The 54,035-nt window shown below is 46.7% G+C and carries 37 protein-coding genes; 9 read left to right on the top strand and 28 right to left on the bottom strand.

Annotated elements, in window-relative coordinates; genetic code table 11:
- Positions 1–1,125: 1,125 nt before the first annotated feature.
- From FVR03_RS11310 to FVR03_RS11290, 5 genes are all read right to left on the bottom strand, one after another.
- Positions 1,126–2,409, bottom strand: coding sequence for a M16 family metallopeptidase (locus FVR03_RS11310; RefSeq protein ID WP_147921859.1), 1,284 nt, complete (start codon positions 2,407–2,409; stop codon positions 1,126–1,128).
- A gap of 21 nt (positions 2,410–2,430) precedes the next feature.
- The gene (gene porV, locus FVR03_RS11305) at positions 2,431–3,558 is read right to left on the bottom strand and encodes a type IX secretion system outer membrane channel protein PorV (protein ID WP_147921858.1); all 1,128 of its coding nucleotides are present in this window, start codon (positions 3,556–3,558) and stop codon (positions 2,431–2,433) included.
- Between the two features lie 49 nt (positions 3,559–3,607).
- A complete protein-coding gene (gene porU, locus FVR03_RS11300) occupies positions 3,608–7,474 on the bottom strand; it encodes a type IX secretion system sortase PorU (protein ID WP_255474179.1) in 3,867 nt (1,288 codons plus the stop codon).
- A gap of 400 nt (positions 7,475–7,874) precedes the next feature.
- Complete coding sequence (locus FVR03_RS11295; RefSeq protein ID WP_147921857.1) at positions 7,875–8,582, bottom strand: CDP-alcohol phosphatidyltransferase family protein; 708 nt, start codon at positions 8,580–8,582, stop codon at positions 7,875–7,877.
- 255 nt (positions 8,583–8,837) lie between these two features.
- Complete coding sequence (locus FVR03_RS11290) at positions 8,838–9,476, bottom strand: MBL fold metallo-hydrolase (protein ID WP_147921856.1); 639 nt, start codon at positions 9,474–9,476, stop codon at positions 8,838–8,840.
- 87 nt (positions 9,477–9,563) lie between these two features.
- Between FVR03_RS11290 and FVR03_RS11285 the strand changes: the two genes are divergently transcribed.
- Genes FVR03_RS11285 through FVR03_RS11275 form a run of 3 tightly spaced genes read left to right on the top strand, consistent with a single transcriptional unit; the run spans position 9,564 to position 15,007 of the window.
- Entirely contained in the window at positions 9,564–10,640 is a 1,077-nt protein-coding gene (locus FVR03_RS11285; RefSeq protein ID WP_147921855.1) for an NAD(P)/FAD-dependent oxidoreductase, read from the top strand.
- Between the two features lie 17 nt (positions 10,641–10,657).
- Positions 10,658–13,843 carry a PD40 domain-containing protein gene (locus FVR03_RS11280; RefSeq protein ID WP_147921854.1) on the top strand — a complete coding sequence of 1,062 codons (3,186 nt, stop codon included), beginning with the start codon at positions 10,658–10,660 and terminating at the stop codon, positions 13,841–13,843.
- Between the two features lie 6 nt (positions 13,844–13,849).
- On the top strand, positions 13,850–15,007 hold the full coding sequence (locus FVR03_RS11275; RefSeq protein WP_147921853.1) for a serine hydrolase domain-containing protein: 1,158 nt from the start codon (positions 13,850–13,852) through the stop codon (positions 15,005–15,007).
- 217 nt (positions 15,008–15,224) lie between these two features.
- On the opposite strand, the gene FVR03_RS11270 is transcribed toward FVR03_RS11275, so the two are convergent.
- Entirely contained in the window at positions 15,225–16,238 is a 1,014-nt protein-coding gene (locus FVR03_RS11270) for a GntR family transcriptional regulator (RefSeq protein ID WP_147921852.1), read from the bottom strand.
- Positions 16,239–16,671: 433 nt separating this feature from the next.
- On the opposite strand from FVR03_RS11270, the gene FVR03_RS11265 reads away from it, so the two are divergent.
- From FVR03_RS11265 to FVR03_RS11250, 4 genes are all read left to right on the top strand, one after another.
- The gene (locus tag FVR03_RS11265) at positions 16,672–17,700 is read left to right on the top strand and encodes a LacI family DNA-binding transcriptional regulator (RefSeq protein ID WP_222707214.1); all 1,029 of its coding nucleotides are present in this window, start codon (positions 16,672–16,674) and stop codon (positions 17,698–17,700) included.
- Positions 17,701–17,867: 167 nt separating this feature from the next.
- Positions 17,868–18,857: an L-glyceraldehyde 3-phosphate reductase gene (mgrA, locus tag FVR03_RS11260; protein WP_147921851.1), complete on the top strand. Its 990-nt coding sequence runs from the start codon at positions 17,868–17,870 to the stop codon at positions 18,855–18,857.
- Positions 18,858–19,033: 176 nt separating this feature from the next.
- Positions 19,034–19,825, top strand: a complete 792-nt coding sequence (locus FVR03_RS11255) for a rhamnogalacturonan acetylesterase (protein WP_255474178.1) — start codon at positions 19,034–19,036, stop codon at positions 19,823–19,825.
- A gap of 121 nt (positions 19,826–19,946) precedes the next feature.
- Positions 19,947–20,768 (top strand): rhamnogalacturonan acetylesterase, encoded by an 822-nt coding sequence (locus FVR03_RS11250; RefSeq protein ID WP_147921850.1) that lies wholly within the window; start codon positions 19,947–19,949, stop codon positions 20,766–20,768.
- Positions 20,769–20,924: 156 nt separating this feature from the next.
- On the opposite strand, the gene FVR03_RS11245 is transcribed toward FVR03_RS11250, so the two are convergent.
- A complete protein-coding gene (locus FVR03_RS11245; RefSeq protein WP_147921849.1) occupies positions 20,925–22,466 on the bottom strand; it encodes a SulP family inorganic anion transporter in 1,542 nt (513 codons plus the stop codon).
- Between the two features lie 466 nt (positions 22,467–22,932).
- Here FVR03_RS11245 and FVR03_RS11240 point away from each other — a divergent pair, with 466 nt between their 5' ends.
- Complete coding sequence (locus FVR03_RS11240; protein WP_147921848.1) at positions 22,933–23,814, top strand: YicC/YloC family endoribonuclease; 882 nt, start codon at positions 22,933–22,935, stop codon at positions 23,812–23,814.
- A 385-nt stretch (positions 23,815–24,199) separates the two neighbouring features.
- Here the strand turns inward: FVR03_RS11240 and FVR03_RS24380 are convergent, their stop codons facing one another.
- The 8 genes from FVR03_RS24380 to FVR03_RS11205 all read right to left on the bottom strand — a co-directional run bounded on the left by FVR03_RS24380 (position 24,200) and on the right by FVR03_RS11205 (position 38,356).
- Positions 24,200–24,358 (bottom strand): hypothetical protein, encoded by a 159-nt coding sequence (locus FVR03_RS24380; RefSeq protein WP_187270132.1) that lies wholly within the window; start codon positions 24,356–24,358, stop codon positions 24,200–24,202.
- A gap of 687 nt (positions 24,359–25,045) precedes the next feature.
- Positions 25,046–26,332, bottom strand: coding sequence for a M28 family metallopeptidase (locus FVR03_RS11235; protein ID WP_187270131.1), 1,287 nt, complete (start codon positions 26,330–26,332; stop codon positions 25,046–25,048).
- Positions 26,333–26,396: 64 nt separating this feature from the next.
- Positions 26,397–27,284: an Rpn family recombination-promoting nuclease/putative transposase gene (locus FVR03_RS11230; RefSeq protein ID WP_147921846.1), complete on the bottom strand. Its 888-nt coding sequence runs from the start codon at positions 27,282–27,284 to the stop codon at positions 26,397–26,399.
- Between the two features lie 180 nt (positions 27,285–27,464).
- Positions 27,465–27,839 (bottom strand): VanZ family protein, encoded by a 375-nt coding sequence (locus FVR03_RS11225; RefSeq protein WP_255474177.1) that lies wholly within the window; start codon positions 27,837–27,839, stop codon positions 27,465–27,467.
- 25 nt (positions 27,840–27,864) lie between these two features.
- Positions 27,865–28,245, bottom strand: coding sequence for a glycine cleavage system protein GcvH (gcvH, locus tag FVR03_RS11220; protein WP_147921845.1), 381 nt, complete (start codon positions 28,243–28,245; stop codon positions 27,865–27,867).
- A 63-nt stretch (positions 28,246–28,308) separates the two neighbouring features.
- Positions 28,309–35,481 carry a T9SS outer membrane translocon Sov/SprA gene (gene sov, locus FVR03_RS11215; RefSeq protein WP_255474176.1) on the bottom strand — a complete coding sequence of 2,391 codons (7,173 nt, stop codon included), beginning with the start codon at positions 35,479–35,481 and terminating at the stop codon, positions 28,309–28,311.
- A 14-nt stretch (positions 35,482–35,495) separates the two neighbouring features.
- Positions 35,496–36,086, bottom strand: coding sequence for a Holliday junction branch migration protein RuvA (gene ruvA, locus FVR03_RS11210; RefSeq protein ID WP_147921844.1), 591 nt, complete (start codon positions 36,084–36,086; stop codon positions 35,496–35,498).
- Entirely contained in the window at positions 36,083–38,356 is a 2,274-nt protein-coding gene (locus tag FVR03_RS11205) for an NADP-dependent malic enzyme (RefSeq protein ID WP_147921843.1), read from the bottom strand. The genes ruvA and FVR03_RS11205 overlap by 4 nt, the downstream gene beginning before the upstream one ends.
- A gap of 633 nt (positions 38,357–38,989) precedes the next feature.
- Between FVR03_RS11205 and FVR03_RS11200 the strand changes: the two genes are divergently transcribed.
- Positions 38,990–39,448, top strand: coding sequence for a DoxX family protein (locus FVR03_RS11200; protein WP_147921842.1), 459 nt, complete (start codon positions 38,990–38,992; stop codon positions 39,446–39,448).
- A 160-nt stretch (positions 39,449–39,608) separates the two neighbouring features.
- On the opposite strand, the gene FVR03_RS11195 is transcribed toward FVR03_RS11200, so the two are convergent.
- The 13 genes from FVR03_RS11195 to FVR03_RS11135 all read right to left on the bottom strand — a co-directional run bounded on the left by FVR03_RS11195 (position 39,609) and on the right by FVR03_RS11135 (position 53,380).
- The gene (locus tag FVR03_RS11195; protein ID WP_147921841.1) at positions 39,609–41,102 is read right to left on the bottom strand and encodes a lytic transglycosylase domain-containing protein; all 1,494 of its coding nucleotides are present in this window, start codon (positions 41,100–41,102) and stop codon (positions 39,609–39,611) included.
- A 9-nt stretch (positions 41,103–41,111) separates the two neighbouring features.
- A complete protein-coding gene (gatA, locus tag FVR03_RS11190) occupies positions 41,112–42,551 on the bottom strand; it encodes an Asp-tRNA(Asn)/Glu-tRNA(Gln) amidotransferase subunit GatA (protein WP_147921840.1) in 1,440 nt (479 codons plus the stop codon).
- A complete protein-coding gene (locus FVR03_RS11185; RefSeq protein WP_147921839.1) occupies positions 42,548–42,766 on the bottom strand; it encodes a Sec-independent protein translocase subunit TatA/TatB in 219 nt (72 codons plus the stop codon). Before FVR03_RS11185 ends, gatA begins: the two co-directional genes overlap by 4 nt.
- Before the next feature lie 30 nt (positions 42,767–42,796).
- Positions 42,797–43,009 carry a twin-arginine translocase TatA/TatE family subunit gene (tatA, locus tag FVR03_RS11180; RefSeq protein WP_147921838.1) on the bottom strand — a complete coding sequence of 71 codons (213 nt, stop codon included), beginning with the start codon at positions 43,007–43,009 and terminating at the stop codon, positions 42,797–42,799.
- A gap of 886 nt (positions 43,010–43,895) precedes the next feature.
- Positions 43,896–44,594, bottom strand: coding sequence for a hypothetical protein (locus FVR03_RS11175; protein WP_147921837.1), 699 nt, complete (start codon positions 44,592–44,594; stop codon positions 43,896–43,898).
- A gap of 85 nt (positions 44,595–44,679) precedes the next feature.
- Positions 44,680–45,012 carry a thioredoxin fold domain-containing protein gene (locus FVR03_RS11170; protein WP_147921836.1) on the bottom strand — a complete coding sequence of 111 codons (333 nt, stop codon included), beginning with the start codon at positions 45,010–45,012 and terminating at the stop codon, positions 44,680–44,682.
- 364 nt (positions 45,013–45,376) lie between these two features.
- A complete protein-coding gene (locus FVR03_RS11165) occupies positions 45,377–46,621 on the bottom strand; it encodes a murein hydrolase activator EnvC family protein (protein WP_147921835.1) in 1,245 nt (414 codons plus the stop codon).
- A gap of 152 nt (positions 46,622–46,773) precedes the next feature.
- Complete coding sequence (gene lolB1, locus FVR03_RS11160) at positions 46,774–47,517, bottom strand: lipoprotein insertase outer membrane protein LolB1 (RefSeq protein WP_147921834.1); 744 nt, start codon at positions 47,515–47,517, stop codon at positions 46,774–46,776.
- Positions 47,510–49,273: a tetratricopeptide repeat protein gene (locus FVR03_RS11155; RefSeq protein ID WP_255474175.1), complete on the bottom strand. Its 1,764-nt coding sequence runs from the start codon at positions 49,271–49,273 to the stop codon at positions 47,510–47,512. Before FVR03_RS11155 ends, lolB1 begins: the two co-directional genes overlap by 8 nt.
- A gap of 5 nt (positions 49,274–49,278) precedes the next feature.
- On the bottom strand, positions 49,279–50,286 hold the full coding sequence (locus FVR03_RS11150; RefSeq protein WP_147921833.1) for a sugar phosphate nucleotidyltransferase: 1,008 nt from the start codon (positions 50,284–50,286) through the stop codon (positions 49,279–49,281).
- A 317-nt stretch (positions 50,287–50,603) separates the two neighbouring features.
- Positions 50,604–51,050, bottom strand: a complete 447-nt coding sequence (gene dut, locus FVR03_RS11145) for a dUTP diphosphatase (protein WP_147921832.1) — start codon at positions 51,048–51,050, stop codon at positions 50,604–50,606.
- 19 nt (positions 51,051–51,069) lie between these two features.
- Positions 51,070–52,563 (bottom strand): lipopolysaccharide biosynthesis protein, encoded by a 1,494-nt coding sequence (locus tag FVR03_RS11140; protein ID WP_147921831.1) that lies wholly within the window; start codon positions 52,561–52,563, stop codon positions 51,070–51,072.
- A 34-nt stretch (positions 52,564–52,597) separates the two neighbouring features.
- On the bottom strand, positions 52,598–53,380 hold the full coding sequence (locus FVR03_RS11135) for an enoyl-CoA hydratase/isomerase family protein (protein WP_147921830.1): 783 nt from the start codon (positions 53,378–53,380) through the stop codon (positions 52,598–52,600).
- Positions 53,381–54,035 lie beyond the last annotated feature (655 nt).

Raw genomic sequence — 54,035 nt, 5'->3', positions numbered from 1 at the left:
TCACCAAATAATAAGGCAGAACCATTCCCCGTAATTCCTCCATCGGCAGTAACTTTCGGCTTCTCCGCTATGTTGTGGGAGGAGTCGCTAATATGGTATATCCTCCTCCTGCCTAGGAGCGGGCTAACCCTATCCAGCATGGAGGTATAATGGCAAAGAATATAAAATAGGTTGTTGTTGCTACACTCCCTTCCCCACGATCGATCTATTGCACTTCCAACATAATTTTGAGACTTGCATGCCTGCTGAAAGCTATCTACCTAGCATCTACAGGTTGTGGAATAGTTGCTATGGGCGTAGAAACCTGTGTCGTCCTGATATTTGATTTGGCGAGGTACTAATTTCTTTTTGTCTGATGCAGCCGGTTAATTATGCTAATGAAAAGTGCCTTCCGCAAGCTTTTTTACTGTTTTACCTCAAGGGTACCAGTAAAACCTTTTTATGATAAGGGCCGATTGGAAATTTAATAGTTTTGCTTACATGAAGTGACTCCAGTCAGTGAATTGAGTGTGAGGAGGCAATGGCAAGAGCTGAATAATGATTTTGACCAATAAGAAGTTCTTTGCTTCTCGATTTACTTAATCATACTTGATCCGGAAAATTTCTCCTACTTAAGGTGAATTTGATATTTAAAGCTTAATACACCTCCAAATTAATTTCTGAAGTTGCATGCCGGCAAAGGTGGGCAGAGTCTGTGTGGTATAGCCGGCTGGAGTATTGACGCTCTTGTCAGCATAATTTTTCGATTGCTGATTTTTAATCTGAAGAAGCAATAGAATGAATACTACTAGGTGCAAGCACTGAAAGCATGCCTGATAAACCCTTGAAAAAATTCTGATGACAAACCTTCTGGAGGCTGTTTTCATTAGAATAATTTGTAATATAACACTAATATAGGTTTTGATTTGTCTGGCAAAACTTCCTTGTCTGTACTTAGTTATAGAACATAAAAAAAGCTGAATTCAAATCATTTTTGAATTCAGCTTAAAATAAAATAGAGAATTTTAAAGTCTGCTTTACAATATTCTTTCAAGCAAAGCATTGATATTCAAGTGTTTATTGGCTTACTCTTATTTAAAGTAGAGTGTATTTTGAAGCAACATCTACCGTTAAAGTGTTCATGCATTAATCTGCCTTTCTTCCCGCAATTGCAATCTGAAGTGAATTAATATCTAAATATTTTTGAGCCAGTTCCTTTAGTTCAGGGGCAGTTATTGTTCTGATAGTGGTTACATACCGATTGTAATGATCAGAATTAAGGCCATGTAGTACCACACGCTTATATTTATCACACTGATCAAATATGGTGGCTATATCGTTAATGAATTTTCCCAGCATGTAATTTTTTACAACATGTAATTCATCTTCAGGTACTTCTTCTTGTTGTAAGGTTAAAATCTCTTTCCTGATTTCTTCAATGGTTTTATCAGTTACAGCGTAGTTTACATCTGTTCCTATGTAAAACATACTATCTTTCTCTTTTGGCGAAATAACCGAATGAATTCCATAGGTATACCCCTTATCCTCTCTTATATTGCGCATGAGCCGAGAACCGAAGTAACCGCCCAAAATCTCATTTAGGATCTTTAGTTTCAGGTAATCCTCATGCTGAATTAAAGGGAAACGTTTGCCAACACGTATAGAAGATTGCAGGCTTTCTGGCATTAGTACAATACTCTCCTTTGGTTGAGAATCAAGGAAAGCATGTATTGCTTCTATACTATTTTCTACATCTATTTTTAGCTCTTGCAGTGCATCTGTTAGTTCTTGCCACACCTTTTCATTCAGATCGCCACAGGCAAAAACTTCTAATGTGTTAGTGCTATAGTTTTCTGTGTAAAACTGCTTTATTTCTGAAAGAGTTAAAGCTGCTATTCTTTCTTCTTCAAAACCAAACACATAAGGATTTGTGGCACCATAAAGCTGCCTGGTTAGCTCCTGCGTAGCCAGGTAACTGCTTTTTTGCTTTTGTACCTTTAAATTCTGGATAGTACGCTGTTTAAGCTGCTGAAATTCCTCCTCCGGAAATACCGGATTTTGAATAACATCGGTTACCAAAGGTAATAACTCCTTTAAATGTTTTGACAGGCAGTAAAGCGTTAGTTCTGTGCGGTCGTAGCCGTGGTTGCTGTCAAAAGAGGCACCATAATAAGCTACCTGTTCAGCAATTTGCTTTGCTGTGTAATGCAGCGATCCTTCCAGCAGCATTTTTGCTGTCAGGTCAGATACCCCTGATTCTGATTCGTACCATTTACCTGCCTTAAAAACAAAATCCAGCCTAATAACAGGCTGGGTTTCGTTTTTGATCAGATGCAGCTTTACACCATTAGGCAGCAACTGTACTTCTGCTATCTGTAATGTAACGGCATCTATTTCATATGTTTCTGGAGCTTTTGTTCTATCAAGCATCTAGTAAATTTTAAGTTCTGGCTAATCGAGTGTTAGCCCTATTGTAAAACGTAATGTCTGTGCTAATGGATTCGCCCGCTCGTTCGGTACAAGGTAGGCTACATCAACTCCAAATTTCTGGTACCGGAGGCCAACGCCTAACGATAGATATTTTCTGTCGCCTTTCTGTGGGTTTTCGTAGAAGTAACCTAGTCTGGCAGCGAAAAGGCTGTTATACCAATATTCTATACCTCCAGATAATATTACCTCTTGTAGTTCTTCACTCATGCCTCCTTCAGCATCACCAAAAGAAGTGAAAATACCGCTGATAACTGATTGCGTACTGTCGGCACCAGGAGATGGTACTAATAGTTTATTCGCATCAACCAGGAACGTTAAGGTATTGTAGGCATCCAGGTTATAAGTCACAGCAGTTCCCAGTTTCAGGTTGGTAGGCAAGAAATCTTTCTGATCGGCATTGGTATAAGAAATTTTGCCGCCGATATTTGAAATGTTACCTGCTAATGCCAGCGTTATCTGTTGGTTAAGTTCTTTGTTGTAGTAAACGCCCACATCAACAGCGGCTGTGTTACCAGGCTTCGACTCAAAAGAAGGGCTAGCGCCGCTTACATTCACATTTCCGGCCAGGTTGGAGTGGATAAAACGCGCGCCGATACCCACACTAAAGTTTTCGCTCAAGGCCTGGCCATAAGCCACAGATACGGCATACTCTTTTGGGTTATAATCCTGCATCGGTTGTCTGTTCTCATCAATAAACTGGATGGCTCCTAAATCGAAATAAGTAAGAGAAACAGAGAGCGCAGAAGTTTCATTTAATTTTTTGTAGCCCGAAAGGTAACTCAGCGACATATCGTCTACGATGTTACGCAGCCACGGAGAGTACGAAAATGAAACAGCCATATCATTCTCTACAAAACCTAATTTGGCCGGGTTCCAGAAAGGAGCATTCGCATCAGGGCTAAGCGCCACACCTGCATCACCGAGAGCAGCTGAACGGGCATCAGGAGCAACAGTAAGAATAGGCACTGCCGTAGTCACCGCTCTAACTTCATTATCTTGTCCGGTTACGCCCTGTGCTAAAGCAAGTGGTGCCGAGGCGAAAGCGCACGCTACTAGTGCAGCTGTTAATAGTAAATTTTTGTTATGCATAAGGTTTTTAGTAACTAAATCAAATATAGAAAGAGAAGCTGTAATAATTCTAATTTAGAATCACAAGCTTTTCAAATTTCGATGTTTTAGAGCCATCTTGTTGTGAACGAACATTTACTTTATAAACGTAAACGCCTTTCGCTAGGGTATCATTGTATTCGTCGCGCCCATTCCAGGTAATTTCTGCTAAATGCGTTTTGCTGGCAAAGCAGGTGGTTTCTAATGTTTTAACTAATTTACCGGATATGGTAAAGATCTGGACCTGTATCTCCAGGTTTTCGCCGGCCCTGTTATGGTCGAAATGGAATGTGGTTCTGGTGGAAAAAGGGTTTGGATGGTTCAGCACGTGGTCTAAGGCTAAGCCTGCTTCGTTAGATACAACAAACTCCAGGTACTCCTCAGCAGAATTATTGTGTGTGTCCCAGGCCTTCAGGCGCACTGAGTGTGGGCCGGGCTTTAGGTTTTGTAACTGAAACCGGACTGTGCCAGATTGGTAGCTGTCGACATCGGCTGTATAATAATCATTCAGCACGGTTAGGTTATCTTTTGCATCGTTAAAGATGGCAGTTATTTCATGCCCAATGCCCAGGCCTGCTGTGTTAATGCCGTTATCGTCGAATATTTTAGCCAACAGCAACGGGTTTTTGCCAGTAGTGCCGCCAAATACAAACGATTCATCATCCATAAAAATGTTTATAACAGGCGGTATGTTGTCTTCTGCTACATCTGTTGCTGTGCCGCCTACTATTACATCCTTACTGGCACCAAGAGCATCGGTGCTGCTATTGCTGGCATAAAGGCTTACTTTACCCGGGCCATAGTTATAGGCAATGTCTTTTGGTACAACAAAGTTCACTTCAAAAAGTCCGTTGGTCACAGTGGCTTGTCCATCGTAAATCACGTTTTCCCGAAGCTTTACAGGTATCGACTGCACACCTTCATCGCCAAAGGTCATCAGAGTGTTTTGCTTATCAAAAACAGTGATGTTTATTTTCCCGTTAAATCCGGCTGCTACGGCACCCGAAGGTTCAGATACCTTGCCTTTAAAATTAACTTTACTTAAAGCTCTGAGTGTATCGGTGGTTGCTGGCATGCCGTTTACCTCGGTAATTGTGGCCTTTAAGTTTGCATAAGCCAGTTGTTGAGAAGGGTCGCCTAACAAGGTAAAGTTCCGGTTGTTAACACCTCTTGCACCACTTGCATTACCTACTATACTGTTGTTCTTTGTTCTTTGCAGCAGATCTCCCAGCACAGGCATTTTGCCGTCTATAGGCGTAAAGGCACTTTCGAAAAAAGCTGTATTTAAAGCCTTATTACCATTCTGATACACTTTTCTGGTAGTTGTTAAAAGTCCGACCGCGCCTCCTTCCTGGTTCAGTAAGGCGGTTTCAGCGCCCGATACTCTGGCAGGGTCGTCGTAACGGCCAAATTCGCAGGTAGCAGTCACCAGAAATGTGAGGTTGTTTATGTTTCGCCAGTTGGCAACATTTTCGAGTGTTACCAGTTGTTCTGAAGCCAGGCTTACGGCATTGCCATGCCCCGTGTAGTTAATTATTAAAGAACCCTGCTCCACCGCCTTGTTAAAGGCTTCTGTAGCTTGGGGAGCACGCTGGCCATTAGATACTGATACTTGGCGGTAAAGGTCCAGGTAAATTTTATTGGTGTTGTATTGAGTAAAGCTGTTTTCTATATAATTTGCTAAAAACTCTGCATCGTTCTGGTGTAGGTTAAAATCTCCGTCATCGGCAGCAAAAGTTATCCGGCTGCGCCATTTGCCAAAGTGGCTGGGGCTGTCGTAGAGCATAATTTTATTTACAAGTGTAGCCGCTTCGGCAGCCGTCTTAGCTGGCAACCTGCCAACCCCGATGTCGAGCAAATGGTCGCCAAAAGTATTTTCTACCCATTCGCCTTCAGTATCATCTAAAAAGCCATAATAGTCTTCTGATGAATAACTTGTGATTGGGTTTAACGATTGGCGGGACTGATATACCGGAATAAAATTAGTGTTGTTGGCTATGCGATTCTTATAGTCGTAGGAGGTGTCGCCAAAGAGCAGCAGGTGCATAACTTCGCTGCCACTTTTAGAACTGCGCTTATAGAGCATGCGCATATAGTCCCTGATGGCAGTTACATCCTGGCGGCCGGAGGAGAACTCGTTATAAACCTGGTTAGGCGTTACTACCACCACATTCATGCCGCTGTGCTGGTTACGGTGCTCCGCCAACCGGTTTGCCGATTCTATAAAGTTAGGATGTGTAAGAATGACCAGGTCCAGGTCTCCGTTCAGGTTTTGGGCATGAAGGTTCTGGTTGGCTACACGACCGGCAGGAATTGGTTTTAAGCCTGTGTTATTTTGAAACACCACATATTCCCGAAGTGTGCTGGAGGTGGCACTGAAGCTAAGGTCAGGGCCGCTGGCTACTACCTCCTGCAGCACGGGCCGCAGCGGGTCTGTTACATCCCAGACCATGGCATTAGCTGGCGCGGCTGCCACCCTGTAGGTGCTTACACCTGCCTCCAGGCTACTGATGGAGCGGAAGCTTGTCTGCTCCCCATATAGCCGCAGCTGGCGCTCCAGATTCAGTTCGAGGTAATTAATATAACCTGCCGAGGTAGAACTACCGCCTGTGTTGTAGGCGAGGTTAAGCCGCAGTTCCTGTGCTGCTCCTATGGTTTGTTGGTTAATAGTGTAAGTACGCAGGCTGTTAGTTCCTTCCGGATGATCTACAAAGCTGCCTCTGCCTGCAATAGCTTGTGTGCCCAGGTTCTGGTTGTTGATCCGAAGTACAAAAGAGGTGATGACCGAAGAATTTGCCATTAGGGCGGCAGTAAGCCTGATCTCAGAACCTGGCACCAGGTCGGTAACCGGAAAAGCGATGTCGCGGCTGGAGGTAAAAGAGCTGAACTCCTCACCATACCACTCCCTGCCTGAGTAAATCATGCTTTTGAGGTCCCGCTCGTGGAAGAGGCGCTCGTTGTAGCTGGTAATGGTTTGTGTAGCACCTGCTGCCTGCCCTCTGCTGCTGATGCGTGTGCCTGGAGCCGCACCCACCCGCAGAAAATAAAAGGCCGTATCGGAGTAAATGTTGTTCTCGTGTGTGAACAGCTTCTGGTTTGCATCGTAGCTCCACGTGTGTGGCCCCTGTGCATAAAAAAGCGCATAGTCGGCCTCATCGAAACGGCCGTCTGCTTCACCAACTACCCAAATCGCGTTTTCGGTCAGGTCGTCGGGACGGGCGATGTTGTTTGGCTGGGGCAGCATGCCGCCGCCGTTGCCAAATACTTGAATGGTGCGTGGGTCGAGGCCCTGCGTACTGATGCCCAGAGCCTGCAGCGTGGCTCTGTCTATTTTATAAATACCTGATGCCGTAACAGCGAGTTTATACCAGTTGCCTGTGTTTAAGACCGAGGTGGTTGTGTGGTTGTCGCGGGTATCGGTGGTGCCTAGGCGGGTGTTGTTCTGAGTGGTGTAGGAGTAGCTGAACCGCACCAGCTTTTCGAGCTGCCCAGACTGTGGGTTTTTACGGATGGGCAGCACCATCACAAGCGCTACAGGTACTTTGTTTTCGGTGGCCGGTACAATGGTTATAGCAGGTTCAGTTGCTATATCGGAGGCCTGGAAGAGCTTCTGGTCGTCGGCTGAAAAAGGCTCGTAAGCGGTTTCCTGCAACTGAAAGCTGCTCAGGGTGGTGCCCCGGAACTGCAGGCGGTAGTAAGGCAGGCGCTCTGCATAGTCGTAGCTGGCACCTTCAAAAACAGGTATTTTGCCAGGCAAGGTGGCTGTTGGTAATACTGCCTCGTGGCCTGTCCAGTTAAGTTGCACCTGCTCCGGTGCCACCTGTGCCGCTGCTCCCATTGCCCATAAGCCCGTCAATACAAAAAGGCACATCAATCTGATAATGGGAGAACGCATCATGCTGATTTTAAGATATTTTACCAAAAGAAGTTGCTACAAGTAACTGCTGGCCGGAACATCATCCTTAAGTCTTAACAACTATATATTCTGATTATTGTGCAAAAATAAAATTATTGTAGCTTAAGTTCAAACATGTAAGCATTTCGTTACCGTTTTCAAAATTAGGCTCAGGTTATTCTGCTCCTGTTATCTGTTTGCTAAACCACTATATGGTGCCGCCACTGGTACAGCTCTAGCAATTTCAATAGGCCCTTTTGCTTTGCTTTTGGTTATTTTAAACAAAAATGCCAGCCACACCCTTGACTGATTTAAAGCTAAAATTCTTCGGAAGGCGCTTTTCATTAGAATAAATGCTTCCTGGCATTTTGCCTTATAAAACTCACCTGCTTTTGGCCTTTTTTTATTTCGGAGATGTTATCTTTTTAAACACCGATAAAAGAACATACAGCACGATAATGAGTGGTATAGCTGCAAACTTGATCAAAGCCAGTAAGATAACAGATATGATCAGAAATATAAAACGGGTACTGTTGTCTTGCCAGGTATAATTCTTGAATTTAAGAGCAAACAGCGGCAACTCAGCTATAAGCAGAAACGAAAAGATAAAGGTAATTGCCAGCAGAAAAAACGGGTTGAGTATAAAGTCTTCGTAAAGCAGCGGCGAGGCTTCCAGCAAAAGCGGGAGCGAACCTATAAAAATAGAACAGGCTGGTGTAGGAACCCCGATAAAAGAGTCGGTCTGGCGTGTATCTATGTTGAACTTTGCCAGCCTCAGGGCCGAAAAAATTGTTATGATAAAGCCAAAGAAAGGCAGCACATCTTCTGAAATGCCTGTCGGAGTGGCATCTGCCCGGCTAAGCAGGCCGAACATAATAGTGCCCGGCACCACTCCAAACGATACCATGTCGGCCAGAGAATCGAGCTGTTTGCCAATTTCGGAATACGCTTTCAGGGCACGTGCGAGCAGCCCATCCAGGAAATCGAAAATGGCCGCTATACCCACCAGGTAGGCTGCATAGTGCAGTTGCTGGTTAAACGCGAAATACAACGCCAGGCAACCCGAAAACAGGTTAAGACACGTTATAGCATTAGGAAGATAATGTTTCATGCAGGTGGAGCAGGTGCTATGTTTTGCTTTTTAAAAGCCTTGTTGACCCTTGACATCAATTGGCTTCTACTGCCTTCTGAAGGCCCTTTTCATTTAAATAATTTAAAAACTACCTGTGCTTTTAATTAACTGGTTAAGACTGGCAGCAGTGGTAGAACGTTAGCCAAATTATTCAAATGAAATCTGCCTTCAGAACGTATTTTGGCAATTTGGAGGCAAGGGCAAAACAAGCTGATCTGCTGGTTTAATAACAGTTTAGTTTAAAAAAGGATTTGATTTTTTCTCAAAACCAATGGTTGTTTCTGGTCCGTGGCCCGGATAAACAGTTACATCGTCGGGTAAGGTAAACAGCTTGGTATGGATGCTCTTGATCAGGGTATCGAAATCGCCGCCTGGTAGGTCGGTACGGCCAATACTGCTGCGGAACAACACGTCGCCACCGATGCAGGTTTTGTCTTCTTCATTATAAAACACCACATGTCCCGGTGCATGGCCCGGTGTAAAAAGCACTTGCAGGGTTGTATTCCCGAAGGTAACATCCTCACCTTCTTTCAGATAGTTGTTGCCAGGCAATTGCTCCGCGTACATCGGGAAACCATAAGCAGGCGCGTACACCTGCACCGAGCGTAATGTCTGCAGGTCCGTTTCGTGTATTTCCAGCTCCACACCATACGTATCGGCTACAAATTTATTGCCCAGCACATGGTCTATGTGGCAATGGGTGTTCAGCAGCCGCACCACTTTCAGGCCATGCTGCTCTATATACTGCTTTAGCTCCAATTGCTCCTGCTTGTCGTAGCAGCCGGGGTCTACAATAACACACTCTTTTGTATCGTCGTGTAGCAAGTAGGTGTTTTCCTGAAAAGGATTAAATGTAAGGCAGGTAACCTTCATGTATTTATCTTTTTTAATCGATTGGCATGCGCACAAAATAGGCTTACAAGTTACAAATTTCAGCTGTACTTGTTGTACATTGCCACCATGATTTACGATTTTGTAATAGTAGGCCACGGACTGGCCGGAGCCATTCTGGGGTATACGTTACGCAGGCAGGGGCACCAGGTTCTTGTAATCGATGAGCTTCCGGAGCACTCATCTTCTAAGGTGGCGGCTGGCCTGGTGAACCCCGTTGCCGGAAAACGGTTTGCCAAAGCCTGGCTCGCCGATAGCTTTATACCGGCCGCCGATGCTTTTTATAAGGAGCTGGAGGAGCACTTTCGGCAGGAGCTCTACTTTCATAAACCGATCTACAAAATATTTTCGAGCATAGAGGAGCAGAACACCTGGATGGCCAAAAGTGCGGAAAGCAGCTGGAACGAGTACATTGCCGAAACGCGGATTACGAGTGCCGGAGAGCCTGGTATAAACGATCAGTTTGGTGGGCTGCTGATTAAGCGCGGAGGGCAGCTGCTGGTGCGCGAAATGCTGCAGTTGCTCGAACAGGAGCTGCTGGATGCCGGTTTGCTGCTGCCGGAGCGCTTCGATTTTAACAGCCTGCAGCTAACGGCAACTGGCATACGCTATAAGCAGGTGCAGGCGCGGCAGCTGGTCTTTTGCGAAGGCTATCAGGTTATCCATAACCCGTATTTTAAGTGGTTGCCGATGCAGCCAACCAAAGGCGAAGTACTCGAAGTGAAGACCGAATATAAATTTATATCGGAATGTATCTATAATAAAGGAGTTTACGTTCTTCCGAATGGGGAAGGCACATTTAGGGTAGGAGCAACCTACAACTGGCGCCAACCCGATGAAGAACCTACGCAGGAGGGGCAGCAGGAGCTGACCGAGCGCTTTAGACAAATCACACCGCATGCCTTCAGAGTAACAGACCATTGGGCAGGTATCAGGCCGGCCGTACGGGACCGCAAACCGCTGGTAGGCAGGCACCCGGAGCACCCACAGTTGCTCGTGTTTAATGGTATGGGATCGAAAGGCGTGCTGATGGCACCCTACCTGGCAGCACGGTTTGCCGCGTCGCTGGCAGCAGCTACAGATATGCTCTCGGAAGTAAATATTTCCAGATATTTTTCGTTATATTACGATTACATAAAAAGATAAAGGAGAAACCCAAGCACATGCGATTTTATACAAGGTTCTTGTTGCTGATAGTGCTTTGCTCGCTCGGGAGCGGTTTAGTACAGGCACAGCCCGGTCGCGATAATTTCGGTAAGAGCCGTATTCAATATAAAAATTTCGACTGGAAAGTATACAGCACACCAAATTTCAATTTTTACTTTTACCAGGGTGGAGATGAGGTTGCCCGTAATGCCGCAGCCTATGCCGAGCGGGAGCTCAAGCGCGTTACCAGCCTGATTGGCTATTATCCATATTCAAAAATCACCTTTATACTCTACAACTCGGCCACCGACCTGCGGCAGAGTAACATCGGGCTGAACAGCGACCAGTTTCAGACGGGCGGCGAAACTTTGTTCCTGAAGAACAAGATTGAGGTAGCCTTTGAGGGAACGCAGACGGAGTTTAAAAGAAACATGAGTTACCAGCTCACAGAGCTGCTGCTCAGCGACATGATGTATGGCGGAAGCCTGAAAGAAGCTTTGCAGAGCAGCTACCTGCTGCGCCTGCCCGATTGGTTTATTAGCGGCGTGGCAGCCTACACAGCAGAGGGCTGGAGCGTGAGCATGGATAACTATGTGCGCGACATGATTCTGCAGAACCCGAACCAGAAGCCCGATGTACTCCTCAAGCATAACCAAAGCCAGACAGGCCACGCCATCTGGAATTATATTGCTGAGCGCTACGGCTATACCGCCATTCAGAACATCCTGAACCTGACACGCATTACCCGCGATGTGGAGATCGGGATTACCAGCAGTCTGAACATACCTTATAAGCGGTTTCTGCAAGACTGGCACAAGTACTACCTGCAGGTAAATACCCGCCAGGATAACCCGCTGGCCTCACTGCCCGACGATAAAAAGCTATTTCAGAAAAACAAGAAGAACCTGGTATACACACAGCCTGTGCTGAACCCCGATGGCACCATGCTGGCTTACGCCGAAAACGACAACGGTAAGTTCAGAGTGTATGTGCAGGAGGTAAAGAGCAAACGGCACCGCGTAGTCTGGACGAGCGGGTACAAAACCCTGGATCAGAAGATAGACTATAAACTGCCTGTGCTGGCCTGGCGCTCCAATACACAGCTGGGGCTGATAGAAGCACGGAGAGGCGAAATGGCCTTGCGGCAAATAGATGCACGCAGCAAGTTTTCGCGACTGCCTTTCTACGAGTCTTTAACAACGCCATTTGCCGTGCTCTCTCAGTTTTCGCAGGTGCAAGATATGAGCTACTCGCCCGACGGTAAAAGCCTGGTAGTAAGCGCCGTGCGCAACGGGCAGTCTGATATCTTTTTGCTGAGTGCCACCGGCCGTTTGCAGCAGCAACTCACCAACGACCTCTTCGACGATATACACCCTGTTTTCCTGAAAGGCAGCAACGACATTGCTTTTAGCTCTAACCGCTGGCAAGACACCACCGGCACCAGCACAGAGCCAACATTTACGGCTATGGTCAATAACTATGATATTTTCCTGTTGCAGCGCTCCGGCCGGGATGTAGAACTGAAGCAGTTGACAACCTCTATATCGAGTGAGCTGATGCCAAGAGCCACCGAAGATGGCAACCTGACATACCTGGGCGAGAGCAGCGGTGTAAGAAGTGTGTACCTGTACAACCTGGCTACCGGCGAGAGTACACCGCTCACGGGCTTTCTGCAGGATATTGATGCCTACGATTACCATAGCAGGAACAATACGCTGGCCCTCACCGCCAGTAGTGGTGCCCGCGACTTTGTGTACCTGCTGCCTAACCACACAGCACCTGCCTTAACCGATCTGCCTAAAACGGCACGCCAGATTATACTCGAAACCCGTGCCCGTAATGCAGCGGCAGCCGCGGCCATTGCCAACCAGCGGCTGCTGGATAGCAATGCGCAGGTCGTAAAACCAAAACGGCCGGAGGGAGAGGTAAACATAGAGAACTATGAGTTCGAAAGCGATAAAGCAGCAGCTGCCAGAAAAACAGAAAGTACTACGGTTGTGAAAAGGCCTGGAGCCCCACAAGGAGGTGTGCAGCTTGCCGGCCCGGTTAATTACGATCTCCGTTTTAGTGTGCACGAAATCGTTACCTCCGTGTATGCCGATCCGTTACTGGGCTTTGGTATAGTGGCAGGCATTAACATGAGCGATCTTTTTGAGGACCATCATATAAGAGGAAGCGCGTTCCTGAAAACAGATTTCCAGACAAGCCGGTTCTTTACAGAATATATGAACCTGAAGCACCGTTACGACTTTGGCGCCAGGTTTAGCCGCGATATTATTGTGGCCCAGGATCGCGAAGCTTCTAACACGGTGCTGCGTTTTGCAAAACATGAGTTTGCGCCGCAATTCATTTACCCGCTTACCTATAGCACCAGCCTGCGCATTAGGCCACAGTATGTGAACACACGGTTTACGTATGTTAACGAGTTTACTGCCCCCGATAGCGTGAACCACTTTGGTGGTGGCAACATCGAGTTTGTATTCGATAATTCGATAGCCACCGGTGTAAACATGCTGCAGGGCACACGCATGAAAGCAGGGTTGCTGAGCCTTAGAAGCATAAACGACAACGCCGCCAGCTTTAACAAGTTCTACATCGATTTCAGGCACTACCAGAAGCTGCACCGCCAGATTGTGCTGGCTACCCGCATAAGCTACGGCGCGTTTTTCGGCAATGCTCCCAAAAGCTTCCTGATTGGTGGCATGGATAACTGGCTTTTTGCCTCCGAAGACGAGGAAAGCGACCGTAACTCAGTACCTATTGGAGCTCCTGCCGACTTGTTTTACCTGCAGTACGTAACACCGTTGCGAGGCTTTAACTTTAACACCCGCACCGGCGATAAATATGTGATCGGTAATGCCGAATTGCGCGTTCCGATTGTGCAGTACCTCTACGATGGGCAAATCCCGTCGGGCTTTTTCAGAAACCTGCAGCTAACAGCCTTCGCTGATGCAGGCTCTGCTTATAGCGGTAGCAACCCTTTTACCGGTAATAACTCCATTAACACCAGAACAGTTGGCGGCGGCTCAGATCCTTTCGAGGTTACCGTTATTAACTACAGAAGCCCGTTCCTGGTAGGTTATGGCTTTGGTGCCCGCTCTGCCTTGTTTGGCGTGTATGGCAAACTGGATGTAGCCTGGAGCGAAGATGACTTTACCAGAAAAGGTCCAAAATTCTATGTAACGCTCGGCTACGACTTTTAAACCCGCATGGGCCGCAAAGCAACATACAGTGTAGGAGGCGTAGTCGTATTTTTGTTAGGAGCTGCCCTTTGGCTGCACCTAACCGATCGTAACTATGTGTACCGGGCTCTGCGCTACAACTTCGCCGATATAGACGACCACCTTATTTTTGAGCAGCGAACTATTGCCGCTCCCGCTGCGGCCCAACCATGGCCATTTGCTAAAGACTATAACGAACGCACCCCGCCAGCCTCCTTACAGCAACTGCACCAGGAGCTGGAGTCGGTGGCGTTTCTGGTAGTTAAGCAAGACTCCATTCTGCACGAACAATACTGGCAAGGCTACTCCAGTAAGTCGTTGAGCAACTCGTTTTCTGTGGCTAAGAGCATTGTAAGCTTACTGGTAGGAGTAGCTATAAAAGAAGGAAAGATAAAAAGCCTCGACCAGCCTGTCGGTGATTTTTTACCAGCCTTCCGTGAAGGAGCCAAAGCTCAAATAACGCTGCAACACCTGCTCTGGATGAGCTCCGGACTTAACTGGGACGAAAGCTACAGCAGCCCCCTCTCCATAACAACAGAAGCCTATTATGGCACCGACCTTTCTAAAGTAATTAGCCGGTTAGAAGCAGTGGAGTCACCGGGGCAGCAATTCAGCTACAAGAGCGGCGATAGCCAGCTACTGGCCTTTGTGCTTGAGGCGGCTACTGGCCAAAAGGTTAGTGCTTATGCCCAAGAAAAGCTTTGGCGTAAAATAGGTGCCGCACAAGATGCCGAGTGGAGCATAGATCACCAGAATGGCATTGAGAAAGCCTACTGCTGTTTTTTCTCTAATGCCCGCGATTTTGCACGTTTAGGCAAGCTGTACCTGCACCAGGGAGTATGGCACGGCGATACCATTGTAGACCCGGAATATGTAAAGGCCTCGCTCACACCAAGCGGTTTGCCGGCAGCATCAGATAAGCAGAAAGTTGATTATTATGGCTACCAATGGTGGCTTATGCCAAATTACAAAGGGCAGCAGATATTTTATGCACGAGGCATTTTGGGGCAGTATATAATTGTTATTCCGGAGAAAGAGCTGGTGATAGTGCGCCTGGGTAAAAAACGCGCAGAGCGTGTTGGGCAGCACCCCGGCGAAGTGTTAGCCATGATAGATGCCGTAAACAAAATGGTACCTCCACCCTAAGCCACTTCAAATTTTTTAAAGCCACAAGACTTTTTATTAGTTAAAAGTGAAGATTTAAAAGCTATGAGCTGAGGATTTCACCTGCTGGTTCATCTTCAAATTTCCAAATTATCCATTAAGCCATTTAACAGCAAGAGGCTAACAATCATCAATCAAATTATCCTAATCAAAATAGCCTTCCAAAGCAAAATAGCCTTAACGGGTTCAAGGGTATAACTTAAAGGGAGTTGCGTCTGATAAAGGAAAAAGGATTTTTAATGCTGTCTTTCAGTTTGTGTTTCATCATGTAAGCTGCTGTTAGCCCCATTTTTTCATGATCTGTAGAAACAACTGTAATACCGTTTTCCAGCACCTCCATTAGCGGTGTGTCGTTATAAGAAATAATACCGAAGTCTTTGCCTGCCACTAAACCTTCTGCCCTGCTCCTTTCAATAATCTCGATAAGGTCTGGTTCGTTTAAGGCAACAAAAACAGTGTTTCTTAGCTCTTCTGCTCTAATAGAGCTTACAACTTTATGCTCAAAAGATATTTCGCGGCAAAAATGACGGAAGCCCTTTACAATCTCCAGCGGGTAAGTTACATCTTCGGGGTAAATCATGACCATACGCTTGTGCTTTGCCAGCAAGTCCTTGCCTAAGTGTAGCGCGTGGCGTATGTCGCGATCAAAATCCTGGTACACGGCGGCACATTTGCCCTCAAAGCCTTCAAATTTCTTGTCTAAAAACAGCAGCTGCTCTTCCGGTATTTTTTTGATGGCCTGCCGCGCCTCCTCCACGTTTTTATCGAAATGTGGCATAATGGCATAATACTGGTATTTACCCAGGCTCTCCTGCAGCAGGCTTTCACAAATTTTACCATCGAAATGGTGTATGTGCAGGTCTATTTCAGCATCCTCGCCCAGCGAGTTCAGAATGGCATAGTAAATATTTTTTTTGTAGGTGCTGAGTTTGTTGAACAGCAGCAGCACACGCAGCTTACCTGGAGTAAAGGAGTCGCTAACGTAGCAACCTTTGCATTTTATAGATACAATAACGCCACGCTTTCGCAGCAGTTGGTAGGCTTTCTCTACGGTATCTCTGGAGAGGTAATAACTTTCGCTCAACTCATTAATAGATGGCAGCTGCTTATCGCGCCGCAGGGTACCAGATTCTATGTCTGTAACAATAGCGTTGGCAACCTGCATGTACATAGGCATGGCTGATGTGGTGTCAATCCGATCTAAAAGTTCCATAAACAGTAGTTGAGAAATTAAATAACCTTTGAATAATACCTTAGTTACCTATAATGAAGAAGAGCACTCCACAACCTTGCTTAGGCAGGTAGAAAAGGCATTCAAAGCGGAGCTTTATTTACTGATGAAAATGATATTTATTTTAGGATTCATTTTAGATAAAATAGTTACGTAATCGATTGCATAGATATATAGATTGGGCAACATAAACAAATGTTTGTTCATGAAAATATTCTAAGTCTAAAGGAAATTTAACATCATCTACAGATAAACTGACTTAAACAGAGGCAAATCGGCCCTGTTTTAAAGATAGGCAGCAGCTTGCAGGTGATCGATTTAGAAAGCAGCAGGTAACGCCTTGCCAGCAGGAGAGCATGTTATGGCAGGTTAGATAGCAGATAGCCATGATGTACATTTAACGAAATAACTGCAGATGATGAAGCGTAGAATCACTTTACAGGACATAGCGCTAGACCTGAACCTGACGCCTGCTACTGTTTCGAGGGCCTTAAATAATCACCCGGAAATAAGCGACAAAACAAAGAAGATGGTAGAAGAAACGGCAACCCGGCTCGACTACAACCGAAATAAAATTGCGTCGTCGCTGAGGTCGGGCAAAACGCATGTTATAGGGGTTCTCATTCCGACTGCTGAACCTGCTTTTTTCGGCTCTGTTATTCATGGCATCACCAACATTGCCAACAGCAGCGGCTACGACGTAATTATTTACCAGTCTAACGAGATGTATGAGTACGAGGTAAAAGGCATTAAAGCTTTTATGAGTGCCCGGGTAGATGGCATACTGGCCTCCATCTCAAAAGAAACCATAGATTGTTCCCACTTCATTAACGCCAAACGCAACGGTATTCCGGTTGTGCTTTTCGACCGGGTAAATAATGACCTCGATATACCCTCTGTAACTGTAGACGATTACCAGGGAGGTTTTATAGCGACAGAACATCTGATTGAGCAAGGTTATAAACGCATTGCGCACGTGTCGGGGCCGCAGCATATCAAAGCGTTCTACGATAGGTTAAAAGGGTACAGAGGGGCTCTGCAGGCAAACGGCATCAGGTTCGACGCCTCTTTGGTTTACGCCGGCGATATTAGCATAGAAGCAGGCAAAGCAGCTGTAGAGAACTTCCTGAAGTTGCCGGTTCGGCCCGATGCTATTTTCGCGGTAGAAGATTTTGCGGCGCTTGGTGTTATAAAACAACTGAAGGCAAGAGGTATAAAAATGCCGGAAGAAATGGGTGTTTTCGGTTTTTGCAACGATCTGTTCAGCGAGCATATCACCCCCGGCCTCTCCACCATAGACCAGCAGACGGTGCTGATGGGGCAGGAGGCTGTGAAAATGATTTTCCATATTATTGATAACAATAACGGCATGTATCAACCATCTAAAGTGGTATTAGACCCTTTGCCTGTTATCAGAGAGTCGTCTTTAAGGGTATCAACTTAAAGGCCATTAGGTTATCGTAATCGTTTACATAAATAGTAGAGTACAAGGATTTTTAAATTGGCCATACCAACGAAATAAGGCTTCTAAACGAAGACAATCATCTGATTATAATTTTAAATTTGAAGGAGCACCAGTAACTTACCTGTTCTACTCACAAGTCATCTACTATGAACTATCAGCCTTCAGAAACCCGATACCAAGCCATGCCTTACCGGCGCTGCGGCAACAGCGGCCTCAAACTGCCTGCCATGTCGCTGGGTTTATGGCATAACTTCGGCTACGTTAATAACTTCGAAAACAGCCGGAAACTTATTCAAACTGCTTTCGACGCGGGTATTACGCACTTCGACCTGGCTAACAATTACGGCCCGCCTCCAGGCTCAGCCGAAGAGAATTTCGGAAGAATTCTTAATCTTGATTTGCGTGGCTACCGCGACGAACTCATTATATCGTCGAAGGCGGGTTATACCATGTGGGAGGGACCTTATGGTGACTGGGGCTCCAAAAAATACCTGGTGTCGAGCCTCGACCAGAGCCTGAAACGGATGAAGTTAGAGTACGTGGATATTTTTTACCACCACCGTCCGGACCCGGAAACACCGCTTGAAGAAACCTTGGCGGCCCTCGATCTGGTGGTGCGGCAGGGCAAGGCGCTGTATGTAGGCATTTCGAACTACAGGCCAGAAGAAGCAGCCATTGCATTTGACCTCCTGAAAAAACTGGGCACGCCCTGTCTTATTCATCAGCCAAAATACTCGATGTTTGAGAGATGGGTAGAAGCCGATCTGCTCGATCTGTTGGGCAGCAAAGGCGTGGGTTGCATACCCTTTTCGCCGCTGGCACAGGGGCTCCTCACCGATAAGTACCTGCATGGCATCCCGACAGATTCCAGGGTGGCTACCAGTGGCGTTTTTCTGCAGGAAAGCCACCTGACGCCGGAGCGCCTGAACAAAATAGCCCAACTAAACGACATCGCACAGCAGCGGGGGCAAAAACTGGCGCACATGGCCCTCGCCTGGATTCTAAAAGATGAGCGCATTACCTCGGTGCTAATTGGGGCCAGCAAACCCGAACAAATAACAGATTCGCTGAAGGCCCTCCAGAATACCACCTTCAGCAGCCAGGAACTAGATGCCATTAACCACATATTAAGCTGATACCCTTGACTAAAAATAGTCTAAAAATCGTTGGAAGGGCAATTTTATTAGCATAATTGCTGCTTTTTAGCTCCGGACTGCCTGTTTTTTGATTGTTAAATTGTTCAATGGCTAAATCAACAGTTGAACGATCACGAATGAAATATGAAGTCTTGAAATTTGTTTCTTTTAACCTTATGATGAATCAGAATAATTCTTTTTACGCTTTTTTGGTGCTGGTTCTGCTCTGTGCCGCCTGTGCAGTAGGAACAGGCCGGAAAATAGCCGAGAAACCAACGCTCTACATTATAGGAGACTCCACCGTGCGCAACACCGGAGAAGGTGCCGGCGGCTGGGGATCTTACATAGAGGAGCATTTCGATAGCACCAAGCTGGCTGTAAGCAACCAGGCCATGGCCGGCCGCAGCACCCGAACCTTTATAAAAGAAGGCCGCTGGGACAAGGTACTTTCCACCCTCAGGCCCGGCGATTACGTTATCATGCAGTTTGGCCACAACGAAGGCAGCGAACCAGACACCACCCGTGCCGGCTACCGTGGCGTACTGAGAGGCACTGGAGACGAAACAAAAGAGCTTACCTGGAAAGATGGCCAGGTAGAAACAGTGCATACCTATGGCTGGTACCTCCGCAAGTTCGTGAACGATGCCAAAGCCAAAGGTGCCACTCCCATTATCGCTTCTATGATACCCCGCAACCAGTGGCAAGATGGCAAAGTAATCCGCGCTACCGACACCTTTGGCAAGTGGGCCAAAGAAATAGCCGCGGCAGAGGGAGCTTACTTTATAGATCTGAACCAGATAACTGCCGATAAGTACGACCAATGGGGCCCAGAGAAGGTCGGTAGCTATTTCCCTAAAGATCACACCCACACCGATGTGGCCGGTGCCCGCATAAACGCCGCCTCCGTAGCAGAAGGCATAAAGCAGCACAAGAAGCTGGAGCTGAACAAGTACTTTCTGAGAAATTAGAAATTTCAGGATTAGAAATGGAGAGAGCAGTATCAGCAGCAGAAGGAGAAAAGGGTACCGTAAAACCCGTTGCTCCGAATGCCAATGCACTTACTTTCAACTTTAACTTTTAACCGCTAACATGAACCCACTCTTTCTCTTCAAAAAATCAACTTATACTTACCTGCTGTTGCTGAGCCTGTTGCTGGCAGCCGCATCTTGTGCAGTAACTAAGAAGCATGATCAGGTAAAGCCAACTGTGTACTTAATTGGCGATTCTACGGTAAAGAACGGCAAGGGCAACGGCGATGGTGGCTTGTGGGGCTGGGGCAATTTTTTGCATACTCACTTCGATACAACCAAAGTATCAATAGAGAACCATGCGCTGGGTGGCACCAGTAGCCGCACGTTTCGCACCTATGGGCACTGGGAGAAAGTGCTGGCCCAGGTGCAGGCCGGCGATTACGTGCTCATGCAGTTTGGCCACAACGACAGTAGCCCCGTTAACGATACGCTCCGCGCCCGGGGCACCCTTCAAAACAACTCCGACGATACCGAAGAAATCGAGAACCTGATAACCAAAAAGCACGAAGTGGTGCACTCTTATGGCTGGTACCTCCGCGCGTTTATAAAAGATGCCAAAGCCAAAGGCGCTATTCCGGTGGTACTATCGCCGGTGCCACGCAACCAATGGGCCGAGGGCAAGGCCAACCGCAACGCGGACAGCTATGGCAAGTGGGCAGCCGAGGCAGCAGCTCAGGAAGGTGTGGTGTTTATAGACCTGAACGCCATTATAGCCGACCGCTACGAAAAAGAAGGCGAAGCAAAAGTGAGAAGCACCTACTTTAACACCACCGACCACACCCACACCATAGAAGAGGGTGCCAAAGTAAACGCTGCAGCTGTAGCACACGGCATCAGCGAAAAGAAAGAACTGCGGCTGAGGAAGCACCTATTGAAATAGTTAAGAGTTATGAGTTTAGAGTTGATAAAAAAGTAATAGCCTAACTTTATACTCTTTGAATCTCTTTACAAGGGCGCTAAGTGAGAATCTACAAAAGCTGAGGTTAAAGTAGCGAAACTCATAACTTTTAACTCATAACTCCTAACTAATTAAGCACTAATCCATTTTGTCGGAGGCAATGTGGTAGGTAGGGTCTTCCATAATGTTTACATCTATTACCTCATCGGCGTTTTTGAGCAGAACCAGGCAATCAGGGCTCAGGTGCTTCAGGTGCAGTTTTTTGCCTGCTTTGTGGTAGCGCTCCGTTAGTTTGTTTAACGCTTCTATGCCCGACATGTCGGCTACGCGGCTTTCTTTGAAATCAATTATTACTTCCTCCGGGTCGTTTTGAACATCAAATTTCTCGGTAAAGGCAGTTACAGAGCCAAAGAACAACGGGCCGTACATTTCATAATGCTTCACACCGCTGGCATCTGTATATTTTCGGGCTCTGATGCGTTTGGCACTTTCCCAGGCAAATACTAAGGCCGCTATAATAACACCAATGAGCACCGCCAAGGCCAGGTTGTGGAGCCAGACAGTAATAACGGCCACCAATATGCCTACAAACACATCATGTCTGGGCATCTTGTTTATAATCTTAAAGCTGATCCACTCAAACGTGCCGATGGCCACCATAATCATAACACCAACTAAGGCAGCCATAGGTACCCGTTCAATAACAGGGGCTCCAATTAAAATAATAACCAGAATGGTAAATGCGGCGACAATACCTGCCAGTCGTGCCCTTGCGCCAGCCGATAGGTTTACGAGCGTTTGCGCGATCATGGCACAGCCGCCCATGCCGAAGAAAAAGCCATTTAGCAGGTTAGCGCTGCCTTGCGCTACACATTCTCTGTTGCCGTTGCCACGGGTGCCGGTAATTTCATCGACCAGGTTTATCGTAAGCAGACTTTCGGTGAGCCCCACACCTGCCATAATCAGGGCATACGGGAAAATAACCTGCAGCATCTCCAGGCTGAGCGGTACCTCGGGTATATGAAAAGGCGGCAAACCGCCGCTTACAGAGGCAATGTCTTTTACAATTTTGGTATCGATGCCGAAGCCGAACACGATGGCAAACACAATCAAAATGGCTACAAGTGAGGGAGGAACAGCCCGCGTAATTTTAGGTAGTACCACAATAATGGCAATAGTGAGCGCCACCAGCCCGGCCATAATGTACAGTGGCTCTCCCGAGAGCCAGGTAACCTCGCCATTCACAACTGTCTTGAACTGCTCGATCTGCGACATGAAAATAATGATCGCCAGACCGTTCACGAAACCGAACATAACAGGCTGCGGCACCAACCGAATAAATTTGCCAAGCTTAAACACGCCCACCAAAATCTGCAGAACTCCTGCCAGGGCCACAGCTGCAAACACATACTCCAGCCCATGCGACTGCATCAGGGCGATAAGCACCACGGCGGTAGCACCCGCTCCACCCGATACCATGCCCGGCCTGCCACCAAGCACTGCCGTTACCAAACCCATTATAAAGGCAGCATATAAGCCTACAAGTGGCGGAAAACCAGCCAGTATGGCAAACGACAACGATTCCGGAATCATGGTCATGGCGACGGTAAGGCCAGCCAGAATTTCAATTTTATAGTCGACTTTGTTGCTGAAGTCGAACAAGCGTAAAAGTGGTTGCATAAAAAAGATTAGTTGAGCAAATCAGGATTAATGCTGCAAGTGGCACAGCAATAGCAGTAGGGTTAGGGTATAAGCCATAATTATTCAGATGAAAATAGCCTTCAGAAGGTTCTGGCACATAAAATTGCCAAGGTCTCCTGCAGGGGCACCTCATCATGAAGCGGCTACTTAAAAAAAGGAATATAGAAATGTTCTTCAGCTAAAGCAGATTGCGTGCTGAAGAAAAAGAAAGGAAAACTGAGCTAAAACTCAGGGTGGAGTCACCGGGCTATGTTGAACGTTGCTTTTCATTTTGGAGGTACAAAACTAAGTATATAAGTGAGTAAATAAAAACGGGAAGCAAATTTACGCAAAACAGTCTTTGCAGCACCTTGCAACCTTCGCTAATGTGGCTTTTGTGGCAGTAGCTGCACAAAATTGAATATTTATAGCTAATTTGGCAGATATCAATTTAAAAGTAAAGCTTATGTTACAGTCCATGACAGGCTTTGGCAGTTCCCGCCTCGATGCTGACCAATATACCATTTCCATAGAAATTCGTTCCCTTAACTCTAAAAGCATGGATCTGAGCGTGCGCCTGCCCCGCTTCCTGGCGGAGCGAGAGTACGAAATCAGGAATTTGCTCACCAAATCGTTGGTGCGGGGCAAAGTGAGCATCTGCATAGATTTTAGTAGAAACAAAGCTCAGAAAGCGCTGAACACTATTAATAAGGAGTTGTTGCAGGCCTACTACCGCCAGCTGGAAGAAGCCGCCGACATGGTAGGAGCCGGTAAACACGAACTGTTCCGGCTGGCCCTACAAATGCCCGAGGTGCTGCAACAGGACCAGGGCGAAGAAGAATCGGGTGAAACGGTGTGGGAAACTGTGCATCCGCTGCTGCAGGAAGCGCTGGACAGCATCCATACATTTCGGGCAGATGAAGGCAAGGCGCTTACAACCGAAATTGTATCGTATATAGACCGTATCCGGATTTTGCTGGCCGAAATTGAGAAGCGCGACCCGGTGCGCATGGAGCATATTCGGGGCCGTATTAAAGGCCATTTGTCAGAAATCTCTAATTCTGAGTCGTTCGACCTGAACCGATTTGAGCAGGAAATGATTTACTTTATGGAGAAGCTGGATATTGCGGAGGAGAAGGTGCGACTTATAAACCATTTGCATTATTTTACTGAAACCGTGTATCTGCCAGAGCCTACAGGTAAAAAACTCGGGTTTATAGCGCAGGAGATTGGCCGCGAAATTAACACCATCGGTTCTAAAGCAAACGATGCCGTTATCCAGCGATACGTGGTAGAAATGAAAGAAGAACTTGAAAAGATTAAAGAGCAGATCAATAACATTCTGTAACCTTAATCTGCAGGCATAGTTTCGCCTGCTGTTGCCTTTGGCAGCAGCAGGCTATTTTTTTAGAACACAAGGAGCCATGGCTCTCCAAAACCAGTCGGAGAGTTGTTTAAAAACGGAAATATCCTGTTTTGCCTGGCCTTGCCAACAAGTTGCCAGTGCCTGCGGTACACATAATCTGAAAATAACCGAAAGTCTCAGCCCTGATAGGTGCTGCAAACGGTGAGGAGAGGTTGCTACGGGCAAAAATCCTGAAAAGGCTACGAAATAATCTTTAGTAAAGGGCAGTTACAGACTGAGCTACAGTCGGAGAGGGAGCAGATAAAGGGTAATGTTAGTGGTGTTGCTGTTAAGCAAGAGGTTTCGTAATTCAGGTAAAATGCTAAGACTAAGGCAAACGTTTTGCGACTACTTCAACAGTAGGCAGCAGATTCGGGTATTGCTTCATTTCAGTTCTTTCAGCAATTTTGTTTACTTCGTCTGTAGTATTTTTAATAATGCCTGCAAACATCAGGACTATGGCGCATAATAATGTGATGATTTTCATGACAGTAAAGTTTTAGGGTTAATAAATTCATTGATACTCAATAGATAGCAGATGCACCTTAAAGGTTGCTTCTGAGTTTCAAAATATTTTTATAAAATTAATTTCAGTCTGTTTTATTACCAGGTGCTGGTAGAGCCTACTCTGTAAATTTTCAATGAGTCGTTTTTTGCAAACTTACTAAGGCCGTAATGCTCCATTTAGTATACGTTTTATTTAAGAATGATGCCATTTATAATGAACAATCATTTGTTATTTATTTTAAATAAATAGGTGTATTACAGACAGTTATGTCGGTTTGTATTGAGGAAGTGGTAGTGCCTTAAGAGTAGAAAGTAAATTATTCTAATGAAAATAGCCTTCCGATAACTTTCAGCCCCTTTTTTGCCAAGGGTAGGTGTATACGTTATAAGTGGCTATATGCCTGACTGTTGCTCCAAATTATTAGTCAGAAAATGATGAAGTTTGACTAATCAGTTCATATGGCTGACGACGCAACTTATCGAAATTTACAATCAATTTTTCTTATGTTAACAGAATTAAGAAAAGGCTTGTGCCAACTTTAACAGTTGGCAGCGCAAGCTAGAATTCCGATAGGTGAAGAGGCAGCTTAGAACGGCCAAAAGGCTCGAAATGGCAGAAAAGGGCGAAGACACTCGCGCCATCATAATTTTTAATTTTGCAGGAGCACTAGCGTTGCTCCTGCAAAGCGGCTGAGAACCGGAGCAGCAGCTTGAATACTTCAGGAAAGCGTGTGAGAGGTAATTGCTCCGGCTTATCGTGCACGTTATGGTAGGCAGTGGTGCCGCCCAGTGTGTAGAAAAAGAAAGCCGGTACGCCTTTTTCAGAGAAAGGATAGTGATCGGAGTTAGCAGCTTTACCTCTGCTCCTGATCTGGGGGAGGTGCATGTAGGTATTGTTCAGGTCGGTGAGCAGCTTAAATTCCTGCGAGTGCACAGATCCGTTTACCGCCATCATGCCAGCGTCTCCGGTGCCCAGCATATCGAGGTTTAGTAAGAACCTGATCTGGCTCAGAGGAAAAAGCGGGTTGTTTGTATAGTGAAAGGAGCCGACCAGGCCAGCTTCTTCGGCCGCAAAAGCTATGAACACGATGCTGTAAGCCGGTTTGTTTTCTGGTTTACTGTAATGTTCCGCCAGCTCCAGCAACATAGCTGTTCCGCTGGCATTGTCGTTAGCTCCCGGGAAATAAACATCTTTTCCCTGCCCGCCCAAATGGTCGTAATGCGCTGTAAATACGATAAAGGAATCGGGTTGTACGCTTCCCTCTACTGCTGCGATTACATTTTGTGTTTGATAAGCCGGTACAAATTCTGCCTCGGTTTTAAACTTTACTTTTTTTGCTCGTTCTGGCCATGCCGAAGCAAGTACCTCTAAAGTAGGCGTTTTCTGCTGCTGCCGTGCTACTGAGGTTAACACACCTTTTGGCTGCAGCACAAGGTGTGCTTTAGCGGTTTGTAACTGTTGTTGGTAAGGTTCAGGTAATTGCTGAAGTAGCGGCAGGTGTTGTTGCCGGTAAACAAGTGCTTTGCCTGCTAAGCTTTTCGAAAAGAATTGGCTGGCTGCTGCTTGGTCTGTAAAAATAAGCGTGTCGAGGGGTAGTGCTTTTGCCTTGCCTTTGCCTGTAGGTGAGCCTGCCAACGCCACAAATTCAGAGCCTGCTTTTAGCTTTTTATTGTCTGGCTGCAACAGTGGCGTTTGGGTTATGCGGTTTACCGGAAGGGTAAAGTGTTGGAAATACTGCTGCCCCAGTGGCTTAAGCCCCGCTTCCTGAAAACGATTTTGTATGTATTGAGCCGCTTTTGCATCACCTGCAAACAGGTAGCCACGGCCGTGCATAGTAGGGGAGCACAGGGTGTCTATAGTCTGGCGTACCCGCTCCATTTGTTGTGCCTCCACCAACGAGATACAACTGAACAGGCAAAGCAGGAAGAGGAGGTATGGGTAAGTTTTTTTCAAATCGAAAATAGTGAAAGCGTACTTGTTCATGCCAGAAACGAAGCAGCGCAAGTGTGTAGTTGGCTTACTCGTCAGTTTTACTTTTAAGCCTTTCAAGCTGCTGTAAGGTAAGCCCTGTAGTCTCAGAAATTACCTCTATCGCTATTCCCTTCTTCAGCATGTTTTGGGCTACTTTCTCTATCCCTTTCTCTATCCCTTTCTCTAAACCTTCTATCAATCCTTCTTCTCTGGCCGTATCCAGGGAGTTTTTCATATCTCTGTAATACTTTAAACTATCTTCATAAGAGCGAACCTGGTCTGGGGTGAACTTAGCTATTTCGGCTGTTTCGAATAATTTTTCAAACACACGCTCGCGTAGTTTATCCGGAACTTTATCTAGCCTGTTAAGATTCCGGATAACGAATAGCCATTTATCAAACCTGGTCTCCAGGTTCTCAACAGTTTTGTTAAACTTGGGCATCTCCAGGTAAATAAAGGTGAGCTTTTCGTAAAAAACCTTCTTCGTGCCTGTATCTGTTAACTTTATATCGTAACGAAATTTTTCAGGATCGTTTTTATCCTCATCGAACACAAAGTCGAGTATGGCTATGGTGTAAACAGCTTTCAACTCGTAGTTCCAGTCTGCCCTCCTTGCCTGCTCCCGTATAGGAAAGGTGGCGTAGTAGACGGTGCGGTCTTTAAAGAAGTTCTGCTTGGTTTTCTGGAGCTCAACTATAAACTTTTCACCCTTTTCGTTTTCGCAGTACAGGTCAAAAATCGCTTTTCTGTCTACTTCACCGGTTCCAAGTTGCTCATTTTTTATATACGTGAGTTCGGTGATCTTTCCCTGCTCTTCTTCCAGGAGCACGTTTAGGAAGTCGAGCAGCAGATCTTTATTAGGTTCTTCTCCGAACAGTCTTTTGAAACCGTAATCGGTGAAGGGGTTTATATATCTTTCTACGAATTCAGCCATATGCAATGTCTAATAAACCAAATATACGAATTTTTCTAAAGCGCAAGTTACTTGGGCTGAGGCCTGGGAAGCGGCTGTTGTGCAAGCAATTATTCTAATAGAAATGACCTTCAGAAGAGGTTTTCGGCTGTTTGGGCTCAAGGGTGGTGATGGGGAGGTATATATGGGTAGCGGGCACAGCTACTGTTTGTACACCCATTTAAAGAGAAGAATGCCACTGAGGCACCCGATGGTGTTGCTCAGTACATCAAAGATGTCGCCTTCGCGGCCATCTAACACAAACTCCTGCAGCAGCTCGATGCCAATGCCATAAAAGGTACAGATGAATAGTGAATACCGAATGGCATAATGCCTGGTTTTGACGAAAGTATACTGCTTCTTCATGCCCACAATCATCAGAAAAGTGAGCACGCAAAACAGAAAGGCGTGTGCAAAAGAGTCGAAGGAGAGGAGTTCCCAGGCCGAGGTGGCAGGCGCGGAAGTATTGGGCAGCAGTGTTGTGATCAGGATCACTGCTGCCCACATAATGGTAAAGAGGTTGTACCGTAGAATCAACTCGTAAAGGCGTGTGTGTAGGTGTTTACTGACCTATCAGTTCGCTGTAGTCTGCAGCCGAAAGCAGGCTTTCCAGCTCGCTGGCATCTTCAATCGCTATTTTCACGATCCAGCCATCGCCGTAGGGGTCAGAGTTCACAAGCTCAGGACTGGCATCGAGTTTTTCGTTGAGTTCTAATACTGTGCCGCTAACGGGGCTGAAGAGATCCGATACAGTTTTTACCGCCTCTACAGTGCCAAACACGTCGTTCTGGGCAATTTGCTTGTCTACAGTATCAACGTCAACGTACACAATATCGCCTAGTTCGCTTTGGGCAAAATCTGTGATGCCTACGTAGGCAACGTCTCCTTCTACACGAATCCACTCGTGGTCTTTCGAATACTTCAGGTTTTCAGGTAGGTTCATTTGTTTGTTAGTTTAGATGGATTGAGTTTCCAAAAGTACTTTCTTTTTCGCAATGCTGAAATATTATTGCAAACTTACTCGTAGCTGAATGCCGCCTTCGGTTACACTGTTTCTGAACGAAGTAGATATTTTAGGATCGGAGACCGTGCGCAATAAATAGAACTGCATGTTTACCCGCTGGCTCAGCACGTAGTCTACGGTTGGGCGCATGGTTAACTGTTTCGTGCCGTTCGTGATCTGGTTCTGGCTATACTCGTTACCCGTTTCGTCCTGGGCAATGGCCCGCTGCACGGTCTGGTTGTCGCGTACCGAAAAATCCATTCGCATGGTCACCTCATTGTCCAGCGCTTTGGTCATAAACGGCAGCTTTAATTTATCCTTGGTATAGCCGAAGCCAAACACATAGTCTGTCACGTTGGTCTCTGTAACCTGTGCGTTGGTCAGGTTCAGCGACAGGTTGCGCTCCACCTTATACTCAAGCCGGCCGGTAAAGTTTGTCTTCGTTCTGAAGTTAACGCCTAACAGCGGTGCCAGTCGCTCCATAATCGTTACCTGGCTCACAATGTAATACGGAATAATCTGGCCAAACTCATTTATGCTGTTCGGGAAACCGGTTGGCTCCTGATTGTAGGCCAGCGAGGTGGTAAAGTTAGAGATGGTATAAGAGGAGTTATAGGCATGTGTCAGGTTTACCTGGCTGAACCAACGTTTAAAGAACTCCAGCTGCGACAAACCATTATAATCGATGCGCCAATTTGGAATGGGTAGCCGGTCGAACGGTTTCGATGCTTTTGCCTCATAGCCATTTATATCTCTGCCCTGGTAAGCATACAGGAACGACTCCATCAGCACCGACTGCGAATTAAGCCTGTACCCGGAGTCTGGCGCAGCTGCATTGGCATCGGTGAGTTTTTGGCGCACATTATGGCGGTTCCGGATATAATCGTCGAAAGCCTGCGATGTGCCGCCTGCCGTAGACTGGAATAATGTGCCCAGTGCCATGAACGACGTACTGAACGAACCCATATTAATCGGGTTCTGGCGCTGATCTGTTGTGCCTATTCCACCAAAGTCATCAAACTCTTTGCGGTAAAACACTTCCTCGATTCTGGAAAGGTTGCGGCGGGCATCTACCTGCACGTTAAAAGACTTAATAGGCTCCAGGTTGGCGCGCAGGGTCATAATCTCGGCTAGCTCCGCGCTGAAAGGTGTGTTCAGGTATTGGCTGCTATCGGTGTACCAGCCGTTGCCCGATACTCTGTTGTATAGGTCATCGAGTTCATACTGCCTGCCCAGCACAAATGGCAGGCCTGGTGCTTCAAAGCCTTTGTCGAGGCCAAACATGTGGCTGGAGGGCAGGAAGCCTGGTATCATGCTGCGTTTGTCCTGCTCATACACAAAGTTTACAGAGCGTGTCATCATCAGAAGGCGTGCCAGCGATTTGGCGAACTTCATCTCTGACTTTGGCTTTTGGGCCGTTGTGTCGGTTGGTGCTGCCGGAGGCTGTTGTGCCTGTGGTGGCGCCGGTGTGTTCACATCTTTCAGGAACCGTACTTTATTGTAGAGTTTCACCAGATCGAACTTACCATTGAGCGTAAAGTCGGTGCTGTTTTCGGCAATGTTACCGAGCCTGAAGTTGTCATCCTGGTTCAGGGCAGTAGAACCGGCTGTCCAGATATAGGTGGCGGCATAGCGGGTTTCAGCGCTGAGCCAATCGGTAAGCGGAAACTTATCGAGTGGCAGCTTGTAGTTTATGGCTATAACCTGGTTAAAGTTTGTGTTACGCCCCCCTGACCGCAGATTTTCCCAGATAATGGCATTTTTGTACGCAATAGAGTCTATGTCGCTGTTAATGCGGTCGTCTGGTTCGTCTACTACAGATCGGTTTGAGGCGGTGTAATCCAGAGAAATACTCTTAGTAATGTCCCACTTCATGTCGTAGATGCGGTTAAAGAAGAAGTATTTCTGGAAAGTTGGTGCAATGCCTCTGGAAGTGATCACGTTAGAACCGGCTTCGCGACGCTGCAGAAACGTTTCGTTGTACCGGCGGTCCAGGTCGGCTCTAAAGGAGAAACTGCTCGGTAGTGGCGTAAAGTTAAAGTCTTTTATCAGGCGTAGGTACGGCGACTTAATAGCTTCAGTCTGTGCAAAAGGTGTATAGTTTTTTGGTGTGTTATTATACATATACGCTACACCCCCGGTATACGACTTTGTAAAGTCGCGCTCTGTTTCGATGTTGGTGAATAGCCGCTCGGCATACGAGTAGGAGAAGGAGAGGTTCTCCACATCATATGGCCTTACTTTCGCTTCAGGGTTTACGCGCTCCTTTCTAACATTCAGCAGGCTGATGCTTTTGCGGGTCTCCATGGTGGTTACTTTCTGCCGGTACTCCCGCTCTGCATCATCAGAGCTGAACCGCTCCATCGACTGCTCCAACGGAACATCCTTATCCAGCGGGTCGAACTGTGGCTGGCTGTTCAGGGTGCCGTACTGCACGCTCAGTGGAATCTTTATGCCAGATTTTTCGGGCAGGAACTTGTCGGCTGCTATGTTGGCGCTGATGTCCATCATGGCTGTGTTTTCGCGAGCCCGTTGTGCTATTTTTTGCTGAAGTCCACCAAAACCAATGGTAGTATAGCTACCTGTGGCGGTAATGTTGGCAAAATCGGCCAGTTTGGTGTTTAAGCGGGCATTGGCTGCCCAGCCAGTCTGGTTCCTGAAATCGGTAACGCGCAGCTCATCTACCCACACACAAACAGAGTGCGGGCTGCTGTCCTGGTTCGGCCTTGAAGGGTTCCGGACACCAATCATCACGCTTTGAACCTCACTAAAATCAGGGTTACCCATTATCCGGATTGTTTTGCCATTGAAAGGGACATCGTAAGGTCGGCGCATGTCGTAACCCTGTATTTTATTACGATCCATTTTAGCGTTCACAAGGTCTTGTATGGCAATGTCTATTTCGTTTTCAGATGGCCATATTTCTTCGCGGGTGGTAGCGCCGGGGTTGGTAATCTTTAGCGGAACAATGTACTCGTAATAGTGCTGCGAGTAGTCTGTACCAATCCTGATAAATATCTCTGTGTCGTCGTCTCTTGTGTTCGGGTTACTGGTTTGGGCATGCACAAACATTTTAATGCGTTTGTAAATAAGCATGTCGAGCGAAATGTTTTTATAAACAGCTTTCGAGAAGGAGTCTTTCAGGTCTTCTACGCACAGCTGCAGCGACTGCTCGTTCTGGCGGCGATTGTTCGTAGAAGCATAATCGCGCAGACGCTCGATGCCAGGTGGCACCATGTAGGGTATGCTCCCCTCTACAGGCTCCCCGTTCTCTTCTATGTTCACTGTAGAAACTGTAAAGGCACGGGCATCATCGGTACAGGTAAGGCAGGGGTTGCCATCGGTAATGGGTTGCAGGAAAGTACGCCACTGGTTGGCCACAAACTGGAACTGAAGGAAACGCAGTACCACCGGGTCAGCAAACTGGGTCATGTACATCCGCATAAACCTGATCGACTTAAAGCCATTGATGTTGCCCACACTGCCTGTAGGCTGGCGTACCGGAATACGGAACTGGTACCAGTTTACCTGGTCGCCATGAATAGTCTGCACAATGCGGTCTACAATATAATTCTGCCCTACGTTCAGCTGCCCTGGCCTCAGGTTTATTTTATACTCGTAATACTGCTCTAGGTCGCTGATAATGTTATCACGGTTCAGGTCTTCTTTATCCGGGAAAGCATAGTTCGAGAAACGGCTGTTCTCCGGAGAGTTGTTCTCCATGCCGTTAAAGTTTTTGTAGCGGCGCAGAATACCAGCTCCCTGCTGGTCGTAAATGGCATCGAGGTGGTGGTTGAAGTTATCAGCGGAGGGGTCGTTTAAAACCGACTGTGGCGGTGCACCCGGAATCTGGTTCAGGAAGCTGGAGGCAAAATGCTGGCGCTCCGCCTCGTCGTTTAAACCGTCTAGGCCAATATCCTGCAACTGGCGCCCACCCGGCACACCCGTAAAAGCATCTGTCAGGAATTGCTGCGACGTTACCCGGCCCCAAATTGTTTCCTGCAGGTTCTGCACATCGGTAGGTGAGGCAGGCAAGCCATTCTCAAAAGAATAGCGTCCGTCTTTCATAATGTCTTCCGATACGCTGCCCAGGTTCAGCACCAGTTCACCGCCTTCATTGCTGGAGATCAGGTTGCCCAGGTCGTCTTTCCGGCCATTCGGACCACTAATGAAAGGGTCCATCATCCAGAACTCCACATACTCTATGTTGGCATTGTCGAAGTCGGTATCGAAGGTAATGTCGCGGCTGATACCACCCCAGTTGCTGCGTGGGTCGCCTACTAATCTACCTTGTGCATCGAGGTTCGGGTTGTAATTGTATTGCCCCCGGTCGCGTGGGTAATACGCCAGGTCGAAGGTGTACTCGTAGGTGTTGGCAATTTGCGGGTCACGGCCGCGAAAAACCTCTGTTCGCCGCACACCGCGCACATAATGGTTACTAACTTCTTCTCTGGTAATGTTAGAGGGGCGCAGGTTATCGCCTTCGCGGTAAAATATCTGATCTACAGTGTACCAGGCAAGTTTAGCACGATTATAAGAATAGGCAAGTCCTTCGCCTTGTACTAGTGGTGCAGGTGTGGCTGCCAGTCGCCAGTTATTGTTGTTGAAACCACCCAGGCTAAAAGGCGTTTCAGCTCCTTCAAAGTCATCAATATACGATGTACCATCTTCGTTTACCGGCGATTTAGACTTATTTGGGACCAGTTGTGCAAACTCACCGCTGAAGGTAACGCTGGAGGGGGCTTTGGTCTGGATAAAAGGAATACGGTCGGTTAACTTGGTCAGGAAGCGCGACTCTTTGCTCAGGTTCACGTCCAGGCCGTAGATGGTGTTGTTGCTGGGTTCATCGCCTATGCTTACCCGGTTAATGTAAGGTTGCTCCTGTAGGTGCAGCACGGTAGCTCCAATGTTTATATCATCATTAACGGCATAGTCGAAGCGGGCACCGAGCAGCGTACGTGGCTGAATGTTCATCAGCTCCGCTTTCTCGTAGGTTACGCGCAGGTCGCTGGCCGAGCTGATGTAGCTGGGGTTCAGGATTTTGATGCGGCCCATGTCGTAAAAAACCTGGTAATCGGTGCCTTCGGTAAGGCGCGTGCCGCCGGAGTAAACTGCCACGGAGCCCTCTGCGATCCGGAAGCCGGGCAGCACAATTTCGTCGGTGGAGGTGGCCTGGAAACGGCCTTTCAGGAAGAATTTCGCTTTTACTGTATTCTGTTGCGCATCTGTTTGGGTTTGCTCATATAGCTCCTGAAATACGTAGCGCTCAATCAGCTCCGGCCGGCCTGTAAACTGCTCTGCCAGGTAACTGCCAAATGGCTCCACAATCGGGAAAATAACGGTTCCCATTTCAGGGTCTATGGTAATACCCGACAAAAAGTCGAAGTTACCATCACGCGGTTTGTCGTTGTTGGTGTTTACGTTGTCGAGGTTAAAGACTTCTATCAGCGGAATATTCTGAATCGGGCTTGCCTCTTTTAAGCTGGTAATATCTACGCCGGTTTCGTCGTCTTTGTAAACAATCTGCAACTGAAAGTTCTCCCGGCTAAGTTGGGTAGCATCGAGGCGGTACACGTTCTTCATGAGCAGGTCCCAGGTGGGGTACTCCAACGAAGGGTTCGTGGCCCGGAGCATTTTCATCTGAATTACCTGGTCGTCCTGCCGGTTCTGGTAGTCGTCCATTAGCTCCCCAACTTTATAGGTTCTGCCGTTGTAAGTATACTCAAACGCCACACCTAGCACCTGGTCGGGGAGGAGCGGAGTGTTCAGGGAGATATAGCCGAGCTGCGGGTTGAATTTATATTCGCGGGTATCGAGTTTACGTGCCCGCACGTGCTCAAAGTCTACGCCTTTCTGTAAGCCCAGGCCACTCAGGTAACTATCTACGCGGTTATTGTCGCGGGCGGCATTGTTGTTGGCAACCTGGCTGTAGAGGGTATTTACATCGTTGGCGGCAGGAGCATTAGGCCGGCCACCGAATTGCTGGCGGTAAGGGCTTGCCTCTCCCATATCCATGTAAGTAACCATGTTGCGCAGGTTTTCGGTAGAGCGGTTGTTGTTGGTAACGTACAGCTCTATGCGGCGAATAACAATGCCCGAGTTAACCAGCGGCAGGTTGCTTAGGGTGTTGTCGTAGCGGTTACGGAAAAAGTGCGACAGGAAGAAGTGACGGTTGTTGTCGTACTGGTCTACCCTAATCTCGAAAGGTTTATTTTGTGCACCATTCTGAATCACGATCTCATCGTTGCGGCCCCGCACGTTAGCGGCAATGGCTGTAACCCCCAGGCGGCCAAACTGAAGTTGGGTTTTAATACCAAAAAGGTTCTGGGCACCTGTTACCAGCGAGTTGTTAAGAGGCAGGCTTACGTTACCTGCTTCTATTTTACGAATAATCTCTTCCTCGAAGCCGGTATAATCCAGCTTCATGTTATTCTCAAAATCGAAGTTAGCGTTGTTGTCCCAGTTAAAGTTGAGCTGCATTTTCTCGCCTATCTTGCCTACCAGGTTAAGCGAAATGTTCTGGTCAAAATCGAAATCGCCGGTGCGCTGCTGGCGTAGCGGAATGTTCGGATTCTCGTTCCTGTTAAAGCGGGCGCCAAACTTTAATGCTATATTTCCGTTAGGTTGAATATCTACGTAGCTGCCACCGAATATGCGGTCGAATACAGGGCTTAGGTAAATTTTAGGAACCAGGCGGTTGCTGCTGAGTACGCTCTCGCCATCGAGGCTAGTCGACTTAGCGCGCCAGTAATCGCGGATCGCCTGCTTCTGCTGCCACTCCGAGTACTCTTGCAACGACATAGAAGAAGGCGTGCGGTAATTAAGGTCACCGATTTTCTCGGTAATGTTGTAGAGGTCCAGGCTGTCGTTTAGCTCCACTTCCATTTTAAGGTTATTTGGCTGGCCGAGCAGGAGGGGAGATGAGCTGGAACGGGTACTAAAAGGGTTGCCGCGCCTGTCGCGGGGCACGAAGGTAGGCCGGCGGCTTGGAATATATGGTACTAATTTGGTAGTGTCTCGCTTAACAGTGTCTTGCAGTGCAAAAAGATGTTGATCTGCCAATATTCTAAAATGGTTGCGCGATCGAACACCTTCTGCCTGCGATAACCAGGCCAGCATAGATATGGTAGCAACTGCTGCCAGGAGCAGGTTGTACTTTTTACTTTTCCAGATCAAAATCGGATATTATTCTAAGAAGATTTCAACGCAAACTTTATCAGCTCCTCCACACTCAGATTGCTGCCCTCCCGCTTGATAATGGCATCCAGAGTCTTCTCTGCCACAGTTTTAACAAAGCCTAAAGTCACTAATGCAGATAACGCCTCGGCTCTGTTGGTATTGTGTGCTGCTGCAGGAATAGAAGCAGTATCTGTTAAAGCATCTTTTTTGATCTTATCCTTCAGCTCCAGTATAACGCGCTGAGCTGTTTTGGCGCCAATGCCTTTTACCTGCTGTATGGTTCGCACATCCTCCCGCACAATAGCCTGCTGAATTTCTTCTACCGAAAGCGACGAAAGAATCATAAGCCCTGTATTGGGGCCCACTCCTGATATGGAAATCAGGAGCAGAAAAGTTTCTTTCTCGGCTGTGGTGGTAAAGCCATATAGTGTATGCGCATCTTCTTTTATGTGCAGAAACGTCTGGAGCCGGCACCTTTCTCCGGTTGGTAAAGCAGAGTAGGTGCTGAGCGGAATCTTGATCTGGTACCCTACGCCATTCACATCAATAATGACGTAGGTCGGATCTTTGTAAGTTAATTTGCCATCTATGTAGGCGATCATAGGGTGCGTTTATAATGGTTTTGAGCATCTACCACGGCAATAGATACCATGTTAATAATTTCGCGGATCGAGCTGCCAAGCTGCAGAATGTGCACTGGTTTGCCCATGCCCATCAGAACGGGGCCTATTACCTCAGCTCCTCCAATTTCCTGCAGCACTTTGTAAGCAATGTTGCCTGACGTAAGAGTCGGGAAAATAAGGGTGTTGGCTCCTTTGTCGGCCAGCTCACTGAAAGGATATACCTCCCGTAGCAGGTCGCGGTTAAGGGCGGTGTTGGCCTGCATTTCGCCATCGAGGAGCAGCTCGGGGTAACGTTGTTTGGCTTTGCGTACTGCCTCTGCGGCCTTGCTCGGTATATCGCCCTGCACCGACCCGAAGTTGGAGTAAGAGAGCATGGCAATGCGCGGCTCTGTATCGAAAAAGCGAACGGCGCGTGCAGTAAGACCAATAATATCTACCAGCTCATCGGCCGTAGGATTTACGTTCACAGTTGTATCGGCAAAGAAGTAGGGTTCCTTTTTGTTCAGGATAATGTACATACCTGCCACTTTATTGATGCCTTTCTCTACGCCAATTACCTGCAGGGCCGGCAATATAGTTTTGGAATAGTCGCGGGTAAGGCCGGAAATAAGTGCATCGGCTTCGCCTGTCTGCAGCATCATGCTGCCAAAGTAGTTGCGGTCGCGGAGCAGGCGGCGGCTGTCTGAGAGCGTGAGGCCCTTGCGCTGGCGCTGCTTGTAGAGCAACTGTGCAAACTCTTCACGCTTATCGTCCTCCTCATAAGGGTCTATAATCTGGCAGTCGCTCAGGTCGAGGTTGTGCTCTTCAATAATGGCATTAATGGTTTTGCGATCGCCGAGTAGTATGGGCTTGGCAATGCGCTGCTCCTGCACCGATTGGGCTGCTTTCAGAATTTTGTAATGATCGGCTTCTGTGAACACCACCGTTTGCGGATCTTTCTTGGCCTGAATGGTGATACGGGTCATCAGTTTCTGGTCAATGCCGATTCGCTCCTTCAGTTCTTCCTCATAAGCCTCCCAGTTCGTGATCGGAATGCGGGCCACGCCGCTCTCCATGGCCGCCTTGGCCACTGCCGGCGATATGCTTGTGATCAGGCGTGGGTCCAGTGGTTTTGGAATAAGATAAGTGCGGCCAAAGGTAATGGTGTTGTCGCCATAAGCCTTGTGTACGATTTCCGGAACTGGTTCTTTTGTAAGCGAAGCCAGCGCATAAACGGCTGCCAGTTTCATGGCCTCGTTTATTTCAGTGGCGCGCACATCCAGGGCTCCTCTGAATATATAAGGGAAACCTAATACGTTGTTTACCTGGTTCGGATGGTCGGAGCGGCCGGTGGCCATAATTATGTCTTCGCGGGTAGCCATGGCTACATCGTAAGGTATTTCAGGATCCGGGTTGGCCAATGCGAAAATAATAGGATCGGCAGCCATAAGTTTCACTAGCTCCGGTGCCAGCACGTTGCCTGCCGATAAACCGATAAACACATCGGCATCTGTTAAGGCTTCGGCCAGGGTTTCGATGCGGCGGCTGGTTGCAAATTCAGCCTGGTACTTGTCCAGGTCACTGCGGGAAGTACTGATGATGCCGTTTTTATCGAACATCACAATGTTATCAAGCCTTACTCCCAAAGACACATATAGTTTTGTGCAGGCAATGGCTGCTGCTCCGGCACCGTTCACGACAATGCGAACCTCATCTATATTCTTTTCAGCCAGTTCCAGCGCGTTCAGCAGAGCTGCCGACGAGATAATGGCAGTGCCATGCTGGTCGTCGTGCATGAGCGGGATTTGCATCTGCGCTTTCAGGGCTGTCTCTATCTCAAAGCTTTCCGGCGCTTTTATATCCTCGAGGTTAATGCCGCCAAAAGTTGGCTCCAGCGATTTCACGATCCTGATAAATTCTTCTGGGTCGGTGCAATCTATTTCTATGTCAAACACATCGATGCCTGCAAATTTTTTGAAGAGTACGCCTTTTCCTTCCATCACAGGTTTAGAGGCATCGGGACCGATGTTGCCTAAACCCAATACTGCCGTGCCATTCGATATAACACCTACCAGGTTACCTTTGGCTGTATACTTGTAGGCATTGTCTTTGTCGATGGCAATTTCTTTGCAAGGTTCAGCAACACCAGGCGAATAAGCCAGGGCCAGGTCGTGCTGCGTGCTTAGCATTTTGGTTGGTACTACTTCAATTTTGCCGGGTTGCCCCTGCGAGTGGTAATTCAGGGCATCTTGCTTATTGACTTTAGTCATGTTACGTGTAGTAGGTGTAAGTATCAGGTTGCGCTAATCTTTGTGTTCGGTTTCTGGCAACAGAGCAAAAGAATTAAGACTCTTATCTCTGGTGTATTTTCAGGCCTCTAAAAAGAAACCAGAAACAAAGATACTGTCTCTCTTATTTATATGCTCACAATGTTTCGTTTTTTGAGCAAAAATCAAAGTGTCTTTCTATTGAAATTTCACAATAGTTTCCATTCAAAATTACCTATATTAGCTATAGGAGCAGCAGGAGCAGCTGTAAGGCAAGCAGAGGGGCAATATGATTTTTTTGTTATCCGGAAATTATTCAGATGAAAATGCCCTTCAGAAGGTTTTTTGCCCATTAATGGCCAAGGCTTTGCTGTTTTCAAATATATGATCCTGCTGTTCACAGAGTCGTTGAGAATGGAAATCTGATTTTCTTTCTACTGTTTATCTGAAAAAGCTGCTAAGCAATAGACTTCACTCTTTGTTGATGTGCTCTTGCTATTCATAAATTATAGCTCAGGTACATCTGCAGGCGTGGGGCAGATTCTTTGTCGCAAATACCCCTTTTATTGTCTCGATTATACTGCTCTTTATATAAGCCTATTTCTTTTCTTTGTACTAAACAAATACTTCAGAATTATGAAAGCAGCTAAAACAACCAGCATTGTTTATTGGGTATCAACCGGCATCATTTTTCTTTTTGAAGGTGTAATGCCTGCCTTAACTTCTCATACCGAACTTGCTGTAGAAGGCATCAGGCACCTGGGCTACCCGGACTATTTTAGAGTGATGTTAACAGTTTTTAAAGTAGTGGGTGCGTTAGCTTTAGTGCTTCCCTTTATCCGGGGCCGGTTCAAAGAATGGGCTTATGCAGGCTTCGGTATTAACATGCTGTCGGCTTCTGTAAGTCATAGCATGGTCGATGGTGTAAATGTGCAAACGTTCTTCCCGCTTTTTATCTTTGGTATTCTGGTGGTATCGTACTTAAGTTACCACAAGCTTGCAAAAGTACGGTATGTCCGGAATGTTGAACACGAGCAGCAAAAACAGGCAATCGTGAGGGCCGACTATTTGCCCAGTAATCCTGTAGAAGCCTAACCACTTAACCTTCCAGCAACTTACAACTAAATTATTCTAATGAAAATGGCCTTCCAAAGGTTTTTAGCCACGTAAGCGCCAAGGCTTTAAAGGTCCGGATACACCAAGGGCCACCTTCTGCAACAGAAGATGGCCCTTGGTATTTAAAAGCAGGCAGAACTTAACTTATAATTAGTTTCTGACCAGGCTTCAGTTTATTCGATTTCAGATTATTTGCCTTCTTGATCTGCTCTACTGTTATGCCGTTGTATTTCTGTGAAATTTCCCAAAGCGTATCTCCTGGCTGCACACGGTGTATTTGCTTTACCTTTTCGACCTGTTTGGCCGGCATGGTAGTTTTAGTGCTTGTCTGAGCTGTTTTTGCTGGTGCATGAGCTGCTGAGGCAAGCAGAGTGGTAGGCTCAGAAGCAGGCACTACAATGGTTAATTCCTGGTCTGGCTGAATATTATTAGAGTCGATTTTGTTCCACTCCTTTAACTGTGCCACTGTTACCTGGTGCCTAAGCGCAATGCGTACGAGGTTATCGCCGCGTTTTACGATGTAAGTAGTTTTCTGCTCGGCGCTATCTGCTGTTGTTGCTGAAGCCAGAAGTGCTGGTGTGTCGCCTGGAACCAGGTCTTTTATAGGGTCGGGAAGTCTGGAGGCTGGCATGGCGGCAAGTAAGATGCACTCCTGATCGGTTTTTAAAAGAGCTGTGGTATGAGCAGGAACACGGAGTTTATAATTCTTGATGGTTTCTGGCAGCTCCGGCTTCTTAATCTCCGGGTTCAGGGCCATCAGCTTTTCCGGCGCGATGTGCAGTTCTTCGGCTAAGCGCACCAGGTCGAGTGGCTGGTTTATAACCAGGTGTTCGGTAGGTGCGGCGTATAAAATAGAATCGGAGAAAATGTTGTGCTCCGGCGCGTAATGCATGGCATAAATAACGGCTGTCATGGAGGGTACATAGCTGCGGGTTTCTTTGGGGAGGTAAGGGAACACCTGCCAGAAAGTTTTTTTGCCGCCACCTGCCCGGCGTATGGCTTTGTTTACGTTACCCGGACCGCAGTTATAGGCAGCCATAGCCAATTCCCAGTCACCATAATAATTGTGCAGTCGCTTCAGGAACCGGCAGGCTGCCTCCGTTGCCTTTTCGGGGTCCATGCGCTCATCTATGTACTGGTTCTGGTCCAGGCCGTATTCTTTGCCGGTGGTTCTTATAAACTGCCAAAGCCCCACAGCGCCTGCCCACGAAGCAGCCTTCGGGTTAAGGCCCGACTCCACAATAGAAAGGTACTTGAGCTCCTGCGGCATGTTATGCTTTTTGAGGTAGCGCTCATAAATAGGGAAGTACACGTTCTCCCGCGAGATCATGGTGCGGGTGTACTTCCGGTTACGGATGGTAAAGTAATCGACAAAACTCCTTACAAACGGATTAAAAGTAAGCGGAATCTCAGACTCTACGCAGCTTAATCTGTCCTGTATTACCTCATTTGGCTCGTTAGGGATGTACTCAACCTCCTCCTGCACGAGCAGCACGGTGTCTAACTTTGGCTTAAGCGAATCTTCCGGGAAAAGGCTTTCAATCTTAAAACTAAAATTGGCAGCGCTGGCGGGTAAGGCCAAGGCACTGCCAATCATAACTGTTAGTATAGAAAAGAGTTTTGAATACGTCATGCTAAATTGTTACACTTCTACTGCTATCTTTTCCATGATATAAGTTGAGAAAGCCAGTAAAGAGGCTTCTTCGAACGACCGGCTCATAAGTTGCAAGCCGATGGAAAGACCTTTTTCGTCGCGACCGACAGGAATAGAAATAGCCGGAACGCCAGCAAGAGAAGCCTGTACTGTAAAGATATCGGCCAAGTACATGGCCAGCAGGTTCTCTGAATTTTCTCCTATTTTAAAGGCAGTGGTTGGGGCAGTTGGCAATATAAGAAAATCGTAGCTCTGCAACAACTCATCTGTCTTTTCCTTTATCAGTCTTCTAACTTTTTGAGCTTTAGTATAATAGGCATCGTAGTAATCGGCGCTGAGAACAAAGGTGCCCAGCATAATACGGCGCTGCACTTCTTCGCCAAAACCTTCGGACCGGGTTTTTTTGTAAAGCGACTCAAGGTCGGTTACATTCGGGCTACGGAAACCATATTTAACTCCGTCGTAACGGCCTAAGTTTGAACTGGCCTCAGCCGTGGTCAGAATGTAGTAAGTAGGAACTATAAAATCGAGGTACGGGAAGTCTACAGCTTCTACTTCGTGTCCGGCATCTTTCAGCATGCTTTTAACACCTAGTATGCAGTCTTTCACCTCCGCATCAAGGCCTTCGCGCTCAAAGCAGTCTTTTATGTACCCGATCCTGAATTTTTTGTCGTTGGTAGCGAGTTGCTGGCTATAGGCCGGCACTTCGCGGTGGCTCACGGTGCTGTCGAGGTCATCGGGGCCGGCCATTACCTCTAGCAACAGGGCAGCATCTTCTACGCTGTGGGTAATAATGCCAATCTGGTCGAAAGAAGAAGCATAAGAAATTAGTCCGAAGCGGGAAATGCGGGAATAAGTGGGCTTTAGGCCTACAATACCGCAGAAAGATGCTGGCTGGCGCACGGAGCCGCCTGTGTCCGAGCCGATAGAGGCAAGACACAGCTCTGCCTGCACGGCTGCTGCCGAGCCACCAGAAGAACCTCCCGGCACACGGGTAGGGTCATCGGCATTTAGCACCGGGCCAAAAGAGGAGTTCTCGTTAGAGCCGCCCATGGCGAACTCATCGCAGTTCTGGCGACCAATAATAATAGCGTCTTCTGCCAATAGGCGCTTTACGGCTGTGGCCGTGTAAAGCGATTTAAAACCATCCAGAATCTGGCTTGAGGCTTGTAGCGAGTGCCCTTCATAAGCAAGCACATCTTTTATACCGATTACCATGCCTGCCAGTTTACCGGCAGTGCCATTCGCGATTTTTTTGCTAACAGCGTCTGCCTGAGCGAAGGCTTCTTCTTCAAACACCTCCAGAAAAGCGTTAAGCTCTGCTTTTTCTTTGATGTTGTGCAGGTAATATGCTACAAGCTGGCGGCATGTTACTTGTCCGCTTTCTATATCCGCGCGTACGGCACGGAGCGAATTATACTTTTTCAAACTGTTTTAGGCTTGTTATCGTCGTCGATATGTCTTTCCAATTCGTTTTTTATCTCGTTTGTAGCGTCTTTAAACTCCCGGATGCCTCTGCCGAAGCTACGGGCAATGCCAGGAATCTTATCAGCACCGAACAGCAGCAGCACTGCCGTCAGGATAACAAACAGTTCGCCTCCTCCCAGGTCGCCCAGGAAAAGGAAAAGTGTACCTGAGTACATAACATTAAATACTTAACGAGTAGGTAAAAACTACTTAACGTGGTTATCGTCTTTCACAGAATTCTCGATGTCGCTCTTAATCTCTTTAGTAGCGTCTTTGAACTCACGGATACCTTTGCCCAGGCCTCTTGCCAGTTCAGGAATTCGTTTAGCACCAAAAAGCAGCAGGACAGCTATCAGGATTAAAACTACTTCTGAGCCTCCCAGCCCGCCTATGAAAAGAAATACATTGGTGATTGCCATAATCTTAAGTGTTAAGATGAAATTACTACAAAATTAGTGTATATATTTTATTAAAACCCATAAAACCTGAGTTTAGTTTAATAGCTTGCTTATTGTTTGCAAGTAAAGCAGTATTTGAAATCTGAATTTGGTGTCTTAAATTGCCTGAAATATGCTTGCTATTGGTTTGTTGTAGAGCCAGCGTCACTGTTTACAAAATTAATCGTGCTGTATCTGAAGCACTTGCTGCCTTTACTGCAGTTCCGGATAACGAACATTCAGGCTCCTGTTTAAACTGCTTTTGTACCTTAACAAACGAAGTAGAACATGCTTCGGATTGCACCCGTATAAAATAAATAGATGTAGCTACAGATTTTTTTAGAGCAGTAAAGCCTGAAATGGCTTCAAAAATACAAAACTTTGTCCCTGTTTGGGGTTAATATTCCAGAAATGGGAATAACACAGGCTCTATTAAATAAATATATACTTGATAGTGTGTCGATTAGCTTTTTGGCAACAAGTGGTACGAGATTTGTACTATTAGTAATATAGGAAATAGCAAAAAACTTCTGTAAATAATATATCTATAAGATTGCTTTTTTCTTCTTGTGTTTTTTTCTTAACTTGTCTGGCGATTAGCTAGTTACTCTTGGATAAGTAAAAAATTAGATTTATATTAGTTTGAAATTATTGCAGGATACTTCTTATAAAGGCCTGTTTTATATAAAAGATTTATTAAGTTTGTTTTCATAGCTTGGAAAGGCACCCTGCATTGTAGGGTGTTTTTTTACTTTTAGGCCAACCCAACTCTCTCCGCCTCCTTACTATACCCTTGAGGCATTTTCTGGCAAAACGCTTCTGGAGGCCATTTCCATTCGAATAATTTGATTTCCCAGCACAACTAACATCAATGCTGTTGGTTCTTTTTTAACTTCCGAATAAAGGTAGCTGCCAGACGGCTGTCTTCGCCTGTTTGTGTTGCCACCGTAACTGCTTCTGTTGCTGCCTGCATGGCTGCGGCATCATTACCTGCCTTAGTCAGTAACTGAGCAAATAGGAGTAGGTTGTCATAACTTTTTTCAATTTCTACGGCCCTTGCCATTATTTCTGCGCCTGTCTGCAGCACCTCATTTTCTTTAGAGAAATAATTTGAATACGTGGCTGTTTCGTTTAAAGTCATCCAATCTGCTTCAGTTTGGTTTGTTGCATAAGTCAGGGTTTCTTCTGCATAGCAAAGCCAGTTTTGCTGCCCTCCCAAGAAGTTAATTCTTGCCAAAGCCGAAAAATTGCTGGTATCGGGTAAGGAAGTGGCTATAAGCTTTTGCATGTTTTTGAAAAACAAGGTATCGTTCTGGTAGCCTGCCTTTTGTGCAGCCCTGCTTATTATCTGTTTAGCTTTATGTGCTGTTTCTTCCTTCTGAAAATAAGGCAGAAACTTTTGCTGGTTTAGCAGAAAGTATAGCGTAGCTGTAGCGTTAAAATCAAGGTACCTCGTGAAAATAAACCTCAGGTTCTTTTCGGAAGAAGGTTGCCTGGCAGTTTGTGTGTTTATATACTGTTCAACGACTACTTCCTGTGGATTATCAGCATCATGAAAGGTAGACAAGGCCTGGCTATAATTATAAAGTAAACGAGCAGATCCATTTCCTTAATCATACTTTCTTTTTAACGCGAAGAGAGCTATACAGGGGTTAAGCGCAATTTTTGCCTTCAGGAATAAAATCAGAGGCAGATTTAAATGAACCGTTCTGATGAAGTAATGTGCCTTTTCTGTCGAAAAATAGATAGCTAGGATATGCAACTATATCATATTTTGCTGCTAGTGCCTCTCCCTCTGAATCGTCTTCTATGTTTATATTATAGTTTAAGAAGGGGCTGTTATAGTTCCCAACAGCTTCTGAGTTCGTAAACACTTCCTTTTCCATTTGCCTGCAAGCGGGTGTGAAGGCATATAAGAAAATAGGTTTATCCTCTTTGTTCGCTCTCTGAAGTACATTTTCCCCGCTTGTTTTTTCAAAGCGTATACTACCTGCCTAACCTTTGCAAAAAGGAGCCATGAAGGCAAACAACAGGCATAAGTATAGCTGTTTCATATAAGTGCTGACTAGGTGATATGATAAACCCTTGGCTATTTTTCATGCCAACTCCTTCTGGAGGGCTTTTTTATTTAAATAATTGCTTCCTGGTATAATGTAGTCGAAAAAGGAATGTTCTAAAAAACTGGAGCTGAAAAAGAGAAAGTAGTAAGCCATTGCTAATAACTTACCCTTTGCCTGAAATCTCACAAAAAGCTTCTGGATGGTATTTTTATTCGAATAATTGCTTGCTGACCCAACAGCAGGGGCAGCTAATGAATTAACTGCTCCTGCATACGTCTCAAGAAACTGTTTATTTAGCTCTGATCCAGCCTTCGGGGTTTAGGGTTTCGCTGTTTTTCCAGATCTGGAACTGAAGCTCGGTGGTGCCGTTTGCATCTGTGAAAACAGAGCCGATCGGGTCGTTTGGTTTCAGGTTTTGCCCTTCTGATACACTTACTGATTTAAGCTTAGCATATACGGTAAAGAACTCCCCGTGCTGCACCATTACAATATTGTTCATGCCGGGCACGCTGGCTACCGTCACTACTTTACCCTCAAAAATGGCCCGGGCACTCTCACCGGCTGCCGTCTGAATATCTATGCCCCGGTTTTCTACCACCACTCCCTTCAGCACTGGGTGGTTGTGCCTGCCAAAGCGTTGCGAAATAAACCCGCGAGATACCGGCCAGGCTAACCGGCCTTTGTTACCCGAGAAGTTAGAAGATATAAGAGCAGCCTCTGGTGTAAGCGTAATTTTATTCGGGCTGCTACTGGCTTTGCGGCCTTCCTCGCGTGCTGCTCGTGCAGCTCTCTCCATCTCCTCGCGCACCATGTCGGCAATCAGGTTATCGAGCTTTTTAACGGCCTGCTGGCGTTGTGCCACTTCTTTTTTAAGGCTTTCTTCCTGCTTGCTGAGTTCCTGCACTACATTGTCCTGCTGGGTTTTCAGGTTCAGGAGGTTTTTGTTCTCCACCAGTTGTTTGCTCAGCAGGTTTTGCTTTTCGCGCCTTTTAGATTCCAGAATGGCCAGTTGGCCACCCAGGGCAGCCTGCACCTTATTTATTTGCTCCACCTGCTTTTTACGAGCCTCGGAGTATTGCTGCAGGTAGCGCATGCGCCGCACCAATTGGTTAAAATTGTCGGCTGCAAATAAAAACATGAGTTTGTTATAGCTATTGGCAGTTTTAGAGGCGGCATACACCATGCGGGCATACTCGGCTTTTAGCTGCTCCAGGTCTTGTTGCAGGGCACTTACAATGGCTTCGTTCTCTTTTACATCAGAGTCGATGAACTTAATTTCTTTGGAGATGGTGCCGATCACTTCCTTCTGGACCGTTATTTTTTCCTGAATGGCGTTGAGCTGGCCGAGAGAGGCTTCTTTTTTAACCTTGGTTTGCTGCAGAACGCGGTTGGCTTCCTGTATGCGTTTCAGGTTTTCGTTTTTCTCCTTTTCCAGCTGTGCCTTCGATTTGGGTTTGCTTTTGCTCTGCGCAAAATCGGTAAATGGCAACAGGACCAAAGAGATGAAAAAGAGGAATATGGAAAAGGGCTTCATTTATATCGTATTCTTCGGCTCGTAATTTACAAAGATGGCAAATCTAATCACGAAGAACCAATTGCTTTCTTATTTTTAAGCACTAAGATTAAATTAGTCTGCTATAGCTGCTGCTTACACCTGTGAAGCGGCTTTTTGTCTTCAGGCTATATTTAAATTCTCTTATAATCAGCGGGTACTGCGAACGGAAATTCCAGAACTTCGTCAGCGATCGTTATTCTGTTGTGGCTCAAGGTAAAAGAGGAGGTTTGGCCCGCATGCAGCACCTGGGCAGCCATGGCATGTGCAAAAGAAACGGCCCCTATGGGCTGAAAACTGTCGTACTTCACGGTGATCTGGTTTGATGTTCTTTGGTCGGTAATGTGGAGCTGCTGTAGTTTTTGGCTTTCTTTGCCAATAAAGTAGTCGAACAGCTGGTTTTGGCGCAGCTGTTGCACATGCTGTAGCTGTGCCTCGTCCTGCACTTTCTCGGTTCCGTTTGGCTGATAATTGCCCGTCAGGATGGCCTGCAGTATATCGAAAGTAATATCTACCTGAAATTTTTTGCTGAGGAATTTGAAGTCTGTGGCCAGGTACTCTTTGTGGATGCGGTTCATCATAAACACCGAGTCGCGGGTAACTTTAAGACGGGCTGCCTCAATACCCAGGCCCGGCAGCACCGACACCCAAATAATGCTGTCTTTTTTCATGCGCAACGACATGCCGGAGCTTTGGCTGCCGTTTTTATCTTCTATTTTAACCTGACTTCGGGCGCTCAGGTAGTTAAAATCGAGGTTTTGTACCGTTACTTTGCCTACGGTTTCGGTTGCTGTGGTAGCAGTGGTCGGAATTACTTCTTTTTTGCAGGCTGTTAATAACAGGAAGCCCAGCAGGCAGTACACCAGCTGTTTATTCATACAGTTTCTTTTCTTTTATTTTCTGTTCTATAAAAGCGGAGGCTTCTCCTTTTACTTTTGCTTTTTCCCACTGCTTCACGGCCTCGTCTTGCTTGCCTAATTTATACAGCACATCGCCATAATGTTCTACAATGGTAGCATCATCCGAAACAGCGATAGCCTGCTCCAGGTACGTTTTGGCTCCCTGGTAATCTTCCATCTTGTAAAGCACCCAGGCATAGGTATCGAGGTAGGTAGGGTTATTAGGATGCCTTTTTACCAGCTGCGATGCCATTTGCTTGGCTTTATCCAGCTTCTCGTTACGCAACGACAGAAAATAGCTGTAATTATTAAGTACATGTTCGTTGTTGGCATCCAGGGCCAGTACAGCCTCATACGCCTCATCCGATTTCTTGTACTCTTTGAGGGAGTTGTAGCCATCGCCGAGCTGCATGTTAAACTGCTTTACCAGCTCCGTTTCCTGCGACGACAGCCGCTTGCCTCGTTCCAGGGCATTAACGGCTTTTTTGTAATTCTTTTCTATCAGGTGGCCGGTGCCGTTGTAGAACCAGAAAATAGCCTGGTTGGGGAATAGCTCCAGTGCCTGCTCCGAGTGCACCACCAGCGAATCTGTTTGCGATAGCTCCGCATCGAGCAGCACAATTTGTTGCCAGATTTTAAAATGAGAGTCGTCGAGCTTAATGGCCTTCAGGTAATTGTTACGGGCTTTCTCCTTTTTATTTGCGATAGCCTGCATGTCACCGGCCACGGCATAAGCTTTGGCTTCTTCCGGATGCGAGGCAACGGTTAGTTCAGCCAGTTCGAGGGCCACACCCTCAATGGCCGGGTTTGGTAACTGCCTGATGAAATCGACCAGTATTCTTACTTTAGTATCTATGTCGAGTTCGGGGTTTGCAAAAGCCAGCTTCACCTGCTTCTCCGACTCTACAGTGTTGCCTTTCTGGCGGTTCAGGTCCGAGAGCATCAGGTGTGCATAAGGGTTGCCGGGTTCCAGTCTAAGCGCCTTATTCAGGGTTTGAATAGCAATGTCGGTTTTCTGAGCGGCATTATACAGTTCTGCCTGCGACAGGAAATAACGAACCTCGGTTGGGTTGCTTGCAATTAACTTTTCGCCTTCCTGCAGTGCCTTGTCAATGTTTTTCTGGCGGAGGTAAATCTGCTGCCGGTTAACCGATAACTGTTCCATCGGGCCGAATTTTTTCTCTATCCGGTCGTACGTCTTGATGGCATCAGGATAATTGCCCTGGGCCAGGTACAGGTCGGCCAGGTTAAACAGGTATTGGTCGCTATCAGGTACTTTCTGAATCAGGTTGTTATACACCTGGGCAGCCTCTGTGAACTGTTTCTGCTCTGCGTGTGCCTGTGCCAGCAGCAAATAGTAATACGTGTTGGCAGGGTCTTGTGCTACCGCCGACTGGGCATAAGAAACTGCCTCCTTCGGGTTTTTTAGTAACAGGTTTGTTTCGCCGATCTTGTAGTTAAGGGCGGCGTTATTCGGGTTAAACGTATGCGCTTTTTTAAAAATCTTGAGCGCTTCAGAGTAATCCTCTACAATAAAGTACTTCATTCCATCCAGAAACAATGCCTCGCTATATTGCTGCTCCTGCTCGTTGGGTTGCGTAGCAGGTAAAATAACGGTCGGAGTTTCTTGTGTGGCTTTTGTCTTTTTCTTCTTAGACTGAGCCAATGTATCTCCGGCTGCAAGCAACGAGAAGCAACAGGTTGCAAGAACAATGTTTCTGAACAGAACAATCATGTAGTTTATTCTTTAAGCGTATTGAAGTCACCTAAGCTGAGATCAGACTGGTGCCCTTCATACGTAACATTATTCCCTACCATAGAGTTTGAAATGTTACCGTTTTTTAGGGTAGTGCTTTCCTGCACAATAGAGTTGCTTACTATGGAGTCGTACACTTTTGTGTTATTACCAATAGAAACGTGAGGGCCGACAACAGAATTCTGGATAACGGCATTCTCTCCGATGTACACAGGAGGGATTATCACCGAGTTCTCTACTGTTGCCGATGATGCTACCAAGTCCTTCTCATCCTTTATATACTCCAAATACCGCTGATTAGTATACACGGTTGCGTTTTTATTTCCGCAGTCGAGCCATTCTGATATCAAGGCAGGTACAAATACAGTGCCTTTGTTCTTCATGTTTTCCAGGGCGTTGGTCAACTGGAACTCACCTTTATCTTTAATGTCGTTATCGAGGAGGTACTGCAGCTCGCTGCGCAGGTAGGCACCGTCTTTAAAGTAATAAATACCGATTATGGCCAGGTCTGAAACGAAGTGCTCTGGTTTCTCTACAAAGTCTGTGATCTCGTTGTTGTCGTTGAGTTTCACTACACCAAATGGTTTAGGGTCTTCTACTTTCTGTACCCAAATGGTGCCATCGGCGTTGGTGTCGAGCTCGAAGTCAGCTTTAAAGAGTGTGTCGGCAAAGGCAACCACTACCTTGCCCTCCAGCGATTCCTGCGCACAAAGAATGGCGTGTGCTGTACCCAAGGCTTCCTCCTGGTGGTAAATGCTGCCTTTTGCACCCACCGATTCTGCAATGTTTACCAGGTTCTGCTCTACCTGTTTTCCAAAGTCGCCAATAATAAAGGCCACCTCCTCAATAGGCTCCTGGCAAACTTTGGCAATGTCTTCTACCAATCGTTGCACAATTGGTTTTCCTGCAATCGGAATAAGCGGTTTAGGAATAGTAAGGGTGTGCGGGCGCATTCTTTTTCCCATTCCGGCCATTGGTACAATAATCCTCATAGCTAAGTATTTTTAAGTGAAATTGATTTATGTATGTAAAAAAGGCCTGTATTACTGGCCAAGCTTTTAGTTGTTGATTGTTAAATGGCTTCATGGTTAAATTGTTAACCAATTGATTTACAAAAAAGCAGAAAAAACCTGAAGTCTGTGCAGACCTTCAGCCAAAACCTCCTAAACAGCTTCGGAAGGGTGTTTTCATTAGAATAATTTGGTTATCGTTGTTAATTGTTATATGATTTTCTGAGATGAAGCTGGTGGCAGAAGAACGCTCGTCTAATCAACTCTTAACTCATAACTTTTAACTCATAACAAATCCTCTAGCGTGTGCCGGTGCTGCCGTAGCCACCTGTGCCACGCACGGTGGCACTTAATTCTTCGGTTTCCATAAGGCTGATTCGTTCATATCTGGCAACTACCATTTGTGCGATGCGTTCTCCGTCTTCCACTACGAAAGGCTTGTCAGAAAGATTAACCAGCAAAACTTTTACCTCGCCACGGTAGTCTGCGTCTATGGTGCCAGGGCTGTTTACGATAGAAATACCGTGCTTATAGGCCAGGCCACTGCGCGGCCTGATCTGCGCCTCGTGCCCTTCCGGCAGTTCTATGTAAAGGCCAGTTGCCACCAGAGCCCGCTGCAAAGGCACCAATGTAATAGGCGCGTCCAGGTTTGCCCGCAGGTCCAGGCCAGCCGAATGATCGGTTTGATAGGAGGGAAGCGGGTGCTTTGACTTGTTTATAACGTTCACCTGTAAATTACTGTTCATCTGTCAAAAATAAAGAATATTATTTGTTAAAAAAGAGCAATCGTTCGCGTGCGGCTACTATTACTAAAAATAGTGCACACACCACAAGGCCTATCAGGTAGTTTAGCCACACCTGCTGTACTGGCACATAAAACACCCCCAGCAGCAGGACCACTGCCAGCACAATATACCCGATAATGCTGCGAACTGGGTACGGAATAGGGTAGTAGCGCTGCCCCAGAAAATAGCTAACAGCCGCCATGGCAAAATAGCAGCACAGGGTGGCCCAGGCAGAGCCTACATAGCCCAGCACCGGAATAAGCAGCAGGTTAAGCATAATGGTGACTACAGCGCCTCCCACACTAATCCAGGTGCCGAATTGGGTACGGTCGGTGAGCTTAAACCAAACCGAAAGGTTATAATATACGCCCAGGAACAGGTTAGCCAGCAGCAGGATCGGCACCACTACCAGCCCGCTGTGGTAACTCTCGTCTATAAACACACTGGCAATTTCGTCGCGGAAGGCGCTTACAAACAGAAAGATAAAGGCACAGCTAATCACAAACCATTTCATGATCTGGGCAAATGCCTGTGGCGAATTTTTGTCGTTGGCCTGCGAGAAAAAGAAAGGCTCTGCTGCATAGCGGAAGGCCTGTATAGCAAGCGACATAAAAATAGAAAGCTTATAGCAGGCACCGTAGATACCCACTGCCGCCATGTTGCTCATGTTGGGGTAAAAGTTGTCGGGCAGGTGATACTCCAGCAAAATTCTGTCTATCACCTCATTTACCATGCCGGCCAGGCCCATAAAAAGTAGCGGGTAGGCGTAGCGCAGCATCGGCTTCAACTGGTCCACATCGAGCCGGAAGCGGAAGATGCTGAGTTCCTTCCAAAGCAGGGGCAGCTGGAGGGCATTAGCGACCAGGTTTATCAGGAAAATGTAACCTACACCAAAATCGGGGTTGTAGATGCTGGTTACCCACGGCCTTAGCTCCGGCAGGTAATCACCGTTGTACACCTGGCGGCAGAACACCAGGAAAAACATGTTGGCACCTACTGTAAGCACTATGTTAATAAGCTTAATGGAGGCAAACTTTACGGCCTTGTTCTGTAGCCGGAGCCAGGCAAACGGAATGGTTGCGATAGCATCGATGGCGAGTACAATGGCCAGCCACACAATATACTCCTGTCGCTCCGGAAAGCCAATAAAGTTGGCGATCGGGCCTGAAGCAAGAAGCAGAATGGCTGTGAAAATAAGGCTGCTGCTCCCTATCAGGCTCAGTACTTTGTTATATAGCTCGCGTTGATCGGTTCCGGGCTTGTTGGCAAACCGGAAAAAAGCGGTCTCCATGCCATAGGTATAGAGCACATTAAACAGTGCGACAAACGAATACAGATAGGTGACAACACCATAGGCTTCAGGAAGAAAGGCTTTGGTGTATACCGGAACAAGCAGGTAGTTAAGAACCCGGCCAATGATGCTGCTTAAGCCGTAGGCAGCCGTTTGCCCGACCAGTTTTTTAGCAATACTCATATAGTAGGTTGGGTCGGGAGTATGTGTATCAGAATCATTTGCCTTGGAAAACAGGCTTGCGCTTTTCTAAAAAGGCGTTTGTTCCTTCCAGAAAATCGTCGGAGCTGCAGCAGCGTGCAAAAGAGTTGGCTTCTGTCTGGAAACCGTTTTCATCTTTGGTATAAACTGCATTTACGCAATCTATTACCAGCCCGATAGCCAGCGGCGCTTTGCTCATTATTTTCTCCAGCAGGTCTACACACTTTGGGTAAAGCTCTGCCGGAGTGGTTACATGGTTTACCAGGCCAAAGTCATGGGCATCCTGTGCGGTTATCATGTCGCCGGTCATGAGCAGTTCCATCGCTTTGCCTTTGCTAATTAGCTGTGTAAGGCGTTGTGTGCCGCCATACCCCGGAATCAGGCCCAGGTTAACTTCGGGTTGGCCAAAGCGGGCATTGTTGCTGGCTACGCGCATGTGGCAGGCCATGGCCAGTTCGCAGCCACCACCCAGGGCAAAGCCGTTTACGGCCGCAATTACAGGTTTGGTGCAGCGCTCTATCATGTTAAACACCTCCTGGCCCTGCTCCGAAAAGCTTCGTGCGTTTACCTCGCTGAGCTCCGCTATTTCAGCAATGTCGGCTCCGGCTACGAAGGCTTTTGTGCCGGCACCTGTAAAAATGGCCGCCTTAATGGCTGGGTCATCATACACATGCTGAATGGCAGACTTTATTTCTCTAATGGTGTCTCTGTTAAGGGCATTCAGTTTGTCTTCACGGTTAATGGTGATTGTCAGAATGCCGTTTTGCAGTTGAAGCAGCAGGTTTTCGTATGAGGCCATCAGGTTATTCAACTTAAGTTAGTTTTAATTTTGAGTTACAAAGATAGTAAAATCATAAAACCCTTGCACAGCCAAGTGCGGGTGCGGTGCCGTGACAGGGGTTTTGCCTAAAGCAGCTGTTAGGTACGCAACATTGCCGGTTCAGTCGTAATTTTCATCAAAAAAAACAGGCATCGGCTTTAATTGTTTAGCTGCCAGAGGCAAAGCCTGAGCAGTTTACGTGATTAAATGTTGAAGAGTAACACATAAAAAAATTGAAAATAGAGGTGTTGCGGTGCTAGTTAAGCCTTGGATCTTAGAACACTAAAATTCTTCTGAAGGGCATTTTCATTTGAATAATTTGGCCGGCGGTGTGGTTTTTATTACAGGGTAGTTATTGATGGCGTAATGGGATGCTTGTGGGAGTGACTTCCAAGCAAGGCAAAAAAAGTCCGGCATTTTAAAGGAAATTTCTGATTGAATATTTTTAGTCTCCTGTTTAAAAATCTGTGTTACAACATGTTGTGTTTTTTTAGTAGTGTGACGTATTTAATTTTTAGCCTTAGTGGCACTGCCGGCTCCGACAGCATGAGGTTTTTTTAGGTGCTAAGTACATTCAAGTTATTTTTGTCGGATGCGCCCCAATAATGGTTAATACTTTTTCTTTCATGTTGTT

The sequence above is a fragment of the Pontibacter qinzhouensis genome, assembly GCF_008017455.1.
Lineage (GTDB): Bacteria > Bacteroidota > Bacteroidia > Cytophagales > Hymenobacteraceae > Pontibacter > Pontibacter qinzhouensis.
Note: the sequence above shows the minus strand (reverse complement) of the source record. Positions and strands in the feature narration are given on the sequence as shown.

Coding starts and splice junctions, on each gene's coding strand:
- FVR03_RS11310 (WP_147921859.1), bottom strand. CDS start 2,409: ATGCTTGATAGAACAAAAGCTCCAGAAACATATGAAATAGATGCCGTT.
- porV (WP_147921858.1), bottom strand. CDS start 3,558: ATGCATAACAAAAATTTACTATTAACAGCTGCACTAGTAGCGTGCGCT.
- porU (WP_255474179.1), bottom strand. CDS start 7,474: ATGATGCGTTCTCCCATTATCAGATTGATGTGCCTTTTTGTATTGACG.
- FVR03_RS11295 (WP_147921857.1), bottom strand. CDS start 8,582: ATGAAACATTATCTTCCTAATGCTATAACGTGTCTTAACCTGTTTTCG.
- FVR03_RS11290 (WP_147921856.1), bottom strand. CDS start 9,476: ATGAAGGTTACCTGCCTTACATTTAATCCTTTTCAGGAAAACACCTAC.
- FVR03_RS11285 (WP_147921855.1), top strand. CDS start 9,564: ATGATTTACGATTTTGTAATAGTAGGCCACGGACTGGCCGGAGCCATT.
- FVR03_RS11280 (WP_147921854.1), top strand. CDS start 10,658: ATGCGATTTTATACAAGGTTCTTGTTGCTGATAGTGCTTTGCTCGCTC.
- FVR03_RS11275 (WP_147921853.1), top strand. CDS start 13,850: ATGGGCCGCAAAGCAACATACAGTGTAGGAGGCGTAGTCGTATTTTTG.
- FVR03_RS11270 (WP_147921852.1), bottom strand. CDS start 16,238: ATGGAACTTTTAGATCGGATTGACACCACATCAGCCATGCCTATGTAC.
- FVR03_RS11265 (WP_222707214.1), top strand. CDS start 16,672: ATGATGAAGCGTAGAATCACTTTACAGGACATAGCGCTAGACCTGAAC.
- mgrA (WP_147921851.1), top strand. CDS start 17,868: ATGAACTATCAGCCTTCAGAAACCCGATACCAAGCCATGCCTTACCGG.
- FVR03_RS11255 (WP_255474178.1), top strand. CDS start 19,034: ATGATGAATCAGAATAATTCTTTTTACGCTTTTTTGGTGCTGGTTCTG.
- FVR03_RS11250 (WP_147921850.1), top strand. CDS start 19,947: ATGAACCCACTCTTTCTCTTCAAAAAATCAACTTATACTTACCTGCTG.
- FVR03_RS11245 (WP_147921849.1), bottom strand. CDS start 22,466: ATGCAACCACTTTTACGCTTGTTCGACTTCAGCAACAAAGTCGACTAT.
- FVR03_RS11240 (WP_147921848.1), top strand. CDS start 22,933: ATGTTACAGTCCATGACAGGCTTTGGCAGTTCCCGCCTCGATGCTGAC.
- FVR03_RS24380 (WP_187270132.1), bottom strand. CDS start 24,358: ATGAAAATCATCACATTATTATGCGCCATAGTCCTGATGTTTGCAGGC.
- FVR03_RS11230 (WP_147921846.1), bottom strand. CDS start 27,284: ATGGCTGAATTCGTAGAAAGATATATAAACCCCTTCACCGATTACGGT.
- gcvH (WP_147921845.1), bottom strand. CDS start 28,245: ATGAACCTACCTGAAAACCTGAAGTATTCGAAAGACCACGAGTGGATT.
- ruvA (WP_147921844.1), bottom strand. CDS start 36,086: ATGATCGCCTACATAGATGGCAAATTAACTTACAAAGATCCGACCTAC.
- FVR03_RS11205 (WP_147921843.1), bottom strand. CDS start 38,356: ATGACTAAAGTCAATAAGCAAGATGCCCTGAATTACCACTCGCAGGGG.
- FVR03_RS11200 (WP_147921842.1), top strand. CDS start 38,990: ATGAAAGCAGCTAAAACAACCAGCATTGTTTATTGGGTATCAACCGGC.
- FVR03_RS11195 (WP_147921841.1), bottom strand. CDS start 41,102: ATGACGTATTCAAAACTCTTTTCTATACTAACAGTTATGATTGGCAGT.
- FVR03_RS11185 (WP_147921839.1), bottom strand. CDS start 42,766: ATGTACTCAGGTACACTTTTCCTTTTCCTGGGCGACCTGGGAGGAGGC.
- tatA (WP_147921838.1), bottom strand. CDS start 43,009: ATGGCAATCACCAATGTATTTCTTTTCATAGGCGGGCTGGGAGGCTCA.
- FVR03_RS11165 (WP_147921835.1), bottom strand. CDS start 46,621: ATGAAGCCCTTTTCCATATTCCTCTTTTTCATCTCTTTGGTCCTGTTG.
- lolB1 (WP_147921834.1), bottom strand. CDS start 47,517: ATGAATAAACAGCTGGTGTACTGCCTGCTGGGCTTCCTGTTATTAACA.
- FVR03_RS11155 (WP_255474175.1), bottom strand. CDS start 49,273: ATGATTGTTCTGTTCAGAAACATTGTTCTTGCAACCTGTTGCTTCTCG.
- FVR03_RS11150 (WP_147921833.1), bottom strand. CDS start 50,286: ATGAGGATTATTGTACCAATGGCCGGAATGGGAAAAAGAATGCGCCCG.
- dut (WP_147921832.1), bottom strand. CDS start 51,050: ATGAACAGTAATTTACAGGTGAACGTTATAAACAAGTCAAAGCACCCG.
- FVR03_RS11140 (WP_147921831.1), bottom strand. CDS start 52,563: ATGAGTATTGCTAAAAAACTGGTCGGGCAAACGGCTGCCTACGGCTTA.
- FVR03_RS11135 (WP_147921830.1), bottom strand. CDS start 53,380: ATGGCCTCATACGAAAACCTGCTGCTTCAACTGCAAAACGGCATTCTG.